Origin of the sequence: Colwellia sp. BRX10-4, from assembly GCF_014077465.1 — a bacterium.
Lineage (GTDB): Bacteria > Pseudomonadota > Gammaproteobacteria > Enterobacterales > Alteromonadaceae > Colwellia_A.
In genome coordinates this window covers 1-57,671 of record NZ_JACGVZ010000003.1, presented here as the reverse complement: position 1 = coordinate 57,671, position 57,671 = coordinate 1, and the positions used below count along the sequence as shown (strand labels likewise).

Here is a 57,671-nt window from a genome sequence, read left to right as displayed (position 1 = left end):
CAATCGACAGGTAAGCCCTTGAAGACATCTTCCATCAACATTGATTGTCCTGAAATAGGTAACCAATTCACCCACTCAGGCTTATCATCAATCATCATAATGGCAAACGGTACCATAGCAGGTAGCATAATTAACATAGAGACGGTTGACTGTGCTTCTTTAAAACTTTTCGCTTGAAACGAAAAGAATAATTGTAAAGCTGTTGCAAAAAAACATAGTGGGATAAGTAGTAGTAATAAGGCCGCAATACTAAAGGCATTTAAACTAAAGGTTGCCCCTATTTTAGTAAGATCAATAAAGCCAACAGAAACAGTAGTTAATACCAACATAATAACAATAGACAATACTGAAATAGAACTGGCACAAGTCATTTTTGCCAACACTATTTTGAGGGTACTAACAGGCTGACATAGTAGCATCTCTAAAACATTACGCTCACGCTCCCCCGCACTCGAGTCAATGGCGATTGATAGCCCCGAAACAAAAGCGCCCATCAATAAATAGATACCTAAAAACATCGAGACCATCACTGCATTGCTGGTTGGAAGTGCTGTATCTTGCTCTTGTAGAACAATAGGTTGTAATAAATTAATATCAACTCCCCTGACCAGTAAACGCTTATAACCGATATCAAGTGAGTATTCTCGTACCACTTCTTTGACTCTTCGGATCGGTGCACTAGAGGCTTTCTTACCAAAATCTGCACGTAAAACAACGTCTATAGCCTGACCTGCTAACATTTTTTCAGCGAAGTCTTTTGGTATATCTACTTCAATATTACGTTCTTGCCATGCGTACTTTTCTTCTTCAGGTACATCGGCAAATTGTAAAATATTATTGACGGCAAACTTCTCGATCAATTTGGGTGCAAATTCAGCGCCGGTAAATTGCACATAAATAGGCGGGTTATCCACGATTTCTTTGATCATGGTTTTCGATATTACCATAATCATTATTGGCGCGAATAAGCCCATACTTAACGCGACCATCAAGGCACGTTTATCACGAAAGGCTTCTCTTAATTCTTTAATTAATAATGCTTTAAACTGGATCATGCGGCAACTCCTTCATCTGAGCCAATTAATTTAACAAAGGCATCTTCTAATAATTTTTTACCCGCTAAATCACATAACTCTTGTGGTGTGCCTTGTGCGGCTAATTTACCATCAGAAACAATAATTACCCGATCACATAAAGCCGCAACTTCTTGCATGACATGTGATGAAAATAAAATACAATGACCTTTCTCTTTAAATTTGGCTAAGTGATTGCGCAAAACCCGTGTACTCATTACATCGAGTCCGCGAGTAGGTTCATCAAGAACAAAGTTTTTCGGCTGATGCACTAAAGCCTGAGCTAAAGTGACTTTCATCCGTTGCCCTTGCGAGAAGCCAACTGTTTTACGATGCGCTAATTCTTCCATTTCTAAATCTTTAAATATTTGCGCTATTGCCGCTTTTTTCTTCGCTCCTTGCATACCATGAAGACTGGCAAAATAGTCCACTTGTTCATAGGCAGTTAAACGCTCGTACAAACCAAATTTGTCCGGGAAGATTCCTAATCGTTGCCTAACAGCTAAAGGGTCTTCTAAAACATTAATACCATCGACTAATACAGAACCTTCATCAGCTTTTAGCAAACCATAGAGAGTACGTAAACAAGTCGTCTTACCCGCACCATTTGGACCTAGAATACCGGTGATCTCACCATTTTTAGCAGTAAACGACAAACCATCTAGGGCTTTTACCGTATTTTTTTTATCGATAAAGCTTTTATGTAAATTGTTAACTTCAATCATAATAATTATATCCTTATAGGTTACCGTTTAAATGCGTCATAAATGTTTCACTTTTTAACTCAGCTAAACACGATTCATCTAAATCATTCGGATCGAGTGTTGTTAGAAACTCATTAACAATTTCAATACCGCAAGGCGTTGAAGCAACAATATGTGCACTGTTTTTAGAAACAATGTGGTGATTATTAGGTAAGGTTTTCGCAGATTCATCACCGTTACTCGGCGGTGTTACTGGGTCTAAATTTCCTGATAAAATAAGAGTTGGGATATTAGCCGTAACACTTTGATAGAAATCATCGCTAACCGAATACTTAGGCCATAACGGACAGGCTTGCAGCCAAGCACTATGGCTATCGTTGCCACCAAAAGTATTGTTGGCATCGCCAGCAAACATTTCAGTAGTAATTTTAGGAAAGTCTTCATTACAGACAATATTTAACGTTAACCCCACATACATACCCATTCCCCCTTCTGACATGGCAATTAAACCAATCATGGGTTGATAGTTACCTAAAAAAGCTTGATGTATAACCAAGGGCACTAAAGTACGGGTTTGCATAGAGTATAATTGCATGCGTAAATTACTAATAAACTTGCTACGACTTAACACGAAGTCAGTCTTTGTACCTAAACGGGGATGCGCTATTTTAAGATTTACCGGTGCTTGTTCTAGTTGAGCAATAACCGCTGTAAAGTCATCCTTTAATAAAGGGTAAGCGCTGTTACAACTTTCATCTTGCTGGCAGTTTTCGAGTAATAAATTAAATGAACGCGCGGAACTTTGACCAAAAGTACCAATAGGCACTTCAATGGGACCAACACTATCTAGTACGACACTGTTAAGTGCATCAGGAAAAAGGCGCATATAAACCAAAGCCGCACGTGTACCGTAAGAGCCACCATAAATATTAATTTTTTCATGGCCGAGTGCAACGCGTACCGCATCAAAATCACGAATAGCATTTTCTGAATTATATTGACTTAAGTCGCCTTTGAATTGTGCGATACAGTCTTTGATTTCTTGTGGAGAAAAGTCTTCAGGAATAATTTCATAAGCGTTTATTACATCATTTTCATCACACGATAAAGGATGTGATTTCCCCGTACCTCGTTGATCCACTAAAATAATGTCATGCGACTTTTTAATTTCACCAAAAGTACTAAATATATGCGCAGCTAGTTCAACTGATGCTTGACCTGGTCCACCCGCTAAGAACATTAAAGGTTTTTTATTTTGACTACTATCAATAGCAGGCAGCACCGCAAAATTAATGGTTATTTTTTCACCTTTGGGTAAACTATAATTTTCTGGTACTTGTAATGTGCCACACTGAACTTGCGACTTAATGCCCTTTAGGTGACAGTTTTCCAAGCTTAAAACTTCTTTATTATTATTTTGTGTATTATTGTCTTCAGCTAAAAGTAGTGAGCTAAAACTCAGTAAACTTAATGCTAAAAGACTTTGCCATTTTATCTTCATTATTTTATTCCTTTTAAAATATCGAACATATAGTCTCAGCCTTGGACTTTTTATTACAGTTTATTTTAATAAAGCGGCATTTATTTTTAAATAATTGTTTATAAATGACATTTAGCAGTATTATTTTAAGCAAGGGTCAGTAATTTTGTCCAATACACCGTTATCCTGATACTTAAATAAATTCAGCATGACGATAAGTCCGCAAGACTAACAGTGATCATTCATCGTTGATTGCCATCCATGGCAACACAACATTCCGTACATCCTGACCATAAAAAAACCGAATAACATTTAATGCTATTCGGTTTTTACTTCTAGAGAAAACTGTTTTTAATCGTGATTAGAACTGGTTAGAGGTGTTATTCTCGCCACCTGCTTTAAGTGCGTTCTCACCAGCAAAGTATTCTTTGTGATCATCACCCATGTCAGAGCCTGACATGTTTTGATGTTTAACACAGGCAATACCTTGACGAATTTCTTTACGTTGTACACCTTCAACATAACCAAGCATCGCCGCGTCGCCAAAGTATTCTTTAGCTAGGTTATCTACAGACAATGCTGTTGTATGGTAAGTAGGAAGCGTGATTAAGTGATGGAAGATACCAGCTTTACGTGAAGTCTCAGCTTGGAAGCTACGGATTTTGTCATCTGCTGATGCAGCTAACTCAGTCGTATCGTAATCAACATTCATTAAATCAGCACGTACATAGTTAGATACATCTTCACCCGCAGCAACCATAGCGTCAAACGCTTGCTGGCGGAAATTTAATGTCCAGTTGAACGATGGGCTGTTGTTGTAAACAAGTTTAGCATTTGGAATTTCTTTACGAACTTCATCCATCATGGCAGTGATATCGGCAACGTTAGGTGTCGCTGTTTCTATCCATAACAAATCAGCACCCGCTTTAATTGCTTCGATGCTATCAAAGACACAACGCTCTTCACCAGTACCTTGACGGAATTGGTATAAACCAGAAGGTAAACGTTTAGGACGAACAAGTTTACCGTCACGGTTAAAGCATACATCGCCTTCAGCCATGTCAGCTACGTCAATCTCTTCAACATCTAAGAAAGAGTTATAGATATCACCTTGATCGCCTGGCGTTTTAACAACCGCGATTTCTTTAGTCAGACCAGCACCTTCAGAGTCAGTACGTGAAACGATAATACCGTTGTCGATACCTAGTTCAAGGAATGCATGACGTAAAGCACGAATTTTTGAATGAAAATCTGCATGAGGAACCGTTACTTTACCATCTTGATGGCCACATTGCTTTTCATCAGCAACCTGGTTTTCGATTTGAAGAGCACAAGCGCCTGCTTCAATCATTTGCTTAGCCATAAGGTAAGTTGCTTCTGCATTACCAAAACCAGCATCGATGTCAGCAATAATTGGCACAACGTGAGTAACATGGTTATCAATTTTATCTTGAATAGCGGCTTTATCGGCGGCACTTGCTGCGTCTAGGTCGCGAAAAAGACCACCAAGTTCTCGTGCATCGGCTTGACGAAGAAAAGTATAAAGTTCTTTAACTAAAGCAGCGACAGATGTTTTTTCGTGCATTGATTGGTCAGGAAGAGGACCTAATTCTGAACGAAGCGCTGCAACCATCCAACCTGAAAGGTATAAGTAACGACGGTCTGTTTTACCACCAAAATGTTTCTTAATAGAAATCATTTTTTGTTGGCCAACAAAACCGTGCCAGCAACCTAAAGACTGAGTATACTTAGAGCTATCAGCATCGTAAGCATCCATATCGCGACGCATGATGTCGGCAGTATACTGAGCGATGTCTAGACCAGTTTTGAATTTATTCTGTGCTCTCATACGAGCTATTGACTCAGGATTAATCGTATCCCAAGAGGTACCTGCATTTGCTTTAATCGCTTTAACCGCTTCTATTGCATTTTGATAATTAGACATAGCACTCTCCAAGAGTCTGGTAATATTTTTAAAAGGTTTTATTCGCTTCAACACTTAAAATAAAAAGTAAAAATTAAAGCAAACACACCGAACAAGACAAAGTCTAGAACATCCTGAGAGTATTCTTAAAATATATAATATCAATCACTACCATTCACAAGATAAATACCAAATTCACAAATAATAATTGTACTTATTTTTCAATAGGTAATAAGCATAATCCTCAATATTACCGCTTTAAAAGGTGATTAATATTTTTATTAGTCACTGAAAACTTCTTGATTTATTTTTCCGTACATGACATATACATTAGTTATATTATTTCTTTTGGTCATAAAAACTATGAATATTGCTAAAATCGATTTAAATCTACTTATTTATCTTGACGTTTTATTAAGAGAAAAAAATGTTACTCGTTCAGCAAGCCAGCTTAATATTACCCAACCGGCAATGAGTAACGGTTTAAAAAGACTAAGAAACTTATTTAATGATCCGATATTAGTAAGAACATCTGATGGCATGGTACCCACCGAACGCTCGCGCGCCTTAGCACCAGTGATCAGAAAAATCTTATTAGAACTTGAAGAAGCGTTGCAGGGTGAAGAAGAGTTTAATGAAAAGCACAGCCAACGTGTTTTCCGCATTATGGCAAGTGATTACGCGGCATCAACGTTACTGCCAAGTTTATTAAGAAAAATAAATGAAATTGCCCCGAATGTGACCATTGATATTATGACGCCAAGTGACGTAACTTTTCACGATGTTGAAGCTGGAAAAATTGATATGGCGATTAACCGCTTTGATGAATTACCACAGTCATTTCATCAGAAAACTATCTGGCGTGATTCATTCTCATGTTTGTTAAGTGCTAACAGCCCTTATGTAGCTGAATTCAATTTAGATACTTATCTGTCGTCAAAGCATGTTTGGGTGTCAAAAACTGGCTTTGGGGTTGGGGTGGGTATGGATCCCAAAGACGTACAAAAATTGGGTTGGGTAGATGAAGCGTTAGCGCGTATAGACAAGCAAAGAGATATAAAGGTTTTTACCCGTAATTATCATGTTGCCATGCAACTCGCTCATGAAGATGGTTTAATCGCTACTTTACCAACAAAAGCGGCTTTATTACACAAAGACGATAAAAAATATACCATTGTTGATCCCCCTTTTGACATTCCTGATATAGAATTAAAAATGATTTGGAGCCCGTTATTACATCATGATGCTAGCCATATTTGGTTTAGACAACTGGTTATTGAAGCGGCAGCACAAGGGTAATATTACGCCATGTTTAGTCATATAATCTACAGTATATTCTCGGTGGGCATTTGTTTGTTAGCAGGTAAAATGATTGAGACTTTCCTGCCGATCTTACCTGCTAGTTTATATGGCATGATGATGTTCACTATGCTATTGCATTTTAAGATACTTAATGCCAAGCGTATTCAACCTTGTATTGAGTGGGCGTTGGCTAATATGGCAGTTTGTTTTGTCCCTGCGGGTGTTGGTATCATTAATCATTTTGAATTAATTAAAGCGCATGGCTTCACCTTAATTGCCATTATCTTTTTTACGACCTTTTTATTACTCACTTTTGTTGGACTTGTGTATCAGCGACAACTTAATCGACAACAATTAGCCGCAACTAACGAGCAAAAAAAGTGATAAGCCAACCTCTTTTATCAATGATAAGCGCTGCCTTATTTTTTATACTGCTTACGCTGGCGGTTTATCATGCCTATGCCAAGTTACAACAAAAATTAAAAAAAGCCTGGTTAAATCCAATGCTGTTATCGATTCTAACGCTGATCCCATTTTTGCTAATATTTAATATTTCTTTTGAACAGTACTACCAAGCCACCGCCTCATTAAATAAACTCTTAGAGCCTGCTGTTGTGGCTTTGGGTTTCCCGTTATACCAGCATCTTCAAACAATTAAACAACAATGGCGACATATAATGGTACTCTTATTGGTAGGGGTATTTATCGCTATATCGATAAGTTTTATCATCACTTTATTGACCATTAATCAATACGATATTGCCGTATCACTTTCTTTGAAATCAGTAACAACACCGATTGGCATAGCATTAACGGAACAACTCAATGGCAGTAATTCCATCACTGCATTTGCGATAATTTTAGCCGGATTGTTTGGCGCTTTATTAGGTCCTCCTTGGCTATCTTTAATTAAGGTTACCTCACCCAAAGCACAAGGCTTAGCTATTGGCGCGGCTAGCCATGCATTGGGAACCGCAACGATTAGCAAAGTCAGTTATGAGCATGCCGCCTACAGTTCTTTGGCTTTGATTATTTCAGCGGTTATCACTGCCATCTTTAGTCCAATGATTATTAATACTTTGGTACTTTTTTTACGCTAACGGCCCACAACGATTTCACTATATAGACTGATAACGATGAGTATTCTGCAACAGCTTTACCATAATATTTCTAATGAAAAATGCTTAACGCGCTTTATTAAAAGTTATATTCACAGAAAAAACAAATCAAACAACTTACATTCATAGTACTTATAATAGCTATTATTAATAACAATAATTAGTTATTGAACTGATATTAATAAAATCAAAAACTAAATAGTCTATAATTATCATTTAGATATAATAAAAATCACTTATAAAAATACAAAAATAACAACTAATTTCTTTAGGAAATTTTTTTTCAGCTCTTGCATGAAAAAATAATACCTCCTACATTGCACTTAGATAATGTTATTAATTATGTTTAATGCTCTTTTAGAAAGAGGGTTAAATACATTTATGATAAAAATATTTACGCCATAGTTAAATATTCAAATAGAAGTTGCGTAAATGATTGCACAAGAGGAAACATGATGAACCCGTACATAAAGATCCAAAATATCCAAGTAGCGCAATGTTTACATCAATTTATTGAACAGGATGTACTTCCTCATAGCCTAATTTCACCAACTGACTTTTGGCAAAACTTCTCAACAATCATTGAAAAATTAACACCTATTAATAAAGCCTTGTTAGCAACACGTGATGATTTACAAACGAAAATAGATAGCTGGCACCAGAATAACTTTGCCGATAACTTCGATTTCTCATCATACAAAAAATTTCTAAAAGACATCAATTACCTGGTACCTGAGGTTGAAGACTTTGCCATAACAACCGAAAATGTAGATGCTGAGTTAGCAACGATGGCGGGCCCACAACTCGTGGTACCAATAATGAACGCTAGGTTTGCCATTAACGCTGTCAATGCTCGTTGGGGAAGCTTGTATGATGCCCTTTATGGTAGCGACGTTATTTCTGCAGAAAATGGGGCTGAAAACGCTGGTGGCTATAACGCTGTTCGTGGTCAAAAAGTTATTGAATTTGCCCGACAATTTTTAGATAAAAGTATTCCATTAACTGCTGGCAGCCACGTCCAAGCGAAGCACTACGACGTATCTGATGCTTTTTTAACGGTTACACTTGAAAGTGGCGAAACCGTTAAACTTGCAAACGGCGATGCTTTTAAAGGTTATCAAGGCACAGTAGATGCCCCGACCGCGCTATTATTTGAACATAATGGTTTACACTTTGAAATTAACTTTGATAATAATAATGTTATTGCAAAAAGCGATAAAGCAGGCATTTCTGACATCACACTTGAGTCGGCTTTAACGACCATTATGGATTGTGAAGACTCTGTCGCAGCGGTTGATGCCGATGATAAAGTGGTCGCTTATAAAAACTGGTTGGGGTTAATGCAAGGTAACTTAACCACTGACTTAGTCAAAAATGGTAAAACTATTCAGCGCACTATGGCGGTTGACAGACAGTATCATCAAACTGATGGCGCGAACTTAACGCTAAAAGGCCGTAGTTTAATGTTTGTCCGTAATGTTGGGCATTTAATGACGAACAATGCCATATTATTAGCTGATGGCTCGGAAGTGCCAGAAGGTATTATTGATGCCATGGTAACCTCACTAATCGCTAGCCTTAATTTACAACAAACTGCCGATGCCAAGTCATTTTGTAATAGTGCAGAAAAATCAATTTATATTGTTAAGCCAAAAATGCATGGCGCAGAAGAGGTCGCTTTTGCTAATACATTATTTGAACAAGTCGAAGATGCTTTAGCATTAACAAGAAACACCATAAAAATGGGTATAATGGATGAAGAGCGTCGTACAAGCGTTAATTTAAAGGCTTGTATCGCTCAAGCTAAGTCTCGTGTGGTTTTTATTAACACTGGCTTTTTAGACCGTACCGGTGATGAAATTCATACATCAATGGCGGCAGGTATTATGGCTAAAAAAGCAGATATCAAATTAACACCCTGGATAAGCGCTTATGAAGACAATAACGTTGATGTCGGTTTAGCCTGTGGCTTTAGTGGCAGAGCACAAATTGGTAAGGGCATGTGGCCCATTCCTGATCAAATGTTGAATATGTTAGCCACTAAAATTAATCACGTACAAGCAGGGGCAAATACAGCTTGGGTACCTTCTCCTACAGCAGCAACCCTGCACGCCTTACATTATCACAGAGAGAATGTTTTCGCGCTTCAGAAAAAGTTAATGCTACGTACTCCGGCTAACTTAGATGATATCTTAACAATCCCACTCGCAAAAGATACCAACTGGAGTGAACAGGAGATCTCTGATGAACTCGATAATAACGCTCAGGGTATTTTAGGCTACGTTGTGCGATGGATTGATCAAGGTGTCGGTTGTTCAAAAGTGCCTGATATTAATGATGTCGGTTTAATGGAAGATAGAGCAACTTTACGTATCTCCAGTCAACATATGGCCAATTGGATGAAACATGAGGTTTGTAGTGAACAACAAGTGTTAGCCAGTTTGAAAAAAATGGCTAAAACTGTTGATAGCCAAAATAAAAATGATGCTAACTATCAACCAATGGCAAGTAACTTTGAAAAGAGTATCGCATTTAAAGCGGCTTGTGATTTAGTATTTTTAGGCACAACACAAGTTAATGGTTATACCGAACCTTTATTACATAGTTACCGACTAAAAGTGAAGCAACTCAGTTAATCTCGTGTAATACCCCCTCTAAAAAAGAAATATTAATCTTAATATTTCTTTTTTTATTTAAGCGCAATGAAACTTTCCTCCACAATTGCCTGTCTATCTAACTGATACGCTTTTAATGATGATTTCACTTGGTTAAGTCATACTAAAAACCCATCAAACTCAAATTTTTAGCCATTGAACTTATATCGTTGGCTATATATTTCTTAACAATTTATAGTTAGGGTGTAAACATTATAGTTACAATTTCAATCAAATAAGATAGTACAAGTAACATTGTTTTCAATACAAAAGTTTTGTAGTCAATACTATGTGAATTTATAAGACGAGGATCGCAACATGAAATCACAAATTAGAACGGTAGCGTTAAGTGCCATATTCAGCATCATTGGATTGTGCTGTACACTTTCAACTGCTTCAGCAGAATCAAGTCACGCACAAATGAAAAAAGAGCTAAAGACTATTACTTATATGTTTGTTTTTCCTAAAGTGGTAGATGAAGGTGGCGCAAAAGAAAAACCCTTGTTAAAGCCAGATAATAACTTAAAAGAACTTAACACGGGTACAACAACCACTAAAAATGGATATTTTGAATTAGCCATTATTTTTAATGATAAATTACAGCAGTTAATTTCCGCCTTATTTGTTGATGATATCAGTAACACTCATGACATCCCCTTAAAGCAGTTATCTAAGATAGACTAAAATCAAACAACGACTTTAATCATAAGGGCCTAAAGATTATTTTAGGCCCTTAATAAAAAAAAGCCTCAGGGGCTTTTTTTAAAAAATAAATAAGGTTTATGCTTCAAGTTCACCTTGTTTATCTTTTATCGGTACCCTGACCTCAAAACTACAGCCTACTTTTGTATCTAGGCATTTTATAGTGCCTTTTAATTTTGCGTCCACTAAATTATAAACAATATTCATACCTAGACCTGAACCACCTTGGCCACGTTTGGTTGTAACAAAAGGGTCGAAAATTCGATTAACAACACTGCTATCTAGTCCTTTACCATTATCACTATAGGTCAGTGTTAAAAAGCCATTATCCTCAACAAACTTTATTGAAATTTCACCACTTTCTCTTTCATCAAAACCATGAATATGCGAATTGGTTAAAAAATTTGTCAGAATTTGATTCCATGCGCTTGGATAAGTGAGCAAATTAAGTTTTTCATCAACGTCTATATTAATGACATATTTTTTACGTTTAAACAGGGTTTTTACCGTGTTAACAACATCATTAACGTGTCTGAATAAATTAATTTTCAACTCTGGGTCGGTATGTTGCTCAACAGCAACTGATTTAAAGCCTCTGATTAATTCAACCGCTTTGTTTAAACTCCTTTCAATAATATTCTGATATTCAATCAACAGACTCAAGGTTTTAGTTAAATGTGATTTGGTCAGATTCTCAGTCTCTACCGAATGGCTTAACTCCAAGACCTTCTCTTTTAATGCCGTTATCGATGTAACACATATACCCAATGGTGTATTAACTTCGTGTGCAACTCCCGCAACTAATTGCCCTAAAGAGGCCATTTTCTCTGATTGTACTAGTTGATCTTTTGCTAACGTTAAGTCATCTAAAGATTGTTGTAATTGGTTGTTGCTCGAGGCCAATTTAGCCGTTCTGTCATACACTTTGACTTCAAGTTCGCCGTTAAGGTTAATTAACGCATTCTCAGCATCTTCGAGCTTTAAGATATCGTTTTTTAAAGTGGTACGCATGTTATTAATCGTTTCGGCAAGCTCATCGAGTTCGTCTTTGACTTTTGGACGAGAGCTTAATACCAAGGGCGTATCTATTTTATCAGCTGCAACTTGTTGCGAGTAGTAAGTAATATGATAAATATGGCGAGTGATAAGCCAATGAACGATGAATATAATAAAAAACGCCACGATAAAAATCTTGATCACTTCGGCTGTTAAAATAAAGCCTGCTTGCTGCCGCAATCGTTGATAAATATCTTTATAGCTCGCGGTCACAATAAGCACACCAATATCATTTTCGCTATAAAATATTGGGTACTCAACCACCTTATCAGCTGAGATATTTTCGTCACCAAACTGATAAGTTTTGCCAAAACCTGTGACAATCTTCACATGACTAATATCAGGTAAATTTACAATACCTTGAATTTGCTGTTGTAATAACGGCTCGTTAAAATCCCACAAGCTAGTTGATATAGATTGAAGATAACTTGTTTCAACATTGCTAAATCTTTGATCTAATGTCGTTAGACTTTCATTGTAGTTAACATACAATTGCAGAAAAGTTGAGCTGATAGACAATACCGAACTACATAGCAATATGTAAATAAGTACTCTACGGCTTAACTTACTATTAAAGGATCCAGATTTTTCCATTTATCACACCATCAATAAAAGCAGTAAAATAGATAGGACTATTTGTGTTACTTAAAAAAATTTTTATAACATTATTTAAATATTGATCTTGTTTAATGTCAATAAAAATAACTATGTAAACCTATCAATAAGCATTAAAAAAACGCCTCTAACAGCAAAGTTTGACTTAGATGTATTAACATACCCAACGAAAAATTTCGCTGCGATTATATCTTCTAGTACCTTTACTAGCACGTTACAAATAGTAATATCTACCGCCTTATGTTCTACAAAATAAGATTTATTAGACATCGAAAATTAATCAGTATTAATACACTCAACAAGAAGAGCCTTAGCTTTTAACTGCATCGCTAAATAGCCAGTTTCATGTAGTCGACAAAAATGTGCGCGCACTAAGCACAGTTTATCAATTTCTCGCATCTTGGGTCTATAGGCTCCAACCATATCTAAATGTTGATCTTTTTATAATCATTGCCCAAAAAATAATGCTTGTGTATTTAGCGTAGCACAAGAAATAATATCCGCCTTATGGATATAGTTTTTTAAATTTTCAATAGCTTCACAATAAATATAAAAAACACACCAGAAGTAATAGCATCTCTTTGTGCAGTCGATAATAAGCCATAAATACTGATTTAAGGTTAATTATTTTAATACAAACAACAAATACAAATTTTTAAATAGGTAATTGTTCATGCAGATAATTATCAGGGATTAGTGTAATGAATTTACTACTGGCATCGTTGATAGTTTTGTTTGTCGACTTACTGGTGGTTTTTTAATATCAAGATATCAACGCAGTAGCGCAGTAATATTTTGGTTAATGTGCTTTGTAAACGCATTAACATTAGAGACAGTAAAACCTAGTTTACTGTCTCTGCAGAGGATGCTCGATAATTTTTAAAGGATTAATTACCAATAAAATAAATCATCACATGAGCAGTCGTTATTAAACATCATCTACTAAGACTTAACTGAGGACTTTACGCTAACGTTTTATATTTAGGTATCCGTCTCTTTATTGCACTGGTTAAGATAACGATTAATGCTGGAAATGCAGCATAGAGCATGGTTATTAATATTGACTGACTAAAGAGTATCGCTAAAATAATAAAACCTAAACTTGGTAACATTAGCCAAAATGTATGTTCACTTGCACAGACATTGAACAAGCTGCGCATAATAAAAATAATAGCGCCCGTTAACAAAAATGCTGAAAAAGCGGTTACAACTCCGGCATGATAATTAAGTATAAAATCGGGATAAGAATGAAATACTTCAGAGATAGGAGCAGAAACCCCAAAACTGATTAACCAAAAAAACGTGCCTGCAATTAGGCAGCCGAAGTTAAACGACCACAATTTTTTATTAAGAGATATCACTAACGATCCTTATTTTTATTTTTATTTTTATAGGTAGATATATTTTTTATTAATTTTCGTTATTCATTTATCTTATATCCCATGTGTTTTTTTTAATCAAGCTGAATAAAAAATACGCTTTTCAACACGACGTTGAGTTAAAATTTTTATCCAGTTAAAATTCAATCATAAAAGTACGTTATAATAAATATTTGCTATACAACTTAGGATCAAACCTTGAACAAATTTGCAGCCATAATTTTTGTTTTATTATTATCATGTGGTGCTGCGCTATGGTTTTTAGCCAGTGACTCTTTAAATTTTCATATTAAAAATCAACTTCAAGATATTGGTTCGCAACTAAGCCAACAAAAAGTAACGGTTGAAAACGTAACTGTCCATGGGTATCAGGGAACAGGAACCATTAGTAATTTTGTGATGGCTCCATCACTATTATCGAATATTTCGACCGATGAAAAGTCGACACTAAGTATTGCCGCCATTCATTTAGTGGTTGATCGTGATAGCTTAAAAGAAGATATTATTCTTATCGAGAGTATAACCATTGATGGCTTGAGTGCTTCAATTTATTACAGCGAAGATGGTGGCAGCTTCAAACAACTACTATCAACCGTGCAAAAAAATATAGCTCAATTCACCCTCAAAGACCCTAGTGTCGAAAATCAGCAACAAGTTACAACGACACCACGTTTATTAAAGGTCGCTAAAATAACAGTAAATTCGGCAATACTTAATTTAATAAGTCATAAAGACGCACCAATAATCACTAAAATATTACCTCGTTTTGAAGTAGAAAGTATTGATAAAGAAACCGGTAGCACTGGTGAAACCATAGGTATTGAGTTATTTGAAAAATTATTGATCACATTGAATAACCAAGCAACTATGCTTACAAAAATATTGTAAAGCTTGAAATAGTCTAGTAACCCAGCTAATAATAGCTTTACTCACTTATTTTTTTATCCGTATTAAAAAGGTAATAAAATGCGAAAGTCATTAACGACAGCAAATATCATTTGCATCATACTTATTAATTCAGTTTTATTGCTATTACCTTTTACAAGCCATGCTCGAGATATAGAAATAACTCCCTTTATCGGGCAAATGTTCAGTGCTGATCTAATTAACAGCCAAAACGGCACAGACCTGGTTGTCACTGATGATAAGAATTATGGCTTAGCAATCGCTTGGCAAGACTCACCTAATGGCCAAGGACAAATATTACTTAACACCGTTAGCCATGACTTTGTCAGTAGTTCAGATCTACAAGAGCACTCCTTCGATATTACCTACTTGCATTTCAGTGGCGTTACTCAGCTTAAACAGCAAAATTATGTGACGACCATCTCGCTAGGTATCGGTGCCACTTATTTTGAAACTGACAGTAAAGACGAAATCTACCCCTCCCTTACTATGGCTTTTGGCACGCGCTACGAACTATCAAAAAATGTCGCTCTTGTTACAGAGCTTCGAGGTTATGCAAGTTATATAGAAGAGGATAATCAGTTATTTTGTCAAGAAAGCATCTGCCACGCTTTGCTAGAAGATGGTCTGTGGCTTGATGGGAGTATTTCGGTTGGTTTAGCTATTAAATTTTAGTCATCATTGATAAACCATTTTATTACCAGTAGCATAGCTAGAGTAAACCTGCTGTTTTAATCAAAACAGCTACCATTGTTAGATCTAGCTGATGTTGCAAATAAAATTTTCATAAAAAACTTCGTCTAATAAAAAGCAGGGCTTTAAATGTGATAACAGCTGTCAGGCTTGAACAAAAATTTCTTTGGCAGCGATTTTAAAAAGAAGCGGTATTAAGAATCACCCGTCGTGAATTAAGTCCGGTAAAGCACTTTAATAACATGCCAACCAAATTTAGTTTTAACAAGATGGGGCTCTAATATTGCGCCGCTAAAAGCCACTTTATCAAACTGAGGTACCATCTGACCTCGTTTAAACTCGCCTAAATCGCCCCCTTTTTTACCCGATGGACATGACGAATGTTTTTTAGCTAATGTTTGAAACTTAGCTCCTTTAGCTAGCTGCTTAATAATATCTTCTGCTATCTCTTTATGTTTAACCAAGATGTGAAGTGCATGCGCTGTTGCTGCCATATTGAAACCTTTTTAGTACTATCTAATAAACACGCATATTATAGCGGCTCATAACTAATTTAGTTGAATATTATCTTTCGGAAAACAAAAAGCCCCGACTCTTTCGAATCAGGGCTTTCATATTATGGTACCGCAGGACGGACTTGAACCGTCACTTCTTTCGAAACCGGATTTTTAACAGAGAGTGCCTTTAATTAAGCCAATAATTACAACAACTAAAAATAAAAAACAAACACTTTGCAAATTTCTTTGCAAGCAGTAATTCTCATGTCATACTGGGCTTTATGGCAACTCAAATACAAAGACATAATATTCTAGATGGACTATACGTCTATCTTCAAAATAACAGTAAGCGTTGGTATTGCCGCTTTGTGCTTTATGGCAAGTGGTATTCGAAAGCCACTAAAGAAACAGATTTAAATAAGGCTATAGATATAGCCCGTATTATCTACGTAGAATATAGATATAAAGCAGAAAACAACATACTGGTAGATAGTAAACGCTTTAAAGATGTTGCCAATAGGACTATCGAAAAGTTAAAAAACGACCTGAACAATGGCGTTGGCAAAGTTAGTTACCGTGATTACATTCAAGCCTTGAATAAATATCATATCCCCTACTTCGACCGAATGTATATCACCTCAATTGACCAAGACAAAATCCGTCAATTTAATAAATGGCGTATAGAACAGCTCGGCAGAATCCCTGCTAAATCTACCATTCTGACTCACAATGCTGGAATGAATATGGTGTTTAAAGAAGCCATTGAACACAAATGGATGATTGCAGCCCAAGTTCCAGTATTAACGTCACAAGGTGAAAAGGGAAAACGACGAGCAGCTTTTACTGAGGATGAATACAATAAGGTTTTTGATACACTTTTTAATATGATTGAGAACAGCCGTAAAGAAAAAACAAAGTTAATAAGAGAGCTATTACTTCACTACATGGAATTTGCAGTATATACAGGCATTCGTCCCGGTACTGAAATGGAAGGAATTACATGGGGTGATATTGAGATGGCTCGTCAAGACAATAACGTGCGCTTTAAAGTCAAAGTTAGAAAAGGTAAAACGAGTAAATATACAGGTACCAGAACCGTAATTTGTCGTGACGAAATTTGGGGAACCATAGAAGAGTTACGTGAAAAGTTCCCTAATAGAAAACCTAACGAGAAATTATTTAGATTAGCCGATGGCAGGGAAACCAATGAACTTGGTGTGACCTTTAGGAAGGTGCTTGACGCTTGTGATTTAAAAGATTCAGCTGATGGAGCAAGAACACTTTATTCACTTCGCCACACTTACATTACTTGGCAACTACTCCGTCGTGATCTGCGTATCGACATATTAGCCAAAAATTGTGGTACAAGAACTGCCATGATAGAACAGCATTACAGCCACGTTGTTCCCAGTATGTTTGAGGAAGAATTATTAGGTGTTATATTTGAAAAGAAAGAAAAAAAGGTTCCATACATGAATAAAAAGTCCTTAGAAAAACAGATTGAAAAATTCAAAGGTTGGGAGGTTGAGTTTAAAAAACGAGGTTGTTTGTAAAGTAAGAGTTAGCTTCATTGCTAACTCACAATTCAAGCTAAGTCATTGATATTTAATAAAGTAGCATTCGAACAGAACCCGACACTATAAGTCAACTCTATACACCATTTTAACATCATGATTTAATTGTATTTAATTGCTTGTCGTATTTATACAAATAACAGATTTTTACTTCGATTTTACCTCCTAAACGAGATAGTACTAACCGTCACTTTTACCTCATTGCTGACCCTTATTATTAATGAAAAATCGACCTCGAAATAGTCAGCAAAGATACGATTACGGACATTTTTCGGCTGCCTGCGAAGAAGCGCAGTTATCCAATGTTGGTCACTGGATATTTAACCTTTTGAGCTGAAGATATTAAGCGTTCAGTTCCGAAAGCGGACGCTTTTAGCAGTCCAGCAAAGCGATGCTGTTTTTTCCACTTTGATCATGGGATATTTGGCTGTGTGAGCTACAAATTAATGACCGTTCAGTGCCATAAGCGTTCATAAGCTAATTGTCTACAAAAGACTTAAATCGACCTAATTGCTGACGCAAGAAATCTACAAAAATCAGTTATTTAACGTTATTCTGACCATAATAGCTTTTAAATTATCGTAATTTGAGTTTCGTATGGTTTGAATGATTAGCTGTATCTAATCCAACTAACCAAGACCCAACGAGGTAGGTCTTGGTTAGTCATTATTAATTTGCTAACCACGACCACCATTGATGATTTCAGGCTCTTCTTGAGTACCTGGTCTGGTGTCTGATAACCGGAAACCATTTGCTAGATTACCATCATGACAATCGAGGCCTTGCTTAATGCAATTATCAAGCAGCATTTGCATCAACTCGGGTTGCCAACCATTCATCCAATCAGCGTGTAAAGACATTCCGCCAGAATTAGTATCAGTGGCTTCATACATATCAGAAGCGAGTTTCCAATTATCTGATTTCTGAGTATAAGGGTGGGAAACACCCCCGGTTACCGCATAACCAAAATGATAACTTAGTCTTACGAGTGATATGGGGTGACTACCGGGACAAACTATTTGACCACCGCCTTTGATAGGGTATGCCAAATGGCTTTGGTGATTATCTGAATCTAAGTTTACGCCATCCCAGCAGTTGGGGAAAAGCAGATCCGCACGCACTATATCGCCTTCGTCACAGCTAGGAATACCAGTTGTATACTGTACTTCGTCATCATCATTTGCAGCACGCCAACTGTTACAATGCCAGCGAACTATCGATGTGTCCTGCTCTTGTCCTGGTTGACCCATTCCACTGCCTACTATTATTCGCATGCCAAGTGGGATTGGCTCAATAGCAGCTAGATCAGTTGTTGCAGCAGAATAGTAAAAAAGTTCATGAGACTCATCCGGATCGCCTGTTATCCCTGATACCGCCACCCACGCTGGGTCGCCGTTGGTATCTAGGAGTCGCTCTCCCAAATTGTCATATGAAGGCGCTAATAATGCGGGTGCCCAATAGCCAGACCTGTTGAGTACGTTTCCTTGACAAGTCCCTTCACCGCTTGTAAACAAGCTTTCATCCGTGGTGTTATGGTCGACGAGAGTATTTCCATAAAATCGATGTAAATGAGCTGCACCTTCTGCACTAGGATAAACGATAGGGTCGTTGTAGCTTGAATGAGAGAAGTCACATTTTACTCTGAATATTCCGAGCCAACCTTCTGAGACTGCTGGATAATCACTTTCGGTTAATAATTCAGGATGATGTGGCTGATTACCAATTGACTCCGTCACGCTGACTGTATTCCATGTGTAAACATTTTCATCACCCTGTGCTCCAGTTGTATCGGCCGCTTTAACTGCAAATGTATGTTCACCAACCGCCAATGGCATGTAAATCATCGGGCTGTCGCAAGCAATAAAGGCATCTCCGTTCATACTACAAAGATAACTAGCCGCATCATCGGCGTTAAATTCAAATTCAGCGTAGGCATCATAACTTTCAGAGGGCGGCATTTTGCTGAAGTTTATATCCAGCGCACTGGCTGGATGCGTCGGAGGGGCTGGTGCAATAACGACTTCTTGGTTTGGAGAGTCTGATCCTCCTCCACAGTTAATTAATAGAATCGTCGAGACGCTTAGTAGTACCACTTTTACTGTTTCGTTTCGTAAAAAATTCATGAACAGGTGTTCCTTAAAAATAATATATAAAGAGAGTATCGAGAATATAATTTTGAACGCAAAGTAACGTGTAGACTTTGTAATTTTTGTGTAAATATATTTGCTTAATTACTTGTGATTCACATGATGTGAGAATATCGCTAAGCCATCTAAAGTTGAATCGTTTCGAGTATACTAGCGTATGTTTGATTATTATTAGATTAGTCATTTATATAATGTCGGATCATCTGTAATAAGCATTCGAAAGAAGAGGTCCGCTACTCGCTTTGCAATGTCATTAACTTAAGGTTAATTTATTCATTTACAATAAGTTAGCTAATTGCTAACCTGCCTATGAATTAAAAATAGAGATAAATCCCCAATGAGCTGTTCAGTATTTAATTCAAATAGTACAAAAACCAACCAATGAAATTCATTCAACTGAGTTTTTAGAAAATCACCGTAAAAAACCTACAGATTTCACTCGAAATCGCACGCTTACTTTTCCTCGTTTAATGAGTTTTATGTTGAATACGCTTAATGGTTCAATTCAAGCTGAACTCGTTCGGTTTTTCAATGTTATCGATGATAGCTACTTGTCAACAAAGTCAGTGAGCACCGCGGCTTTTGGTAAAGCCAGAATGAAACTCTCCCATCAGGCATTTATTGAGTTAAACGATTATCTAGTTCAAACGTTCTATGACACTGCAACCATTGATAAATGGCAAGGCCATAGACTGCTAGCGGTTGATGGCTCAGTCACACAATTACCTATCTCTAACAAACTACTTGAGCATTTTGGTAAAGCTCGCCCACATGCTGCTATGCCTCATGTTCGTCTTTCACAACTTTATGATGTTAAGAATAATATTACCCTAGATTTACAGATAGAAAGCCATTCAACAGGAGAGCGTGAAATGGCGCTAAAGCATTTAAATAAAACCCAAACAGGTGACTTAGTCGTTTACGACAGAGGTTATCCTGCCGTTTGGTTTTATAAGTACCATAGGCTAAAGAATGTTGATTTTTGCATGCGCATTGTTAAAAGCTCTAATGTTGTTAAAGCTTTCTTAGCAAGTGGGAAATATAGTGATATCGTTGATTTTCCTTGTATCGAGAAGTCTCTTCGTCGATGTAGAAAAGATAAAATATCGACCGGATCACTACGTTTAAGATTAGTGCGAGTTGACCTACCAGGTGAGCCAGAGGTTTTGATTTCATCATTAACAGATCTACAAGCTTATCCTACTGCTATTTTCGCTGATTTATATTTCAAACGCTGGGGTGTTGAAGAAGATTACAAAGTATTGACAAGTCGTCTCAATATTGAAAATTACTCTAGTGTTTCTGTTGAAGGTGTTTTACAAGACCTACACGCAAAGCTATTAACTAAAAACCTTGCTGCTTCTGCGATCCATGATGCAAAAAGAAAAATAAAAAACCTAAAAACAATAGACTTTATGAATATAAAATCAATTTCACCTTTGCGATAAATCTGCTAAAGGATAATGTTGTCAGGTTCATTATGAGAGTAGCTGAGCTTGAGTTATATGAACTGATGATAAGTAAAATATCAAAGAATTTAAGTGTTATCCGACCTGATCGGAAGTTTTTTCGACAAGACCGTAGAAACAAAACAAATAAGTACCCAATGAATTATAAACGTATGTGTTAAATCCTTAAGTTAATAACATTGAAGTGCGTATTCCTGACGTTAGCTACTGGTTGTTCTTTAGGTCAAGTGGTAGCCCAGCCTGTGTGAAAACGTTTTGATCACTTTTTCGAATAAGCACCGGATACTTATGATCAATCAATCTCAAAACAAGATAATATATCACTCAATATTTGCTATAATATTCATCAGGTTAATTGATTGTATGTTGGCTGTATGTCACGTCATATTAAAGGTTTATCTCGCTCCCAAGCAACCCTCTTTCCAGAAATGCTTGACGATTTTGTCTCTAAAGAAAATCCTGTTAGAGTCATTGATGTATTTGTCGATGGTTTAGATTTAGAAAACCTTGGTTTCAAAGGTGTTCAATCTAAAGCAACTGGCCGACCTGGTTATCATCCCGCTATATTACTCAAAATTTATATCTATGGTTATTTAAACAGAATTTAGTCATCACGCTGTCTAGAGCGAGAAACACAACGTAATGTTGAACTTATGTGGCTCACGGAGCGTTTATCACCAGACTTTAAAACAATCGCTGACTTTAGAAAAGATAACCATCGTGGGATTAAAAACACCTGTAAAACCTTCGTTCAAATATGCCATAAACTCAATATGTTTAGTGAAGCGACTGTTGCTATTGATGGTAGTAAGTTTAAGGCATCAAACAACAAAGATAAAAACTACACTCCGAGCAAAATGAAGTCTCATATTGAGCGAGTAGAAAAGCATATTAATAATTATTTTTTGAAGCTTGAACAGTCAGATTCACAAGAGAATTCACTTAAAGACATTGCTAATATTGAATCTAAATTAGATTTCTTAAAACAACACCTCGTTGAACTAAAAGAGATGGAATTAGCCGTCAATAATCATCCTGATAAACAAGTATCAACAGTCGATCCTGATTCTCGCTTGATGAAGACACAGGGCATGACACGAGCGATTTGCTATAACATACAAAGCGCTGTCGATACGAAACATCATTTAATTGTTGCTCACGAAGTCACCAATACAACTGATAGAGGCCAGTTGTGCAATATGACCAAACAGACACTTAAAGCGTTAGGGAAAAGTGTTACGACGATATTGGCAGATAAAGGTTATTACAGCCGACAAGATATTAAAGATACTCAAGATTTAGGTGTATCGACCCTTGTACCTAAAACCGATACATCAGGCTCAGAAAAGAAGGGAATTTTTAACAAATCACTGTTTCAATACAATCAAGATAATGATGTTTATATTTGCCCTGCGGGGAGTGAGCTTCAACATCGATTAAATTCGATAGAAAGAGGATTAGATATCAAAATTTACTTCAATGGTATGGCTTGTAAAAATTGTACTATTCGAAGCCAATGTACCCGTTCAAAAAAAGAGCCAAGAAGAATGAGGCGTTAGATCCATGAAGCTGATATGGAAAAAATGGAAGCCTTGCTCAAAGCAACGCCTGATGCAATGCTTCAACGAAAACAAACAGTTGAACATCCCTTTGGTACGATTAAGTTGTGGGCAGGAGCCACGCACCTTTTAACAAGAGGGTTTAAAAATGTCAGTACAGAATTGAACCTGCATGTATTGGCGTATAATTTAAAAAGAATGCTCAGTATATTTGGATCATAAATATTGATGAAGGAAGTGATGTTGCCGTAAGAGGTAACTCTTTCCTTAAAAGACCCAAATATGTTCCAAATAGGAGCCAATATCAGCAAATTTGAACGAATAAAAAATATAAAGCATGGATATTCATAAATATCGGCTTCGCTACGCGAAGCCTTACAAAGAGCTGATATAAACCCTCAATAGTGAAAACTTACAATAATGAGTTTTCACACAAGCTGAGCCAATTGCCTGACATTAGCTTTTGGTTAAAAACGGCAAATCAGAGATTCTAACGCTTCATTTTCCACTTAAAAAATCCATCTATTCACAACAGAATTTATACCTAAAACTTTTACATAGAGTTAGATCTAAAATCTCCAAAGCGGACATTTGACTGATTTTAGTTTCAAATGAATTTAGAGTATTAAGCCTAAGGCGCTTTCGCCCCCAAAGCGAGTTAAGTTAGTTTATCAAGTATTGCTAGCTTGTTTGTATTGATTACTTAACAGATGCAAGTTAATTCCGAGAGACTTTGTGTTGAACCATTTTTCTTGAAAAGTGGAATCTTTTTACAGGATTTTGAGTCATTAATCTCGTAGTTCATCGCTATTTTGATAATTATTATAATTTGACCAAAACCTATTGCAAATGATAATCATTCCCATTAGTATTGCTGTGATTTTTTAAGGGATAAATAATAATGAAAAATAATAACGTACTACTCATTTTATCAGTTGTTGGTTTAAGTGCATGTGGTGGTTCTGGTGGTAACGATGCACCAACTTTTGAACAAACATCGTATCAAACAGTAACCAGTGAAGATCAACTCACTACTCTAAATGTACAAGCAACAGACAAAAATACAAAAGATACCATTACCTATGCGTTGGCTAACGCATCGGTTAATGCGGCTATCGATATTAATGCGTCAACGGGTGAAATATCTTATCAACCTAATACGAACTTTAACGGCGTTGATAGTTTTGAGATTAGTGCTAGTGACGGCGAAGAAACTGCAAAAGCAACCATTAATGTAACTGTTGATGCGGTTAATGACATACCGATGTTAGACGCGACCGAAATATTAGTGTCTGGTGGTGAAGTTAAAAAAGGTTTGGTTTTAGCAACTGATGTCGATGGCGATTCGGTTAATTACCAAATAACCACAACAACACAGAATGGTGAACTAACGATAGGCGAAACGTCAGGTGAAGTCACTTACACGCCTATATCTTTAGTGGATGTAAATGACAGCTTTACCTTGGTTATTACCGACAATAATGGCGGTAAGTTAATCAAGGAGCTCACTATTAAAGCAAGTTTAGCAAGTAATGCAGACAGAGCTTATTATTATTACGCGAGTGAACAATCGCATCTTAAACAAGCAGAACAAAAAATAACGTCCTTAAGTAACGACATTAATCAAGGGCTAGTGTTTAATAATCTTGCCGTTGGTTATGCAAAAGCTGGTTTGACTAATCAAGTTGAACGTTTAGTCAGCGAAGCACAAATTGTTCGTGATGAGATGCGTGCACGTACTCTGTTAGCGGTTTCACACCAATACAATAGCTTAAATATTTTAGATAAAGGTGATGAATACCGAACACAAGCAAATAGTGCTTATACCCAGTATGTCGCTTCAAAGGGGATTTCATCGTTTGATAACGACGATGCTGCTTTTTTTAATAGCTTAGCATTAAGTTATATCAATACCGGTCAAGCAGCAAAAGCCGATCAGGCGTTAAGTATTCTAGATTTATTATTTTCTGCCGCGTTAGAAGGTAATAATACCACCGGTGCATTACGTACATTTTTTTCATACCGAAACCTCGTTGATGATGTTATTGAAGATTGGCAAATATCAAATCTACAAACTGATTATGATCTTGCACACTCAATGGTGACGCGTTTATATAGTTATTCAAAGCTAATCAGTAATCGCTTCGTTAGTAACGACCGCAATGGTAATGAAGGCATGGCGTATTATAGTACGCGGCAAGTCGCTTTATTCGATGTTATAGAATCTTACATGGAGCTAAATGATTTTGGTAACGCCAGAGAAGCGCTACATGATGTTTTAGCATTACATGGCGTAATAGGTATCGATGAAAATTATCCGCGTACAGCTGATGAATATTCTGCTGTTACACGTATCGAATACCCGTTTGGCTTATATAGTGTAATAGAGCAGTTTGTTGTTCTTTATCCTGATGCAAGCCTAGAACCGTATCTTGCTGGTTTCGATCCAAGCAGTTTTTGGTTACTTTTTGTAGAAGAAGATGCGGCAGATGCTTTATTAATGGCGCGTGTTCGCACCATGGAAGATAAAGACGCCGCTTTTAATTTAGTCATTGCGGCTAAAAACCCAGAAAATTTACGTAATCACTACACTAATTTAGTTGCATTTAATCGTGCAAGTCCTGGTGGTGCCGTATATTTACGTAAACAAGGTGAATATCCAGCAGCAGCTAAATTTTTAACTGAAGCGCTAACGTTAGTGAGTTCAGCCGATTATGTTGAAGAAAATTTACGGTTAGAAAGCTTTGTAACGGGAAGCTGTGAGAAAATTTTGCAAGAGTTTTCTGAGCTATACAGATTAACCGGAGAAGCAGCCTATAATGACCAAGCGATAGGTGCACTAGATATTTGTATTGGTCTTGCTAAAACGCATTTTTCGGATGGTATTGACGGAAACGATGTTGAAATTTCTGATGCGATTAAAGCTAACTCAAGGTTTTTAGCTTATGCGAATAAATTTGATTTAGGTGATAATTTTTCAGTATTAGTCAACAATATTGAAACCAACATCGCTAAAATTGATAGCGCAGATCATGAAGAATTAATTACACGGTTAAAGACTGTTGGTATGAGCATTGCCCAAGGTGGTGAATTTACAACCGCTCAAGCATATTACGACAGAGCAATTGTGCAATTAAACTTATTTGAAGGTATGGCTGTAAACGAAGAGGTTGGTCAGATAACGAATGAGTTTTTTAACACTAACGGTTCACTTACAGACTATAGTGATTATCTGGAGGTTATTGAGGATAATGCCGGTACATTAGACAATTATAGCCAAATTAAAGCGACTGCATACAATGCCTGGAATACCCTTGTAGAAAATAGGTTAGTTAAACTTGCTGATGCGGCTAATCAGCAAAAATTAACCTATTTACCCTCATATGCAGAGCAATTAATGCGTATCGGTAAATACAGTGAAGCACTCGAATTAGCCAACAACTCAGTACTAGGTGTTGTTGAAAAAGAGTCAATTATTACTGAAGTTGCCAGAAGTTTAAGTGTTAAAGATGATTTCCAACAGACACAAGTCGCGTCTGTTGACACCGATGGCGATGGAAAAGTTAACTTTTTCCTTGAAATAGCCAGTGAAGATGCTATCAATAACTCAGGCTTAGTACTAGACGAAGATAGTGATAATGATGGTGTTAATGACGATACAGATAGCTATCCGTTAGACCCTAGCAAGTCGTAATATGAAGGTTTATATTATGCTAGGCATGGTCAGCTTTATGCTGGCTATGCCGACCTCTTTGGCTCAAGAGGTAAATAAAGAAAACAGAGTAATCAAAGCTAATAGTTCTCCTCTGGAAACGTTTGAGAACGGTGTTTATATAGCGAATAAAAAATCATGTACTAAACAAAGTGATGAATGTGAACTTTACATAGAACATATAGAGGTTGTTGGCAGCAACTTTACCCCCATATCAACGTCTGCCGAAGGTGTGTATACCTTAGATAAAAAAATGTTGAAAGAGTATCTATTTGGTAATGGTAATTTAAATGACGTGATCGCTCTGTTACCCGGCGTACAATATAGTGAATCAGCTTATTCAGCTAGCCAAGTGACTAACATTAAGCCAAGTGAAGTGTCCATCTCAGGTGCCCAAGGTTATCAGTCTGGTTATCAAATTGATGGTGTAAGTAATAATTCTCGATTAAGTACCGGAAATGCACAAGTCGATCGCAATTTAGCGAATGATGTTTCAGGCCATAGCCAAGAAGCCTTTGTAAACCTAAAAATATTAGAACAAGTTGAAGTTTATGACAGTAATATACCCGCCAAGTATGGACAGTTTTCTGGCGGTTTAGTGTTAGCAAAAACACAAAACGCAGGTAATAAAACTCGCTATGGTATCAGTTATCGCCAAACAGCTGATCAGTATGTTGAATATCACAAATTTTATGCGCCTGACTATAGTGGCGAAGACATCTTAGAAACAGCAACCTTCAATAAAAAAGATTTTAATGCTTACCTCTCAATGCCTGTTTCACAAAACAGTGGCATTGTTGCGCAACTCCAAGTGCTAAAGTCTAAAGAATCGCTAAATCAACTCGGTACTTTAAGAGAGCAGAAACAAACTAATTATAATGGATTACTCAAATACCATCACGATATTACCCCTGAAGATCAACTGATTTTTCGTTATTTACATGCACCTTATCAAGGCCTATATTTTGATGTTAATGCCTTAAACAGTGACTATGACATTGACGGTGGTGGTCAATCCTTTATGGCACAATGGCAAGCTGACAGGAATTGGGGATATATGGATACCCAGCTTGATTGGCGTCAGAGCCAAAATACCAAGGATACAAGATCTGCTTGGTATGTATGGGCCAATATTCCAGGTAAGCGCTGGGGCGAATATAACGGTTCTACTTCAAGTTTAGAGGGCGGATATGGTGATATTAAAAAAACACAAGATACCTATAGTTTTAAACAAGACTTCGAATTGCCTAGCCTTTGGAAAGGATTTGGTTTCCATGACTTATCTTTTGGTTTTCAAGTAGAGTATCAACAAACCGTGTTTGACAGGTTAGAAGACTCTGTTGTCTATAATGGTTCAGTTATCTCGCCAGAGATTGCTTGCAATGGCTATGCTAATGATTGTATTGAAACAACATTTAAACGACCTCTTGAAGTCATAGAAGCTGAACGAGGAAACCCTTTAGATTTATCTAATGCGGCTGATTTTTTACTTTATCAAGATAATTTATTAACCACAGGACAGTTATTTCAAACACGCCAAGTATCAGTAAAATCTCGTGCTAAAGCAGATATTAGTTACTTTTCTACTTACGCAGAAGATGCGATTACTTTTAAGGATGTGCAAGTTGCTATTGGTGTCAGATACGACTATAACGATTTTTTTAAGAATCATAACATCGCCCCTCGATTTAGAGTTAACTATGAATTTATCGATGGCTATCAATTGATTTTCGGTACTAATCGTTATTACCAAAGTGATTTAGCAAGCTATAAACTCAATCAGGCGATGCAACCTGTTAATAATGAAGTCCGTTCAATATTAAATAATCGACCACAACAATGGAAAGCTGCTTTGTTAAAAAAAGGTTATTTATATGAATACAAAGACACTAAAACACCTTTTAGCGACGAATTAACCGTGGCCTATCGACAACCTTTATTGGGTGGAACCGCCGAGGTTAAATGGATCAATAGAGCGAACAAAAATAGTATTAATCGTATCAAAGGCTACAATGATTCAGGAGAAGCTATTTTATATGCCGGTAATGACGGCAATAATGATTATAGCCGTTGGTCAGTATCATGGATGGCACAGTTTTCGAACCAGCATATTGAATTTAATATTTCTCATGCAAGTAATACCACCAGCCGGAAAAATTTTGATGGTGATACTACTATTGAAGACGCCGGCGATAACCTTTCTACCAAGACGTTAAATTATAACTACGATGATAGTGAATTAGTGTTCTTACGCACAGATAAAAAAAATGAAAAAAATGAATTAACAACTTATTATGAACTCATTACTCGTCACGATATTACTTTAGAGTCGCAAGATGCGAATCGACCTATTGTGGCTAACCTCAGTTGGGGAGGCAATTGGGGTGCTTGGGGATTATCTGCTTATGCCCGTTATAACGGCAAGCAAGATGCCATTTACCCAACGAGTCAAACAAACTCAATAAAAGAAGCGACCAGTATTTGTGATGGATGTGCCCCCATTAAACGCGAGTATTCGGTTTATCGTTTGTCAGAACGCCCTGGTTTCTGGCTTTTAAGTGGCAGTGTTCGGTATGACTGGCAGCTACCTGATGAGAGTAAAATAACCTTAAGTTTTGATGGTGAAAACTTACTGAATAAACGGACTTATCAGGTGAGTCCTTATACAACCGGTTTGGAGCTTGGTCGAAGATTTTGGCTAGGTATAAGTTATGATTATTAGGAGAATAATGTGAGTATATTAATGGCAGCAACAATCAGTTTTGGGCAGTTTTGTTATCATGCAGATAAAGACATCAATGCAGCAGAGTTTATGCGAAGAGCTGATTTTTATGAAGTTGTGTTGATTAAATCGATGGAAAAAAAACAATCAGCTTGTTGGTCTGTATCAACAGAGAAACAGTATCAAGAAGCGCAGAAATTGGTTCAATCAGACTCAACAGGTGAAACGTTAACACTTCAGTAATATATTATAAAAAATTGATGACTATTAATTTTTTGTTTGTTGGAATAATATATTTTTTTTGTTTTGTCGCGATCTTTTCTACTTTAGCCGCTGATATGGATAAACTTAGGGACATTTACAGCCAAGCCCCTAAGTTTTGGCCAAAAGCTAATATTGATGAAGGCGTTGAGGCAAAAGAAATTGGCTTATTATTACCAATTAAATTTTCAAAAAATAATCCTTATAGTCTAGAAAAATTTCAATTAGGAAAACGTCTATTTAATGATGGCAATTTATCACGGTCAAAACAAATAGCTTGCGCCAGTTGCCATGATCCTGATTTGGGTTGGGCCGACGGTAGAAAAGCGTCCTTTGGACATAATCGCCAGCGCGGTAAAAGGAACTCGCCCACGCTTGAAAATGTTGCTTATAATGAACATTTTTTCTGGGACGGACGCGCCGAAACATTAGAACAGCAAGCGTTAATGCCAATTCAAGACCCAATAGAAATGAATTTCACTTTACCTGAACTTGAACAAAGGCTGAATAAAGACCCCTCCTATTCAAAAGCGTTTATGGCGTCATTTGGTCAAAGTGAGGTTACAGCTAAGCTCATAGGGCAGTCACTTGCGACATACCAAAGAACCATAGTTTCTCGACGAAGTGATTTTGATCGATTTTTACTCGCTCCTAAACAAAAGCAAGAAAGAATGAAAAAAATATATCGCGCGGCTATGTCGGATAAAGCTATTTTAGGTATGCACTTATTTCGTACCAAAGCCAGATGTATGAATTGCCATCATGGGGCAACATTTTCAGATCAAAAATTTCATAACCTTGGTTTAACCTATTATAAAAGAAAACATCAAGATCTCGGACGTTATAACTATACCCAATTACCTGACGATGTTGGTAAGTTTAAAACACCCGGGTTGAGAGGAATAATGAATACGGCACCTTGGATGCACAACGGCTTATTTTCTGACATGGAAAGTATATTAAATATTTACAATGCGGGGGGGATCCCCTTTCAAAAGAAAATAGATGACCCTCTATCACCAGAAACCTCTATATTGCTGAAACCACTTTCACTAACACGTGAAGAAATTTCATCATTGATTGAATTCCTAAAAGCTATCACTGCACCACCAGCCTTAGGGATTATTGGAGATAATAATTTATAAAATGTAACATGAGCATTTTTGCTCGACTTAAACTTAAACTTGGAACTAACATGACAATTATAAATAAAGTATCAATACTGTTTATCACACTAATTCTCTCAACCTCAGTCTTTGCAAAAGAACTTTTTTTTGGTGAAGCGGTAAATGAAAAAGCTATGGTGAGTATTTCTACATTGCTAGAAAATCCAGAAAAGTATATCGATAAAGAAATTACAATTTCAGGCACTATAGTGGGTGTTTGTACTCGTCGTGGTTGTTGGGCAGATATAGCCTCAGACGCAAAATTTGAAAAATTGCGTATTAAAGTTCGTGATGGAGATATGGTATTCCCATTACTGGCAAAAGGTCGTCAAGCAGTTGCTACCGGTACATTACAGGCAATTGAATTAAGCTTAGAACAAACTAAAAGCTATAAAGCAACGTTAGCTAAGCGTCGCGGAGAAACAATAGCAACAGAAGATATTACTGTCGCCATGTCTATTTATCAACTGGCACCAATAGGGGTAAAAGTTCTTGACTAAGGAACGTTCAATTAACTGGTATAAATTAAATAGAACATTACATAGAGATATTGGTTATTTATGTATTGGGCTTACTATTGTATTCGCTATATCGGGTATTGCTTTAAACCATGCTGGTGATTGGAACCCTAATTATATCGTTGAGCGTACTGAAAAAGCATTTTTTACCAATAGTGACTTACCAGATAAACAATTGAATACTGAGTTATTGGCATTGTTTCCTAATAGTGCTCCGATAAAAGCAACTTACTGGGAATCGATAGCCCAATACAAGTTGTTTTTCAACGATGGCGGGGCAATAACAGCTAATTTTGCTAAAAAAACTGCTGTTTATGAGCATATTCAGGAGCGTGTTATTTTTAAACAATTTAACACGCTACATTTGAATGAGGCCAAAAAAGGTTGGATTGTATTTTCTGATATTTATGCAGGTTTACTGATTTTTTTGGCTTTATCCGCACTTTTTATGGTGAAAGGAAAGTATAGTGCATGGAGCTTAAGACGTGGCTGGTTGATTATGCTAGGCGGGTTAATTCCAATTATTTACATCTTCTTTTAATCGCTTTAGAGAAAGCTTTAGTGTGAGTTGAAATAATTTATAGACTTAATGATTGCAAAATAATCTTAAGATTAGACGTTTTTTTGAGAACAAGCCAGTTTAGGGTTAGCTTAAAATATCATTATAACACCCAAAAAATTGATAGTGATGAAGCTTAATTTTTATCGTTATCTTTTTATCGGATGCTAATAAAGTATAGCTATAAAAGCTTAGCTGTTCAAATAACAAAGAGGGATCGCTTTCAATACGACTAAAGGAATAATTAACCCCCTGTTAGTGAAAGAAATATTATCGACTTTTATATTATTTTCCTCAGACCCATCCTCAAAATACTCAATAGATTGAGGCTTGAGTAGCAATTGTAGTGTTTGAGAACTCTCTTGATATGTATCAGTGTTTACTTTTAAAGCAAAGTCTTCAGTCAGAGGGAATTCCCCTATCGCTGATTGAAATTGACCTTTTATCGCTTTTACCGGTATCCAGCTACCTAATTGAATAAAATCAGCAGTTTGCCAACTGTTGGGTGATTGGCAAACATTCCCAGGACTGCCTGTTTGGATAATACTTCCCTGATGCATCACCGCTATTTTATCAGCAAAAGTAAAGACTTCGTCTTTATTATGACTAACATATATTACGCTCATATTTCACTGCTTTAAAATTTGACGCATTTCTAACTTTAATTCATTACGTAAACTGGCATCAATATTTTAAAAGGCTCATCAAGCAATAATAAGGTCGGCCGAGGTGCTAATGCTCGAGCAATAGCAACTCTTTGCTGTCGCCCACCAGATAATTGATGTGGATGCCTTGTTTCTAACCCTGTTAACTTAAGTAAGTGCAGCAAATCAGTAATTCGAGATTTTTGTTCTTTTTCGGCAGTTTACCAATACCAAAAAAGACGCTTTTTCAAAGGTTAGGTAAGGGAAAAAAGCATAATCTTGAAAAATCATCCCAATATTACGATGTTCAGGAACTATATGATTAAATTGTGTGATGGTGATAACATCGTCTTGAACAATTGAATTAGCAAGAGTTGAATGATCACTCTTTATATTTAATTCACCCGTGTTGAGTTTATTAAAGCCCGCGATAGTGTTAAGTAATGTGGTTTACCTTCAGCCACTAGGTCCTACCAATCCAAGGATATCACCAAAATCCAGTGTCAAATCTGTATCTGACAATAAATTTTATTATCTAATTTAACCAAAAGCTGCTTAACGCTGTTAACGATTGGCGTTGACAAAAGACACTTAGGTGCTCGCCTAGGCGTTACCTTTGTCCTACATACATGGTAGTGGTTTATCACTGAATGGTGAAGGTTGAGTATCGTGAAATCAGAGTTTTTCTTGCCTGTGCGCGTGTTATCACGCCTCTTTCGGTGGTTATATTGTGAGATGTTACGTAAAACCTATGAGCAAAATAAGTGATTATTTTTTGGTGATTGTTTGCTTATTAAGGAGGAAAAAGCCTTTTTGGTGTTACTAAATAAGTAACGTAAAGTGGAATGGGTAGTTTATGCTAAGCGACCCTTTGCGGGGGAATAAGCGGTATTAGCTTATTTATCTCGCTATACCCATCGTGTCGTTATTGAGAATTCTCGATTGGTTGCTATGGATAAAAAAACGGTGATTTTCAAGTGGAAGAACTATTGTGTGAAAGAGCAAAATAGGAACCGCACTATTACCCTAACACAAGGTGAGTTAATCCGACATTTCTTATTACATGTATTACCGAGTGGTTTTCACCGTATTCGACATTATGGTCTATGGGTCGTAAAAAGAACTTGGATAAAGCACGTCAATTACTGAATGTTAACGTAGCTATAGTTGAAAGCGATAAAAATAAAAATGACGAGGCAAAAGTGCATCAGCCATTACCTTCCTTTTCTTGGCCATGTTGTGGCGCTGGCATAGTAGTTACTGAAATATTGCTTCATTTATATTTACCGCGAGCACCACCTAAACCGCTATGTTAGCTATGACAGATGAGTAAGGCTGAATGATCGGCAATGCAGATAATGGATGGTGATGGTTTGTTTACTAACTATTGACCAATGTTCACTAAAATAAAGTGATGTCATAGAAAAAATGATGATGAAAAGTACATTAAATCGGTTAAAGCGTATCGATAAGAAATTATCCCTCATACTTCACCCTCGAAGACCCAAAGACAATTAAGCAATCCTTATAAGACCGAGTTAACTTCGCGCGGTTTCCACTTTGTGGGCTTTTTAGACATTAGCCGTGGGTGATTAGCTATGATAGGTTTTTTGTGTGGCTGACACCATAAAACCTTAACTAAGTCATCCAAAATTATAAGGCGTTTTGTGCGCCGAAGCACCACAGAATTTAATACCTGAAGTCATATTAATCTAATGTCCGCTTTGCTTTTTCTAATCAAATTAGAATTTTTGACTTTATAGATTTCTGATGGAGTTTAGAACAATTCTATTATCTAACGCATGGCTGACTTTCATCGGTTCAAATGTCGCTAGATAATCTAAGGCTAAAGTCTTCTTTCGTATCATTGTTAACATTAAGCTAGTGATCATTAGAGACTTCTTCAGCTAGCCAGTAGCCGACTTTAGCATTTGTAAAACAACTAAAAATTCAGGGGACATTTTACCAATAATCACTATATTTTTGAGGGACTGGAGTAAGCTTATTACTGCCGTTGCTCATCGAACACTTGATGTTAACTTTGACAAGAAAGCTGACAACTAATGGTGCTATTTTAGAAAATTAATTTTACCATAATTGATTTATCATCCAGGATAATAAGCAATCGGCAGTTAAAGTTAAACAAAATACGGAGTGACTTTGACTTAATTCCTTCAGGGCATTCTTCCTTGAATTGTCAGGTTTTATATTGGTTTTACAGATTGTCTTATCTTTTCATCCTCAATTTTATCAACAGAAGATAACTCGAACATTAATGATTTAGCTTCAGTTAGCATCTCATCGAACATTGATGAAATATCTGCATCAAATTGAGGGGTTTCTTCAATTCCGTGTTTAACAATCATCAGCTGATTTAGTAAATTATTAGTGACATGTTGAGCACTATGAATTGTTGCCATATATATTTTTTCTTTTTCCTTTTTAATTTTTAATTCAAATGCAGATATCTCTTCATAAGATTGTTTTAGCTTCGTTGTTTTTAGTACCAACTCCTGATTTGTGGTAAATAGAGATTTCTGTGTTGTTTGTAATTTAATATATTCTTGGCCAATGGTTTTGGACGTTAAATAAGCGACTAACCCAGCTATAAGTAGTATAAAGAAACTGCCGCCATAAATAATCCACGTTGAATAATCAACTGCTTGGTTTGACACTGCACTCCTATACGCTAAAAGATTGTTTTCGACCGCTAGCACTTCTTCAAAAGAAACACGTATATCGTCCATAATGTTTTTACCCTGATCAGTAAGAACAAGTTTTAGCGCTTCCTCAGCTCTGCCAGAACGGTGTAGCTGAATTGTTTCATCTAACTCTGCCATTTTCCTATCTACTAAGACTTTTATTTGATTGATCTCTTTCTGCTGTTGAGGGTTGTCATCAATGAGGTTTTCGATGATTTTCAATTTTAATGGGATGTTCAACAATGCTGAATTATAGGGTTCTAGATAGTTTTCTTTTGAGGTTAGTAAATATCCTCGCTGACCTGTTTCAGCGTCTTTCATTACTGACGTAATTGCTTCGAGCGCTCCCAAGACTTTATGAGTATGCGTAACCCACTGGTTAGCTATCTGTAGTTGTTTATATGTATAATTTCCAACCAACGTGACAATTAAAAAAAATATCAAAGTAATGCTATAACCGAACCAAATTCTCCGTTGTACCTTCATGCAGGTTATTCCTATTTTATATTAGAAAATGGCGGTATTTCTATTATGTAGTGCTCACTAGTATTGAGTTTAGCGTATCTATATTCAATGTCCATCCTGTGCCAACAGGTGAGAATTAAGAAGTATGTGCACAAACCTTCAATGCTAAGATTATTAACCATTAAACTAGATTGAAGTTCATCATGATTATTTAATTTTAAATGAACTCAGTTGTGCTGATAAAGTTTCACCCATTCGATTGAGTTCAGCAGAACGTTCTGCAGTAGAATCTGTATCTATTAATGATTGATGCGATAACGTTGCGATGCGTTTTACACTTTCATTGATTTCATTCGCTGATAGTGATTGTTCTTCAGCTGCGGTTGCAACTTGTAAGTTCATATCGTTGATACGTTGAATTACTTCGGAAATGTCGTGTAATGATTCATTAGCTTGATTGACATTCCTAGTAGTTGCAATGGCTTTTTCAGCACTTTTTTCAATTACCGATACAGCTGAATGGCTCCCTTGTTGTAGTTTTTGGATCATTATTTGAATTTCTTCAGTCGCCTTTCCTGTTCGACTGGCTAATGTTCTTACTTCATCAGCTACAACAGCAAAACCTCGACCTTGCTCTCCTGCACGAGCCGCTTCAATAGCTGCATTTAGTGCAAGCAAATTGGTTTGTTCTGCAATACTTCGAATCACATCTAGCACCCCACCTATGTTCTCTGATTCCTGAGCGAGGGATTGAATAACTTGAGAGGCGTCTTGTACGTTTTCGGACAGTAACTTTATTTCACTTACTGTTTCTAATACTATTTTTTGACCTTTCTTGACGATAATATTTCCTTCACACGTTTCATATGCAGCACTTTCTGCATTCTGTGCAATTTCGTTGATCGTTTGCTGCATTTCGGTTATTGAAAGCTCTAACTGAACTGTTTGTTCGTTTTGTTCTTCTGCTAGCTGTTTAGCATTTTGATTAAGTTTGTCTAACGACTCAGCATTATTTTTCACTTTGTCAGAGGTTTGTTGAACATCATTAACAAGGTTTTTAATTTTTTCTGAAAAAGTGTTAAAACCGCTGGTTAATAGCGTTAATTCATCATCACCTTGGATTTGAATACGTTTAGATAAATCGCCTTCACCTTCACTTATATTGGTTATCATTTCTACTGTTTCATTTAATGGAAGAACAATTGAACGTTGAATCAGCACGGTAAGTATGGTGAATATGGCAAAGGAAATTGCACCAATGGTGACGTTGAGAGCTGCCATTGATGAAAACTCTGCATCCAAATCATCTAAATAAATACCTGTGCCAACAATCCAGTCCCATTCTTTAAAACCTTTTACATAGCCAATTTTATCTACAGGATCATCAAACCCAGGTTTTGCCCACAGGAAAGGTACAAACCCATGACCATGTTTATTCACTATGTTCACAAAATTTTGGAATAATTGAGTTCCGTTGGGATCTTGAAAACCAGAAAGGTCTTTGCCAATCAATGCTGGTTTAATTGGGTGCATAACCATCTTAGCCGTATAATCATTTATCCAGTAGTAATTAGTTTCATCGTAACGGAGTGCCCCTATTACACCCATGGCATCTTTTTGTGCTTGTTCCGTTGAAATGCCCTCAGACGCTATACGAGAGAAGTTGTACTCAATTACTTTGTATGCAACTTCAACAACATTTTGTGTTTTTTCGTATTTTTGTTCCAAAAGAGATGTTTTAAATGTGTTTAAAGTCAGAATAATAAAAAGTGTAAAGGATATAAAAACAAGTACTAAATTCAGTTGTAATCGGCGCTTTATCTGTAAGTTTCTTAAGTTCATTTATTAACTCTAGTAGCTAAGCTTTAATTTTTACTCTGGTTTGGTATAACTTGAGCTTTCAATATTAAAAGTAGAAAACACGAAAATATAAAATAAATTCAGACATATATTTTTTGAACTCATATTTACAGCACTTAATAATCTCATACTAAAAAAATGACCTAACCAACTATCAGTTAGGTCATTGATAAAATAGGGAGAATCATTTTAGATATGAGTGACTATAAGTAAACGTAATAAAAGTTAAAATACATATTTAGTAGATAATTGTACGTAATCAGAATCAGCCTCTTGTTCTGCTATTTCAAAATTACCTAGCTCTAAGCCAAAGGATAATTCTTTGGTATAATTCTTGAAAATATTCACACCCCAATGGCTTCTATCTCGATCAGATAAATCTGTGGTGGTATTTCCGTAAAAAACGGAACTGCGCGTATCATCAGTCCAAAAATGTCGATAGGCAACCATGAAAGATGTTGACTTCTCAGCTTCTTCGCCCACTAAATCAGTTGCGGCGGCCACTCCTACATATCGTCCAACATTACCTGAATGAAATTGAAAACGAAAATCATCTTTACCCACTGTCTTTATTCGTCCTGCTACACCATACCCAAAGGCTGATTCAGTGTTTCCACCTATTGTTTGTAATTGTCTTGCGAGACCTGAAACTGAAATATTCCCCCAGTCACCTTTAAATGTGTATTTAGCAATTAAATCGGGTACTTTATCATTACCGCTTTGACCACCGAAGCTTTCAGGATTTTCTATGGAAACCTGTAATCCACCAAGTGTATAACGTACTTGTCCTTGTCTTATAAATGCAGAGGCGACTAGTGGCCCACCAAAATCAGCGGCTTCTGCCAAAGCGCTCGTATTTTGAAAAGTGGTCCATGTTTGCCCAACTAAAATATTTTTGTACTTAACAAAAGCATGTCGTAAACGAGGGTTTGATGAGTTAGATATTATTTCATTTCCCCCACCTTTTACCGCATCGCCATAGAAATCCATTTCAATAAATCCAATAACATCACCATGAACATACTTTGTATTAAAACGAGTTTCATTCACTGAAATATTTATATTCGAATTACTTTCGGTTAATACAGAGCCACTTCCATACCAGTAGTTTGTCGCAGCGATATTACCATCAACATAACGGGCATCAGCTTTGATGTAACCACCAAATGTAATGCTTTCATTATCTGATATTTTGTATTCATAATTTGCATTAGCTGCACCAGATATTGCCAATGTACAGATCATTAATATATTACTTTTTTTATTCAACATTATATTTCCCTCGATTAAATTATGACCAAATAGTATTTATTTTTACGGTCAGCTTTTATTGTTTTTAATCCGTTAACTTATTGATCATTAATTTAATAATTAATTAATAAATATATAGTAATGACCAAGTCTTCCTTAAATTTTCAACACAATAGTCGTGTTAAAAAAAGATTAACTGTTCTGGAAAAACAAGTACCAATAGCAGAACGGTAATTTGAATCAAAATAAAGGGGATAACACCTTTATAAATAGTGGTGGTTCTGACACTTTTAGGGGCGACACCTTTTAAATAAAATAAGCTAAAACCGAAAGGTGGTGTTAAAAATGAAGTCTGAAGGTTCATTGAGATAAGCACCGCAAACCAAACTAAATCGATATTAAATGCAATAGCCACCGGTGTTAAAATTGGTACAACTAAGAAAGCAATTTCTATAAAATCAATAAAGAAACCAAGTACCAAAATAGCGACCATGGCAATAACCAAAAATGTCCATTTATCGCCGGGTAAATCTAAGAAGAATTCTTCAATTAAAGACTCACTCCCCGAATAGCTAAACACCATAGAAAATGCTGTTGCGCCAATTAATACTGCAAAAATCATCGATGTAACTTTTACTGTTTCAAGAGATATTTCATTCATACCTTTAAACGAGAAACCACCATAAAACTTAGCTAATACCATTGCCCCAACAGCACCAATTGAAGCAGACTCAGTAGGGGTAGCAATACCTGAGAATATAGAACCAAGTACAGATAAAATAAGAATCAATGGCGGAACAATGTCTTTTGCTGATTGAATCAATAAGTCTTTTTTACTTTCAGTGACTACCATAGGTGGGCAGTATTCTGGTTTAAATTTACCCAAAATTAAAATGTAAGCAACGTATGAAAGAATGAGCAAAGCACCAGGAACAATTGCAGCTTTAAATAAATCGCCTACAGGCACTCCCATAACATCACCGAGTATTATCAATACAATGGAGGGAGGAATAATTTGCCCTAAAGTACCAGCAGCACAAATTACTCCCGTTGCGGTGGGTTGGTGATAATTGTTTTTTAACATTACAGGTAAAGAAATAACCCCCATTGCAACAACACTTGCGCCAACAACACCGGTTGATGCTGCTAATAAAGATCCAACAACAATTGTTGAAATAGCAATACCACCCGGCATACTACCAAAAAGCTTCGCAGACGATTCAAGTAGGCGTTCAGCTAAACCCGTTTTTTGAAGCACTATACCCATAAATACAAACATGGGGATTGCCATTAAAATCGTATTTTCCATAATGCTCATAATGCGATATGGCATAAATGAAAATAAATCAACCCCAAGTACTAATACGCCAACAATTACAGAAACACCTGCAAAGGTAAAAGCCACTGAATAACCAAAGAATAAGAACACTAATGCAATACTAAAAAGAATTAAACCTGTCATGATTACTCTCCTTGCTTGCTTGTAGAAGTGTTACTCAATAACGAAATATTATTGAGCATCACGTATAAAATACACAACAGTAAGAATATGGATGAACCGGGAATAATTGAGCGTACTATCCAACGATGAGGCAAACCGCCAGGATCTGGACTTCCTTCACCCATTTGATACGCTTCATGGGTGTAGTCCCAACCAAAATATAAAATAAGAATGGTAATTGGCAAAGCAAAGAAAACTGAACCAAGTAAATTGATTATTGCTTGTGAATGTTCTGACAAGTTGTCGTAAATTATATCGACTCTAACGTGACCATCTTCTTTTAAGGTATAACCAATACCAAACATAAACATTGCTGCAAAAAGGTGCCATTCAAGTTCTTGCATACCAATACTCACATTATTAAAAAAATAACGAGAGACAACATTATAAAAAACATTGAGCACCATAAGGATCATAATGAAACTACAAAGACCTCCTATGGTATTAATGATCTTTTCTAATGATTTAAGGATAAATTTCATATATTACAACTATAATAAGGTTTGATAGAGTGACCTTATACAAGAGTGTAAATCAGGTATAAGGTCTTACTTAAGAAAGTAACTTTTTAAGATCGGAGACCTTAACGTCACTAGGAAATTTAATCTAAAATTTCATCAAAGTTGTCTAAATAGGCACGGTCTGAAAAGTTAGTCCAAGCACGTATTTGATCTTGATAATCATAAATCGAGTAAAGGATTTTTTTCGTTAGTGGGTCTTTATCTGCAAATTCTTTTAATAAATCAGCGTTAGCTAATTGAATTTCACCCATGACAGCCTTAGGGAAAGAGCGGATTTTAACGTTAGGGAAATCATCCTGTATCTTTGCTAAATTGACACCACTTTCATGCATAGATTGCGCGTACATATCATAAGCAGCGGCTTTCATTGCAACAGTCAGAATATTTTGTAAATCTGATGGTAGCGAATTAAATGCCTTTTGATTTACCATAAACTGTAATTCAGTTGCAGGTTCATGCCAGCCAGTGTAGTAGTAGGGTGCTATTTTGTGGAACCCCATACGTAAATCAAGTGAAGGGCCAACCCACTCTAATGCATCGATGGTATTACGTTCGAGTGCTGTATATAGTTCCCCAGAGGGAATATTAGTAGGTTTTGCACCTAATCTTGCTAAAACTTCACCTGCAAAACCGGGGATCCTCATTTTTAAACCTTTAAGGTCTTCGATTGTTTTTATTTCCTTTCGGAACCAGCCGCCCATTTGATTACCTGTGTTACCGCCTGGAAAGGACATGATCCCATATTTATCATAAACCTCTTTCATTAACTCCATCCCTCCACCGTAATAGAACCATGCGTATTGTTCTGGGGCAGTCATGCCAAAAGGCATTGTAGTGAAAAACATCGTGTTGAAGTCTTTACCCTTCCAGTAATAAGAAGCAGAATGGCCCATTTGATATTGACCTTGTTTAACGAAATCAAATATTCCCAATGCAGATTTATGCTTATTTGAAGAGTCAATTTGTATAATGAAACGTCCGTTAGACATTTTTTTAACCATCGCTGCCATATTCTTAGTAGCATCACCAAATATGGGAAAATTAGGCCCCCATGTTTCTGCTAATCGCCAACGATATTTTTTATCATCTTCGGCATTTGCAAACGTAGAAAAGCCTATTGCAGCAATTAGTGCTATCTTTAGAATGATTGTTTTCATCTCTTATCCCCACCTTATTAATAGTAATTAAACGTCTTTGTTATATTTTTAATCGAGGTAAGAATGACAGAGTTAACTTTCAAAAATAATTCGTACGAATACCTAACTTAACTAGGTAGGTATACCTAGGTAGAAATGGCTATGTTCATTAAAGCTAAAGTTTGAAATGATAGGTTAATAATGAAAAAAATTAATAAGCATATGACACTCCCCCTTAAACTCCTTTATATTGCTGTTATTCAAGTATTGATAACGGCACTTATTACCCACTATTTAGTAACGAATGAATACCGAGAATTATCCAGCCAAAGTTTAGAGACCCTTGAGCATTTTCTGGTTGAACAAAAAAAACAGGAGCTTAAAAATTACACGGCTCTAGCAGTTTCAGCTGTTGACCATTTGTATCAGCCATCGGAGGCAAATAATCATGTAGCAAAGGCCCTAGTAACCAACATTTTAGATAAAATGCAATACAACGGGGAAGATGGTTATTTTTTTGTTTATGACGATAAAGGTAATGCTATTTCACATCCGAAACAGCCATTTAGGATAGGAAAAAATTGGTGGGATTTAGTAGACGACAAAGGTAATAAAATCATCCAAATTCTTATCAATAATGCCAAAGCTGGCGGTGATTTTTATCACTATCCTTGGACTAAGCCATCAAATAATGAAGTATCTGAAAAAATTGGATACTCCGTTTATTTAGATAAATGGAAATGGATGATAGGTACGGGAGTTTACCTAGATAATGTCAATTTACAATTAAGTAACTTGCAATCTGAAATAGACGAACATATCAATAAAACTAAAAAAATCATTTTGATACTGGCTATTTCCTCTATTTTTATTATTTTCATGTTTGGTTTGATAGTAAACTTACGACAGAAAAAACAAACTGATAAGAAAATCATAGAGCTGGAACAGCGTATTGTGAATGTTCAAGAAGATGAAAACAGGCGTATCGCTAGAGAACTTCATGATGGAATAATTCAGATTCTAGTGTCAATAAAATTTTCATTAGAAGCAACTACCATGCACCTATTAAAAGCGTCTCAGCAAATACCTAAACCACTTGAGCATGCAAAGGAAAATTTAATAATTGCTATTGAAGAAATTCGCCGAATATCACACCATATGCATCCACAAATATTAGACGAACTCGGCTTATCTGCTGCGATTGATGTTTTATCCGCCGACTTTTCTAACCGTGAAGGGATTAGTATTAAAGTATTTAAACCGAGTGCAAGAAATTTACTCCCAGATTTTATTAATACGACGTTATATCGTATTGTACAAGAATCTTTAACAAACATTGTAAAACACGCAAAAGCAGAACATGTAGAAATTAGCCTAAGTATTGATAAAAATTGGTTGAAGTTAATTATAGCCGACGATGGTAGAGGGTTTGATATAAGTTCGGTAAGTGAAGTCAGTGAAAGTGGTATTGGTTTGAGAAACTTAGCTGAGCGTGTTGAATATCATTTAGGCGAATTTACAATTGTTTCCTCATCAAAAGGAACAGTAATTACCACAAAAATCCCCAAAAGTAGCTTTGAAAATTATTTTCATCAAACCCGAGTGAAACAGAGTAAAAATAACAACAGTGAGGCAAGACTTTGAGTGATTTAAATGAACAGCCAATATTGATACAGATAGTTGACGATCATCCTATGGTTCAAGGCGGACTAAAAGCGTGTCTCTCTTTTTATGATGATATAAAAATTATTGGTTCAACAAATGATGGTAGCAATGCACTTGATAAAGCGCTTGAATTGAAACCTGATGTGATTCTAATGGATATTAGCATGCCTAACATGAATGGCATCGATGCTACTGAAATTATCACTGAGCAATTACCCGATACTAAAATATTAATTTTAAGTATGCATAACAATCCTGAATTTGTAAAAAGTGCAATTCAAGCAGGTGCATCGGGATATATATTAAAAGACACAACGTCTGCAGAGATATATTACGCTATCAAAGCTGTTGCTAGTGGTCAAACGCATTTTAGTAGTTCTATAGCAAAAGTCTTAATTAATACTCCTGTTGATGCTAGTGAGAGTGAAAGCGAAAAGTTGACCACGCGAGAGCAAGTGGTTTTATCCTATATGGCTCAAGGAGAAACCAGTAAAGAAATAGCTAAGATTCTCAATATCAGCTTTCGAACCGTAGAAGCCCATAGAAGAAACATGAAAACTAAGTTAGGGATCAATTCCTTGGCAAAATTAATTAGTTACGCGGTTAAACACGGTATCGTTAAAAATTAAATTCTATCATTAAGGGTCATTAAAGCTATGAAGTAATCGGGGATAAGAATAGTGATTTTTTTAGTTTCTAATGAGATCATAAATGCTATGGTGCTGTGTGCCTATGTCGTCACAGGATTGTGAAATTTATGTCTGATTATTTCTCAACAATAAACCTAACTTTGAGTGATTTTAGCCTATATATTTAGTCTGGTATGCGGGATTCACTTGTTGTTAGATAAGCCAAGGCTAACGTCCGCTATCGTATCAGAGAAGACCGCTTTTGTGCTGATTAAGGTTGTTAGGAAAGGTCTCTTTTGTGGCATAAATTACGATTGAACCAACAGGTTTAGTTTTTGGCAATAGTACTTAATAGTGCCAATACTCCCTTAGTACTAAACTTTACCAAAGCAACGTGTCCATACCCCGAGCTTTAACTACAGTATTATCGCTTCGTTGAAGAACGGTTATTTTCTTAATACTTTCACATTCCCACTTATTTACTGAGTGCACCTTATCCCAAGCATTGATTGATTTTCATGGCATCGTTACCAAAATCACTTTCCTAAGCTAGTAACACGGTGAAATCAATTACCTACTCTGCTGCTCAAGCTAACGACTGAAACAGATGCTGAAACATTATTAAATGAGTACAGTTCCTTGTTCACAATCGCCACAGTTAAGCGTATAGGTTTCCTTTTTTTTAGATACTTTAGTGTTTTTACTACTACAACTAACACAAGGTATATTAGGCGACAATTAGCTTGGCCGGGTCGCGACAATTAGGTTGACCGGTTTTGGTACACTTTAGATATATCAAATTCAATAGAGAAAGATATGTCTGGAAAACCCATAACCAAGCAGTAGCCGCTGCCCAATCTGGTATGTCAGAGCGTACAGCTCGGCGTATCGAATCCGGCCAGCATTCAACCACACATCTCCCTAGAGTTTATCGAATACGCAAAGATCCATTTAATGGTCCGTTTGAAGAGCATCTAGTGCCATTGCTCAAAGCAGATCCTGAACTTCAACCCATAACGTTATTAGATCAGCTCGATACACTCATGCCAGGTAAATTTGGTCACAATCATTTACGTACGTTACAACGTCGAGTCAAAAAGTGGTTGGCAACTGAAGGGCCAGAGCAAGAAGTTATCTTTCGTCAAAAGTACATGCCAGGGTTTATGGGGATATCTGATTACACTTGGATGAACAAACTTGAAATATCTATTGCAGGCCAAGCATTTTCTCATAAGCTTTTTCATTACAAGTTAGTTTTAGTGGCTGGACGTATGCTCAACTTGTCTTTGGTGGTGAAAGTTTCGAATCACTCTCTACAGGTTTACAAAATGCATTTTGGCGCAGTGGTGGTGTACCACAGACACATCGAACCGATAGCTTAAGTGCTGCATTCAATAATCATCATGAACAGGAAACGTTAACTGAACGCTATCAAAAGCTATGTGCTCACTATAGCGTTGTTGCGACGCGTAACAATAAAGGTGTAGCTCATGAAAATGGTGCGATTGAAGTGGCACATAGCCATTTAAAACGAAAAGTAGATCAGCAATTACGACTACGTGGCAGTCGTGATTTCGCGACAATTACCGAGTACCAATCGTTTCTTGATGTAATTGTCGCCAAAATTAATCGCCAATGCAAAACTCGATTTGATGAAGAGCGCAAGCACTTAAATGATTTGCCTAAACGTCGTACCAACGACTTCTGCGAACAATACGTTAAAGTTACCTCTAGCGGCACCATCAGTGTTAAACGTGTGACGTATACCGTACCTTCTAGATTAATTAGTCATCGATTACTTGTACACATTTATGATACTCGGCTGGATTTATTTCTTGGTCATGAAAAAACGTTATCCCTGTCTAGGGTCTATGCTCAAGGACACTTAAGATCACGAGCAGTAGATTATAAACATGTGATCCACTCACTTGCGAAAAAGCCCAATGCGTTCAAATACTCGCAGTTACGAGAAGATTTGATCCCAGAAGGTGACTTCAGTTTGTTGTGGCAGCAGTTAACAGCAGAGCATGTTAGCGATAAAGACTGTCGTTATATGGTTGAATTATTGTTACTCGCTCATAACTATAATTGCGAGCATGCCCTTGGTCGTTATGTCTTGAAAAACCACGAGCAAGGTAAGTTTATATCTATTGATATGTGCCGTAAATTGTTTGCCCCTAGCACGCTCGTCATACCAAACATTGTCAGTCATCAACATCAAATAAGTGATTACGATATATTGCTTGGAGGGTTACATGGCTAATATTCTAAGCTTACCAATATTACTGAAAGAGCTGCGCTTAAGTGCGATAGCCAAAGAATGGGAGGTCCTTGCCCAAAAGGCTGTTTCACAGGAGTGGGAGCCTGCGCTATTCCTTGCCAAGCTATGCGAACTTGAAGCTAATCATCGTCATGAAAGTCGATTAAAACGGTTACTTAAAGAGAGTAAATTACCCGTAGGTAAACAACTACATCAATATAAATTTGACGAAATAGAAGGTATTACGTCACTGCAAATGAAACAAAAAGTTAATCAGATTGACTGGCTTAGACAAGGCCATAACATCTTATTGTTTGGTGCTAGTGGTTTAGGGAAAACTCACTTAGCGTGTGCTATTGGTTACTCATTACTTGAAAAAGCAGTACGTGTGAAATTCAGCACTAGCACGACTATTGTTCAATAACTCCAGCGTGCAAAAGAAACCTTGGGCTTAACGGATGCCCTAAGAAAACTCGATAAATATGAGCTGTTGATATTGGATGATATCGGTTATGTGAAAAAGACTGATAGTGAAAGTCAGGTGTTGTTTGAACTGATAGCACATCGTTATGAACGTGGCAGTTTATTGATCACATCGAATCAAGCATTCAGTGAATGGGATAGTATATTCGGAGACAACATGATGACAGTTGCCGCTATAGACAGACTTGTTCATCACAGTGATATCTATCAAATTAAAGGCGAAAGCTACCGTAAAAAACAAGCTATAAAACTAAACTCAAATACCGGCCAAGTTAGTTGACCTCTAATAGTATTGCTCAGGTTGGAGATTTAATCAACGTGAGTAATAAACGTGACACTAGGTATGGTAAGCATCATTATCTACCTGACTTTATTGTTAGGTTTGATCATGCCGACTGGGCAGAACCGCTAGTTAATATTTTAGATTCTAAATACACAGACCATAAAAATATTTTGAAGTCTGCGCTTCCCGATATGGAAAATAAATATCTTCACGAAATTTTCCAAGTTAAGGAAGGTGGAAAACTTAAGGGGTCTCCTATCAAGAGTTTATTACTTTTGTATGCACATGGTTCAAGCAATGTTGCATCTAAATTAAACAAACTCCATAGGGTAAATGGTGATATGCCTGTATACCCACAAGGAGCTGGTCTAAAATTAACTCCTGACGATAACATCCATTTAGGTAACTGGATGAAGAAAATATACGATGATCATAGCGATGATAATGCAAATTGATTAAATTAGCCGGAATATACTGGCTTTTTATTGCCATGTGCTAAAAGAAGATATAGGAACTTACCATCTCTGTATGTTCTTGCTCGTTGTTGGTCATTTCATTATCTTCAGAAATACCCGTAATTAACGATGAACGGAAGTATTATTTTTGTAACTGCTAGCTTCAGCAAAGTGATCATTTCCAATTTCTACACTTGGTGACTAAAGAACTACACCATACACTATGGTTTGAGTATGGAATTCACATGCTCATTAACACTACCACACTAAATTTAAAGAAAAAAAGCTCAGTTCAAGTGAGAGCAGGGCTTCTAATATTGGTATGCAATACAGAATTGACACTTACTTTTTCTAAATAATTGATTTTGAAAAGAATGTTTATTAAAAATGAACAACAGTTGTAAATTATGTCCGGTAAAGCACTTTAATGACATGCCAACCAAATTTAGTTTTAACAAGGTGAGGCTCTAATATTTCGCCCTTAAATGCGACTTTATCAAACTGGGGTACCATTTGACCTCGTTTAAACTCGCCTAAATCGCCCCCTTTTTTACCCGATGGACATGACGAATGTTTTTTAGCTAATGTTTGAAACTTAGCTCCTTTAGCTAGCTGCTTAATAATATCTTCTGCTATCTCTTTATGTTTAACCAAGATGTGAAGTGCATGCGCTGTTGCTGCCATATTGAAACCTTTTTAGTACTATCTAATAAACACGCATATTATAGCGGCTCATAACTAATTTAGTTGAATATTATCTTTCGGAAAACAAAAAGCCCCGACTCTTTCGAATCAGGGCTTTCATATTATGGTACCGCAGGACGGACTTGAACCGTCACTTCTTTCGAAACCGGATTTTGAATCCCCGCACAGCAACACACGCCCTTTACAACAAAGGGTTGCGTAGATACACTGCAAGCACTCTGAAAGAAACTCTGAAAGATTATGTCTGAAACATTCATTAAACTAACTGACAAATTATACATATATAAAGATAAAAAAAGTAAAAACTTTTATGTATATCTAAGAAAAAAAGAAGGTTCAGAAAGTGAACGTAGTATACGCATATCTACAAGAACAAGCGACATAGAACAAGCTACAAGAAAAGCTTGGGCTTTATATACTAATTATCATGATAGTAGCTTCATAGAAGAAGTAAGCAAAAGAAAGCAACCAACCGTTAAAAAAATAGGACTAAAAGTAATAGAATTACTAATGATTGAAGATAAAAAAATTAATACTGATTACATCAGAGTAATAAATGAAATAATAGAAAAAATAGGAAGCACAAGAATAAAGAAGCTAGATAGAATCATAGTAAAAGACTATTTAAGTGAGTTTGCAAACAGCAAAACACAACTAACAATTAGAAAAAGTTGCTTTAACAAAATAATAAACAGAGCTATTGATGAAAAAATAATAACGGAAGCTGAAGCGATTAAAGTGCCTACCGTAAAACTAAAACAAGCTGATACAAAACAAATGTTTAATCATGAACATTTAAGCATATTTAGTGAGAATATTGATAACTTCATAAATGAAGCAAAAAGAGAGTCATCAAGAGATAAAAGATTTATATTCAAACATTATATGACATTTCTACTCGAAACAGGTGCAAGGTCAGGTGAAGAAACCTCACACATAAAATTTAGTGACTTTGTGGTTGAAGAGAAAGAAAATATCATTAGGGAGAATGTAAGCACAAATCATCAAATGATAAGTAGCATCAGCATACCAAAACTTAATAAAAAAGGGCTTATTGATAGAGACTATGTACACCTAAAAATAACCGCAGGAAAGATACACAGCAAATCCAAGAGATCATTTAGAGAGATAGTAGTTAATAGCAAAGCACTAATTGCAATCAACGAAATAATAAACAAAATACATCGAAAAGGTGATAAATCAATACATGATAACCACCCACTTTTTCAATTTAAAAACACATTAAAAGATTCATATTTATTTAAATCAAATCATTCAAATGTAATTAATCAACAATTTGAAAGAATGTTTTCTGACTTCTGTGAATACTGCAAAATAGATCACAAAGAAGAAGCTATATCACTTTATAGCTTTAGACATAGCTATATTACTAACATGTTAAAAGCCAAAAAATCACCCGCACTAATTGCGGCTCAATGCGGTACTAGTATTGAAATGATAGATAGATACTATAATAAGCTAACTACGAGAATGAATAGAGATGAACTTTTATAAAAATGTGAACAATCACACATAGAAAATATGTTAAGTAAAATTATAATTTTAATTAGTGTTAAAATTTACTTATATTAATGAGTAAATAAAATGATGTCACTAGAAAAAATGCTACAAAAAAATAACTTCAAATCAATTGAAAATTCAATGCTTGATAAGAGCATGTTTAGAAAGTTTTCTGCTATATATAAACTAATAACAGCAGACAATTTAATAACAAAAAGTGATCTTGAAGAACTAGAACTATCAATAAATATGACTGAAGAAGAGTTTAAAGATATAGCTACAGAGGTATTGAGTAATATTAACTCTTATTTTGAAAGCAAGTATCCTGAGCTTAATGATAATGACGAATCAGATAAGCATGAAAGAAGTATGATGAATAATGAGTTTTGTTAATTTTTACACAATGCTAAATAACCGACTCCGTGTTGTTCCAACACTCTTCGCTTCGCTCGTTCGGCTTTTTGCAAGCAAAAAGAAATCCGCATTCGCTCCAAAATCTAACGGGGGATGCAATGAATAATGCACAATTTTTAAGAATTGAAGAGTATTCACAAAAGACCGTACAGCGCAAAAATGGAGAAACGAGGGGTAATGTATTTGGTATATTAAAGGAGGCTGAACGTGAAGCTAGTCATTCTAAGCATGTTAATAACCCTATGAAGCCTGAGATAATTTTCGGAATAACAGCTTCGGAAATGCTATCTGAGCTGAATTATCTATCTGAAAATGTAAAAGTAAATAATAAGAAGATACGAAAAGATGCAAGAATATTAACCGCTGGAATAGCTTCATATCCAATAAAGCAAACCTCAAAAGAATTCGATATTAAGCACTTTGAAATATGGAAAAAAGTAACAGTAGAATACTTAAAAGCTAAATTTAACAGTAACATAAAATCAGTTATTTGTCATATGGACGAATCAAATCCCCACTTGCACTTCTATCTATATAACAGTAAAGACTTAAACATGAGAAGCTTTCACCCCGCTTTTTTAGCTGAAGATAACGAGAAGAACACAAAGCTAAAAAGAAAGGCTTTTAGAAGTGGTTTAACAGAATTTCAAGATCAGTATTTTAAACTTACTAGCAAACCTTTAGGTTTTGAGCGAAAGACAGTACAACGAGAGAGACGAAGCAGAAAGACTCAATTAGCAATGAATGATATGAATAAGTTAAGCAGTGATAAAGATTTTGAAATATTAAAACTTAAGAGAGCTAATTTAAAGCTAATTAATGTTATTAATAGTTATAAGAATAATATTAAGTTGCTAAAATTGAGACTAAGCAAAGCCCTCGGTTTTGGTAATAGTAGTTATACCCTAAAATAAAAAACAAACTCCCCAAAGGGGAAGCCCCTTTTTTTTATTTATAGGGCATGAATTTTTACTTTTATAAATATATCTAATTGTTTGTTTTTATTTATTAGTACTCCTGAATAGATGTGGATCGCAGAAAATTATGAAACCTGCGACAGAAAATGAGATTGAAGCATTTTCCTTATATTCACTAATGCCACATTGAAGACCCTTTCCATTATGAAATAATGACCTCAAAATAGCCTGCTTAAAGTTAGAAAGCTGACATTAGTCTTTGCTTATTTAACTACAACTATTTCGTAACTATTCGATAAAGGAGATATTTTTCGGGAATGATTTCTTGTCAAAAACTATGAAAGCTGACACCAGTAGTGCTGAATATTAAGTTAAAGTGTCTGAAGGCTTTTACACATACGGCATAACAAAGGATTAAGAATCCTATGGTAGTATTTTGTAATGTAAATCATGGTTAATACATATGTATGAGTCGAATAAGTTTACAGTGGTATGAACATTAGTGATAACCGAATTAGTATCTGAATACTTAATCGATGAATCGTTTAGGTGGTTATGTAAACAACGCAAACACTTTCCTGTGAACAGTGATGTGTGGCATTGTCGATTTCATTGGAAAAGTATTAAACCCAAATTAATACGTGATTTATCAATTAACCGTTTCACTTTTCAACCACTACAAAAGGTAACAAAAGCTTCAGGTGAAGTTATTCACTTATGGACATCAATCGATAGTGTGGTATTGAAATTGTTATCATTGGTGTTATCACATTATTTACCGTCATCTAAGCTGTGTACACACTTAAAAGGGCATGGTGGTAGTAAACAAACAGTAACTTCAATACAAGCTGAAATACCGAATAATACCTTTGTATTTAGAACGGATGTTAAATCGTATTATGAGTCCATCAATCACGAAATATTGTTAGACAAGTTATCGGTTTACATCAAAAATAAAATGGTAATGAACCTACTAGCGCAGTATCTAAAACGAAGTGTTGAATCTGGAGGTTTATTTAAGGATATAAAACAAGGTATTTCATCAGGGTGTCCGTTAAGCCCTTTGATATCGAGTTTTTATCTTTATGAGTTAGATAAAGAAATGGAAGATAAATCCGTATTCTATCGACGTTATATGGATGATATTATCGTACTATCACCATCAAGGTGGAAATTACGCAAAGCGATAATAACAGTTAATCAACATTTTGAAAAACTAAAGTTAAAACAACATCCTGACAAAACAGACATAGGTAGGATTAGTAATGGATTTGACTTTTTAGGATATCAGTTTGGACAAGAAAAAATAACCGTGTCAAAACGAACAGTACAAAATCACATTCGTCGAATAACGCAGCTTTATGAGCAAAAAAAGCATCAACCAAATTGGAAGATGCTTCTTGATGATTATCGACAACGTTGGGTTACATGGGTTTTATCAGGCATACCGTCGTCAATAATTAATTTTGATTCTGAATCAATAAACTTAAGATTGTTTCTTAAATCGACGTGATGCTAAACCAATCATGCCTAATGCAAAAATAGCAAGTGTTGAAGGTTCTGGAACCTCCGCCTTCTTGACGAGCCAAGTATTTGTGCGGATGTTGGTGGTGCTGTGACTCCCAGGTCCCCATGAATCGTCTCTTAAGAATCCCTGAGCGACTTTATCGCTCCACCACCCGATTTGTACTGTACGAGGTGCTCCAGCTCTATTTGAGTAACTTGAAATTTCAGTCGTCATGCCGTTTAAATACCCATGATTAGCATTATCTCCATAATAAGAACCATCTCCTAACATCATCACTAGTGCTTTGAATGAAAATATCGAAGTGTCCCATGTGCGCCCTGTTCCTGTTGTAGGGATTAGAACGTTGTTATTTTGATGAAGTAAAAGTCCTAATACCTCTGAAGTTGAAGCAATTTCCCAACCGATAAGGCTGCCACTAGTTGTGCTTGCTAATACATCATTATATGACATGTTATCGGTAAACCTAGCGTCTAACCACTGCCAGCCCGTAACGCTATCAGTGACGTACCCATCATGGTCTGTAATAAGACCAGCATTCGACAAACAGCTAGTAGTTATGGCTAAAACCATAAATACCTTATTTAAAAATTTAAATTTCATTTGTGTTCCTTATATCCCTTTCCAAAAATCTGGGTAGGTAATCGTTGTTAAAGTAATCTATGAATCTCCGCACATTAATACAAAAATCATACCAAACTTAAAATATCAAACAATTTCAATATGATGATAATTTATGCAGTGTTTAATTAAGTAACACTGTAAAATAATCTGACACAAAATAACTTATCAACCGGTTGTTTCGATTGAACAATATTAACAAACTGTAAATAAAACTAGTTTTAGTATAAAAATATTATTAGATGATTAAATTTCATCTTCAACCTGATATAAACCACTACAACATTCATGCTTAAACCACTTAAAACAAGTGTTTCAGTAGTGTAATTGATTAAAACTCAGTGATGCTAATTGTTGTATTCCAACACCGTAACACCACTACATACCAGTATATTCAACACCTAGCAACTGACTTGTAATCCGTTGGTTTGACATGTCATTAATTGGTCTTACTACAAATTCAAGATATTGATTTTATAATGTAAGTTATCTATTTCTATATTCATGAAATTAGCTTAAAACAAGATGGTAAAATTCAAAATATGCATAATAACGGAGTTTTATCCGTTGCTAGTGGGAGTCGGACATTGGCAAAGCGAACTTTGATTTTTTATTCTGTTAACAGTAACTTTAGTCTCAACTTTAACATCTTAAATTTGAACTCCACTGTCTCCTTAGAGCTTCAAGCGGACGTTAGGATTAACGAGTGGCTAACTTCTGCAATGCGCACTTTTTTGACATGGAAGGGAATTGATAAACCTTAGTAATTTAAAGAATACGCACCGCTAAGTGCGTAGATTATAATGAATCACTTTAACTAAGCTTTACTGATGCTCGTAATTTGAAGGCCGTTTGACATTAAGCCACCAGCATCAACAACAAACTCATTCGGATAATCAAAAGAAAAACCTTTAATGAATGCGTCTGCTGATAAATCAACTTCTTTAGCATTAACTCCCTTAGCTTGACCTTCAGCTCCAAACCCAACTGCTTTTACAGCAATATTAGCTTTGTAAATCTCATAAGCATTACCTGTTTTTTTAGATACGCCTTTGCTCTTAGTAATACTTAATATTTGAACTTTCTCTGACATAATGTTTTCTCTAATTAGTTGGAAATCCGTTTCCGCTATGCTTTCCCTATACACATATCATGCAGTATATTAAATAAAACAGTCAAGAGAAATACACTGTACAAGTGTACATAGTTTATTTCATCCTTTAATAATGGTTACTTATTTATCAATAACTTAAGTGCGACTACTGTATTTATAGCTTGTTTTCATTAATTATTAACCCTAACGCTTGTTTTATTAGGTTTTTATGTTATAAATAATGGTTATGTAGGGTATAAGCACCGTTTATAGCGGGATAACAAAATAAGTCAAGTGACTGTTTACGTTGAAGTTTTTACTTAAATCAGTAGTAATAAGTTTGACGAGTGAGATTAAATATGCTTATAATAGATACATCAACAGCTAACAGTTTATGAAGAGTGTTTAAACAAGTAAAAAAAAACAGAAAACGAATAAATATGCAGTAAAAGTGAATTTACGCATTAAAAAACCTAAATGGAATTAAAACTTAAAACACTTAAATTGTTAGTTGCATATTAACGTTTTTAGGTGGTTTTTAAGTGAGTACAGTTCAAAATACATACAGTGTAATAGCAGACATAAAAAAATGTGGATGCAATAGAAATTCGTTTGATGCTATAAGCATTAAAGCGTTTAAGGCTGTATCTGCATCTATAAATCAAATTAAAGAATCATTAGAAAAATTCCCTCTACTTACAACTGAAAGAATAAATACGTTCAGAAAAATATTTTTAATGAAACAAATACACAAAGAAACAGGAATACCAAATTTCTGCAACACAAAAGAAAAAAGAAAAGAAAGAGATAGAAAGTGGGATCTAAGAATTGATGAGCACTACAATAATTTACTAATAAAAGAGCTAGCTGAAAAACATGAATTCATAAAGAATATTGATGACAAGTTAAGTGCTACAAGTAAGATAAAAAGATTGCAGTGTCGGAGAGGAATTAGAAGACTTGTTAATAAAACTTTCAAGATAATCATAATTAAGCTTGCAGCTCAAGAAGCATATGACGCTAAAAAGAACAAAAACGGTAAAGCCGTAACTTATGCAACAGACAAGCAGAAAGCTTTTTACAATCACTCTGAAACAAAACAAGCTGAATATAGAAAGAATACGTTTATTGAAGTAAACGGGCTAGCTACTTCATTACCTGACGCTAATTATATTAGCAGAATTCAAATGTCTAAAATAATAATGCGTTCATATGCAACGCAAATAATTGCGGAGCAAAAAAATTATATTTGTGTGTTCACTACTGACACATGCCCTCCTAATTTTCATACTGCGCCAAAGATCGCAAAAGGAAGCCGCTGGGACAAAAAAAACACTTCTAAAGATGCAATAGAATTTTTAAGAAATAATGACATAAAGCTAAAAAAGAGATTAGAAAAAGAAGGGATCGTAATGAGCAATCAGGATTTTCTTGAAATAAAGTGTACAGAGCCACATTTTTCAGGAACGCCACACTGTCACTCTCTTTTGTTTTCATCTGATGATTCATTAAGAATAATATTAAAAGAAAAATTCAAGCTATTTAACTACAGCAATGAAAAAACTGAAGGTCAAATAAATGAAATGATAGAAAGCTTATTAAGTGGAGAAGTAGAAGAAATAACTAATAAAGCATTAACTATTAAACTAATAAAGAAAGCAGAAAAAGACAACAAAGAAGAGAAAATTGCTTCTCCTGTATCTTATTTGTTTAAATATATAACTAAAAACTTTTTTGATAGCGGTGATGCTCTAGAAGATGAAATTTCAGAAAGCGGCATAATTGAGAAAGTTGAAGTAAAAAATCACATTGAAGCAATTTCGGCGTGGTACAAAGTAAATTCTGTAAGAAGATTTTCATTCAGAGGAATCAACGGAGCATTAGGCAAGTGGGATTATTGCAGAAAACTAGATGCTGACAAAATTGAAGATAATGAAGAAAATAAAGATCTTATTAAAGCTATAAAAATCGCAAAAAAAGAAGGCTTAAAAGACAATGAAAATACGTCTAATGCATTTGTTAGATTTATTGCTGTAAGCAAAAACTTAGAATGGGTAAAAGAAAGTAGAGTTAACGCATATGGTGAAAAATTAAAAACAAATGTAGCTATAAAATCAAATGTAATAAATGCAGCAGAAGTGTTTAAAAATAAAAGCGTCTTGCTAAATAAATCACAAGCAGAATTAATGAACTTAAAAGCAAATGAAAAAAACATATCAAACATAATGATACATGAAAGACAGATATTTAGTGAAGAAAGCGTACTAGATAGATCAATAAAAGAGATATCAAATTTAGGTCAAAAAGTGACGTACTTAGTAAATTACAGAAGTGAAAAAATAACAATACTAGAAATTAAAGAAGAAATAAAAAGCGAATTGTTGGGGACAGTTAAAGATAGTTATCCAAGTCAGCTGACTTCGTCATCTGATGAAGACATAAAAGCAAGATTGCACAACCAAATAGAGACACAAAGGTCAAATGAAAGAGATGAAATTGCAGAAATACATAAGAAATATAAAAACAAGTCAAAAGAGTACATAGAAATGCACATGTTTTTGAACGATATAGCTGCTTAATGATTATAAGTCGTTAAGCTTTAAAAAGGTAAGTAAAATGGGAACAAAATACATGGAGTCAATAAAATGCATGAAGAATACTACAAGTGGATTCGTGAAATGAACATAAAATATGAAAAGCTAAATGAAGAAAATGAAAAATACAATGAAAGAATGAAGCAAAAAGAAGCAGAGCGCTGGTATTCACTGCTAAATTAGATAGTTATTATTACGGGGCTTCGCCCCTTTTTTTATCGATGTTTGTTACAGCCTCTATTGATAATACTCAAACAAAGTACAACAAAAAAAGCTACTGAAAACGGGATTAAAAAGCATTAATAACACAATTAAAAATTAAAATAAACAAAGCCACGCTTTCAACTTTCCCACCTAAAAACCAGTACAAAAAACAAACAAATAAGTAATCCATAACATTTAAATAAAATAAAGCAAGTTAATTGATTAGTAACAAAAATATGTACTTTATCAAGCAACCGTAACAAAAAATAATGATTTGTCATATTAATTGAGTAGTAACACAAAAAATGGAATTATCAAGTTATAGGAGTAGTAACGCAATAAAAGAGATCGTCAAGGAAGTAAGTATCATAAATATAAAAATAATCAATCAAACAAGTATCATAAATAATAAATAAATCAAGCAAGGTAAAA

47 protein-coding genes and 2 pseudogenes (1 of these 49 running past the window's edge) are annotated in these 57,671 nt (G+C 35.7%); 30 read left to right on the top strand and 19 right to left on the bottom strand.

Annotation, left to right across the window (positions count from 1 at the left end; translation table 11 throughout):
* The 4 genes from H4J67_RS04305 to H4J67_RS04290 form a co-directional block, all read right to left on the bottom strand.
* On the bottom strand, positions 1 to 1,055 hold the 5' portion of the coding sequence (locus H4J67_RS04305) for an ABC transporter permease (protein WP_182173688.1). The gene continues 109 nt to the left of window position 1, outside the view; only the first 1,055 of its 1,164 coding nucleotides appear in the window; the start codon lies at positions 1,053 to 1,055; its stop codon lies off the left edge, out of view.
* Positions 1,052 to 1,798: an ATP-binding cassette domain-containing protein gene (locus H4J67_RS04300; protein WP_182202972.1), complete on the bottom strand. Its 747-nt coding sequence runs from the start codon at positions 1,796 to 1,798 to the stop codon at positions 1,052 to 1,054. Before H4J67_RS04300 ends, H4J67_RS04305 begins: the two co-directional genes overlap by 4 nt.
* Positions 1,799 to 1,811: 13 nt before the next feature.
* Positions 1,812 to 3,278, bottom strand: coding sequence for an alpha/beta fold hydrolase (locus H4J67_RS04295; protein WP_182202970.1), 1,467 nt, complete (start codon positions 3,276 to 3,278; stop codon positions 1,812 to 1,814).
* Positions 3,279 to 3,618: 340 nt separating this feature from the next.
* Positions 3,619 to 5,202 carry an isocitrate lyase gene (locus H4J67_RS04290; RefSeq protein ID WP_182202968.1) on the bottom strand — a complete coding sequence of 528 codons (1,584 nt, stop codon included), beginning with the start codon at positions 5,200 to 5,202 and terminating at the stop codon, positions 3,619 to 3,621.
* Positions 5,203 to 5,544: 342 nt separating this feature from the next.
* On the opposite strand from H4J67_RS04290, the gene H4J67_RS04285 reads away from it, so the two are divergent.
* The 5 genes from H4J67_RS04285 (at position 5,545) to H4J67_RS04265 (ending at position 10,939) form a co-directional block, all read left to right on the top strand.
* Positions 5,545 to 6,480 carry a LysR family transcriptional regulator gene (locus tag H4J67_RS04285; protein ID WP_182173700.1) on the top strand — a complete coding sequence of 312 codons (936 nt, stop codon included), beginning with the start codon at positions 5,545 to 5,547 and terminating at the stop codon, positions 6,478 to 6,480.
* Between the two features lie 9 nt (positions 6,481 to 6,489).
* Positions 6,490 to 6,867, top strand: coding sequence for a CidA/LrgA family protein (locus tag H4J67_RS04280; protein WP_182202967.1), 378 nt, complete (start codon positions 6,490 to 6,492; stop codon positions 6,865 to 6,867).
* Entirely contained in the window at positions 6,864 to 7,583 is a 720-nt protein-coding gene (locus tag H4J67_RS04275; protein ID WP_310740503.1) for an LrgB family protein, read from the top strand. Before H4J67_RS04280 ends, H4J67_RS04275 begins: the two co-directional genes overlap by 4 nt.
* A 473-nt stretch (positions 7,584 to 8,056) precedes the next feature.
* On the top strand, positions 8,057 to 10,237 hold the full coding sequence (locus H4J67_RS04270) for a malate synthase G (protein ID WP_182203079.1): 2,181 nt from the start codon (positions 8,057 to 8,059) through the stop codon (positions 10,235 to 10,237).
* A gap of 336 nt (positions 10,238 to 10,573) precedes the next feature.
* Positions 10,574 to 10,939 carry a hypothetical protein gene (locus tag H4J67_RS04265; RefSeq protein WP_182202965.1) on the top strand — a complete coding sequence of 122 codons (366 nt, stop codon included), beginning with the start codon at positions 10,574 to 10,576 and terminating at the stop codon, positions 10,937 to 10,939.
* 96 nt (positions 10,940 to 11,035) lie between these two features.
* On the opposite strand, the gene H4J67_RS04260 is transcribed toward H4J67_RS04265, so the two are convergent.
* Positions 11,036 to 12,607 carry an ATP-binding protein gene (locus tag H4J67_RS04260; protein ID WP_182173709.1) on the bottom strand — a complete coding sequence of 524 codons (1,572 nt, stop codon included), beginning with the start codon at positions 12,605 to 12,607 and terminating at the stop codon, positions 11,036 to 11,038.
* A 983-nt stretch (positions 12,608 to 13,590) separates the two neighbouring features.
* A complete protein-coding gene (locus tag H4J67_RS04255; protein ID WP_182202963.1) occupies positions 13,591 to 13,989 on the bottom strand; it encodes a hypothetical protein in 399 nt (132 codons plus the stop codon).
* 216 nt (positions 13,990 to 14,205) lie between these two features.
* On the opposite strand from H4J67_RS04255, the gene H4J67_RS04250 reads away from it, so the two are divergent.
* Together H4J67_RS04250 and H4J67_RS04245 are read left to right on the top strand one after the other, a co-directional pair.
* Positions 14,206 to 14,895 (top strand): hypothetical protein, encoded by a 690-nt coding sequence (locus H4J67_RS04250; protein WP_182202961.1) that lies wholly within the window; start codon positions 14,206 to 14,208, stop codon positions 14,893 to 14,895.
* A gap of 78 nt (positions 14,896 to 14,973) precedes the next feature.
* The gene (locus tag H4J67_RS04245; RefSeq protein ID WP_182202960.1) at positions 14,974 to 15,588 is read left to right on the top strand and encodes a hypothetical protein; all 615 of its coding nucleotides are present in this window, start codon (positions 14,974 to 14,976) and stop codon (positions 15,586 to 15,588) included.
* Between the two features lie 233 nt (positions 15,589 to 15,821).
* Here H4J67_RS04245 and ppiC (H4J67_RS04240) read toward each other — a convergent pair whose 3' ends face one another.
* Complete coding sequence (ppiC, locus tag H4J67_RS04240) at positions 15,822 to 16,100, bottom strand: peptidylprolyl isomerase PpiC (RefSeq protein WP_070375841.1); 279 nt, start codon at positions 16,098 to 16,100, stop codon at positions 15,822 to 15,824.
* A 284-nt stretch (positions 16,101 to 16,384) separates the two neighbouring features.
* Here ppiC (H4J67_RS04240) and H4J67_RS04235 point away from each other — a divergent pair, with 284 nt between their 5' ends.
* A complete protein-coding gene (locus tag H4J67_RS04235; protein WP_182202958.1) occupies positions 16,385 to 17,656 on the top strand; it encodes a site-specific integrase in 1,272 nt (423 codons plus the stop codon).
* Between the two features lie 698 nt (positions 17,657 to 18,354).
* Here the strand turns inward: H4J67_RS04235 and H4J67_RS04230 are convergent.
* Entirely contained in the window at positions 18,355 to 19,800 is a 1,446-nt protein-coding gene (locus tag H4J67_RS04230; RefSeq protein WP_182202957.1) for a DUF1996 domain-containing protein, read from the bottom strand.
* Positions 19,801 to 20,180: 380 nt separating this feature from the next.
* On the opposite strand from H4J67_RS04230, the gene H4J67_RS04225 reads away from it, so the two are divergent.
* The 8 genes and pseudogenes from H4J67_RS04225 (at position 20,181) to H4J67_RS04190 (ending at position 31,772) form a co-directional block, all read left to right on the top strand.
* A complete protein-coding gene (locus H4J67_RS04225; protein WP_310740516.1) occupies positions 20,181 to 21,272 on the top strand; it encodes an IS4 family transposase in 1,092 nt (363 codons plus the stop codon).
* 395 nt (positions 21,273 to 21,667) lie between these two features.
* Positions 21,668 to 23,074: pseudogene (locus H4J67_RS04220) on the top strand (IS1182 family transposase).
* 679 nt (positions 23,075 to 23,753) lie between these two features.
* On the top strand, positions 23,754 to 26,546 hold the full coding sequence (locus H4J67_RS04215) for an Ig-like domain-containing protein (protein ID WP_182202955.1): 2,793 nt from the start codon (positions 23,754 to 23,756) through the stop codon (positions 26,544 to 26,546).
* Between the two features lies 1 nt (position 26,547).
* A complete protein-coding gene (locus H4J67_RS04210) occupies positions 26,548 to 29,286 on the top strand; it encodes a TonB-dependent receptor (RefSeq protein WP_182202954.1) in 2,739 nt (912 codons plus the stop codon).
* A gap of 9 nt (positions 29,287 to 29,295) precedes the next feature.
* Positions 29,296 to 29,529, top strand: a complete 234-nt coding sequence (locus H4J67_RS04205) for a hypothetical protein (RefSeq protein ID WP_182202952.1) — start codon at positions 29,296 to 29,298, stop codon at positions 29,527 to 29,529.
* 95 nt (positions 29,530 to 29,624) lie between these two features.
* On the top strand, positions 29,625 to 30,692 hold the full coding sequence (locus H4J67_RS04200) for a cytochrome-c peroxidase (protein WP_182202951.1): 1,068 nt from the start codon (positions 29,625 to 29,627) through the stop codon (positions 30,690 to 30,692).
* A 50-nt stretch (positions 30,693 to 30,742) separates the two neighbouring features.
* Complete coding sequence (locus H4J67_RS04195) at positions 30,743 to 31,213, top strand: DUF4920 domain-containing protein (RefSeq protein ID WP_182202949.1); 471 nt, start codon at positions 30,743 to 30,745, stop codon at positions 31,211 to 31,213.
* Positions 31,206 to 31,772 (top strand): hypothetical protein, encoded by a 567-nt coding sequence (locus H4J67_RS04190; protein ID WP_182202947.1) that lies wholly within the window; start codon positions 31,206 to 31,208, stop codon positions 31,770 to 31,772. The genes H4J67_RS04195 and H4J67_RS04190 overlap by 8 nt, the downstream gene beginning before the upstream one ends.
* Positions 31,773 to 31,981: 209 nt before the next feature.
* Here the strand turns inward: H4J67_RS04190 and H4J67_RS04185 are convergent, their stop codons facing one another.
* Both H4J67_RS04185 and H4J67_RS21165 read right to left on the bottom strand, forming a co-directional pair.
* Entirely contained in the window at positions 31,982 to 32,416 is a 435-nt protein-coding gene (locus H4J67_RS04185; protein WP_182202946.1) for a hypothetical protein, read from the bottom strand.
* A gap of 35 nt (positions 32,417 to 32,451) precedes the next feature.
* The gene (locus tag H4J67_RS21165; RefSeq protein WP_182202944.1) at positions 32,452 to 32,619 is read right to left on the bottom strand and encodes an ATP-binding cassette domain-containing protein; all 168 of its coding nucleotides are present in this window, start codon (positions 32,617 to 32,619) and stop codon (positions 32,452 to 32,454) included.
* A gap of 757 nt (positions 32,620 to 33,376) precedes the next feature.
* On the opposite strand from H4J67_RS21165, the gene H4J67_RS21160 reads away from it, so the two are divergent.
* Complete coding sequence (locus tag H4J67_RS21160; protein ID WP_404842777.1) at positions 33,377 to 33,583, top strand: transposase; 207 nt, start codon at positions 33,377 to 33,379, stop codon at positions 33,581 to 33,583.
* Complete coding sequence (locus tag H4J67_RS04170; RefSeq protein WP_182202942.1) at positions 33,559 to 33,750, top strand: hypothetical protein; 192 nt, start codon at positions 33,559 to 33,561, stop codon at positions 33,748 to 33,750. The genes H4J67_RS21160 and H4J67_RS04170 overlap by 25 nt, the downstream gene beginning before the upstream one ends.
* A gap of 888 nt (positions 33,751 to 34,638) precedes the next feature.
* Here the strand turns inward: H4J67_RS04170 and H4J67_RS04165 are convergent.
* The 6 genes from H4J67_RS04165 to H4J67_RS04140 all read right to left on the bottom strand — a co-directional run bounded on the left by H4J67_RS04165 (position 34,639) and on the right by H4J67_RS04140 (position 41,891).
* Complete coding sequence (locus H4J67_RS04165) at positions 34,639 to 35,622, bottom strand: CHASE3 domain-containing protein (protein ID WP_182202940.1); 984 nt, start codon at positions 35,620 to 35,622, stop codon at positions 34,639 to 34,641.
* Between the two features lie 186 nt (positions 35,623 to 35,808).
* The gene (locus H4J67_RS04160) at positions 35,809 to 37,443 is read right to left on the bottom strand and encodes a methyl-accepting chemotaxis protein (protein WP_259368490.1); all 1,635 of its coding nucleotides are present in this window, start codon (positions 37,441 to 37,443) and stop codon (positions 35,809 to 35,811) included.
* Between the two features lie 243 nt (positions 37,444 to 37,686).
* Positions 37,687 to 38,733, bottom strand: a complete 1,047-nt coding sequence (locus tag H4J67_RS04155) for a DcaP family trimeric outer membrane transporter (protein ID WP_182202937.1) — start codon at positions 38,731 to 38,733, stop codon at positions 37,687 to 37,689.
* Between the two features lie 160 nt (positions 38,734 to 38,893).
* Positions 38,894 to 40,174, bottom strand: coding sequence for a TRAP transporter large permease subunit (locus H4J67_RS04150; protein ID WP_182202936.1), 1,281 nt, complete (start codon positions 40,172 to 40,174; stop codon positions 38,894 to 38,896).
* A 2-nt stretch (positions 40,175 to 40,176) separates the two neighbouring features.
* Positions 40,177 to 40,695, bottom strand: coding sequence for a TRAP transporter small permease subunit (locus H4J67_RS04145; RefSeq protein WP_182202934.1), 519 nt, complete (start codon positions 40,693 to 40,695; stop codon positions 40,177 to 40,179).
* A gap of 119 nt (positions 40,696 to 40,814) precedes the next feature.
* Positions 40,815 to 41,891, bottom strand: a complete 1,077-nt coding sequence (locus H4J67_RS04140; protein ID WP_182202932.1) for a TRAP transporter substrate-binding protein — start codon at positions 41,889 to 41,891, stop codon at positions 40,815 to 40,817.
* A gap of 180 nt (positions 41,892 to 42,071) precedes the next feature.
* On the opposite strand from H4J67_RS04140, the gene H4J67_RS04135 reads away from it, so the two are divergent.
* The 6 genes and pseudogenes from H4J67_RS04135 (at position 42,072) to H4J67_RS04115 (ending at position 47,645) form a co-directional block, all read left to right on the top strand.
* Positions 42,072 to 43,514, top strand: coding sequence for a cache domain-containing protein (locus H4J67_RS04135; RefSeq protein ID WP_259368489.1), 1,443 nt, complete (start codon positions 42,072 to 42,074; stop codon positions 43,512 to 43,514).
* Positions 43,511 to 44,164 carry a response regulator transcription factor gene (locus tag H4J67_RS04130; RefSeq protein ID WP_182202931.1) on the top strand — a complete coding sequence of 218 codons (654 nt, stop codon included), beginning with the start codon at positions 43,511 to 43,513 and terminating at the stop codon, positions 44,162 to 44,164. Before H4J67_RS04135 ends, H4J67_RS04130 begins: the two co-directional genes overlap by 4 nt.
* Positions 44,165 to 44,940: 776 nt before the next feature.
* A complete protein-coding gene (locus H4J67_RS20280) occupies positions 44,941 to 45,546 on the top strand; it encodes a hypothetical protein (RefSeq protein ID WP_220471612.1) in 606 nt (201 codons plus the stop codon).
* Between the two features lie 128 nt (positions 45,547 to 45,674).
* Entirely contained in the window at positions 45,675 to 46,427 is a 753-nt protein-coding gene (locus tag H4J67_RS04125) for a hypothetical protein (RefSeq protein ID WP_220471611.1), read from the top strand.
* Positions 46,420 to 47,187: pseudogene (istB, locus tag H4J67_RS04120) on the top strand (IS21-like element helper ATPase IstB). The gene H4J67_RS04125 and the pseudogene istB overlap by 8 nt, the downstream one beginning before the upstream one ends.
* Before the next feature lie 38 nt (positions 47,188 to 47,225).
* On the top strand, positions 47,226 to 47,645 hold the full coding sequence (locus tag H4J67_RS04115) for a hypothetical protein (RefSeq protein WP_182202929.1): 420 nt from the start codon (positions 47,226 to 47,228) through the stop codon (positions 47,643 to 47,645).
* A 405-nt stretch (positions 47,646 to 48,050) separates the two neighbouring features.
* Here the strand turns inward: H4J67_RS04115 and ppiC (H4J67_RS04110) are convergent, their stop codons facing one another.
* Positions 48,051 to 48,329 (bottom strand): peptidylprolyl isomerase PpiC, encoded by a 279-nt coding sequence (ppiC, locus tag H4J67_RS04110; RefSeq protein WP_182202928.1) that lies wholly within the window; start codon positions 48,327 to 48,329, stop codon positions 48,051 to 48,053.
* Positions 48,330 to 48,590: 261 nt separating this feature from the next.
* On the opposite strand from ppiC (H4J67_RS04110), the gene H4J67_RS04105 reads away from it, so the two are divergent.
* The 4 genes from H4J67_RS04105 to H4J67_RS04090 all read left to right on the top strand — a co-directional run bounded on the left by H4J67_RS04105 (position 48,591) and on the right by H4J67_RS04090 (position 52,715).
* On the top strand, positions 48,591 to 49,865 hold the full coding sequence (locus tag H4J67_RS04105; RefSeq protein ID WP_182172540.1) for a site-specific integrase: 1,275 nt from the start codon (positions 48,591 to 48,593) through the stop codon (positions 49,863 to 49,865).
* Positions 49,866 to 49,955: 90 nt separating this feature from the next.
* On the top strand, positions 49,956 to 50,264 hold the full coding sequence (locus tag H4J67_RS04100; protein ID WP_182172543.1) for a hypothetical protein: 309 nt from the start codon (positions 49,956 to 49,958) through the stop codon (positions 50,262 to 50,264).
* Positions 50,265 to 50,383: 119 nt separating this feature from the next.
* Positions 50,384 to 51,199 carry a plasmid recombination protein gene (locus H4J67_RS04095; RefSeq protein WP_182172545.1) on the top strand — a complete coding sequence of 272 codons (816 nt, stop codon included), beginning with the start codon at positions 50,384 to 50,386 and terminating at the stop codon, positions 51,197 to 51,199.
* Between the two features lie 505 nt (positions 51,200 to 51,704).
* On the top strand, positions 51,705 to 52,715 hold the full coding sequence (locus H4J67_RS04090) for a reverse transcriptase/maturase family protein (protein WP_182172548.1): 1,011 nt from the start codon (positions 51,705 to 51,707) through the stop codon (positions 52,713 to 52,715).
* Here H4J67_RS04090 and H4J67_RS20470 read toward each other — a convergent pair.
* Entirely contained in the window at positions 52,689 to 53,300 is a 612-nt protein-coding gene (locus H4J67_RS20470) for a PEP-CTERM sorting domain-containing protein (protein ID WP_259368488.1), read from the bottom strand. The genes H4J67_RS04090 and H4J67_RS20470 overlap by 27 nt on opposite strands.
* Positions 53,301 to 54,165: 865 nt before the next feature.
* Positions 54,166 to 54,441, bottom strand: coding sequence for a hypothetical protein (locus tag H4J67_RS04080; protein WP_182172551.1), 276 nt, complete (start codon positions 54,439 to 54,441; stop codon positions 54,166 to 54,168).
* 542 nt (positions 54,442 to 54,983) lie between these two features.
* Between H4J67_RS04080 and H4J67_RS04075 the strand changes: the two genes are divergently transcribed.
* Both H4J67_RS04075 and H4J67_RS20465 read left to right on the top strand, forming a co-directional pair.
* Positions 54,984 to 57,020 (top strand): replication endonuclease, encoded by a 2,037-nt coding sequence (locus tag H4J67_RS04075; RefSeq protein WP_182202926.1) that lies wholly within the window; start codon positions 54,984 to 54,986, stop codon positions 57,018 to 57,020.
* Positions 57,021 to 57,086: 66 nt separating this feature from the next.
* A complete protein-coding gene (locus H4J67_RS20465; RefSeq protein ID WP_259368487.1) occupies positions 57,087 to 57,218 on the top strand; it encodes a hypothetical protein in 132 nt (43 codons plus the stop codon).
* Positions 57,219 to 57,671 lie beyond the last annotated feature (453 nt).

What these genes read in the sequence shown, in the direction of transcription:
- H4J67_RS04300 (WP_182202972.1), bottom strand. Translation starts at nt 1,798, where the DNA reads ATGATTGAAGTTAACAATTTACATAAAAGCTTTATCGATAAAAAAAAT.
- H4J67_RS04295 (WP_182202970.1), bottom strand. Translation starts at nt 3,278, where the DNA reads ATGAAGATAAAATGGCAAAGTCTTTTAGCATTAAGTTTACTGAGTTTT.
- H4J67_RS04290 (WP_182202968.1), bottom strand. Translation starts at nt 5,202, where the DNA reads ATGTCTAATTATCAAAATGCAATAGAAGCGGTTAAAGCGATTAAAGCA.
- H4J67_RS04285 (WP_182173700.1), top strand. Translation starts at nt 5,545, where the DNA reads ATGAATATTGCTAAAATCGATTTAAATCTACTTATTTATCTTGACGTT.
- H4J67_RS04280 (WP_182202967.1), top strand. Translation starts at nt 6,490, where the DNA reads ATGTTTAGTCATATAATCTACAGTATATTCTCGGTGGGCATTTGTTTG.
- H4J67_RS04270 (WP_182203079.1), top strand. Translation starts at nt 8,057, where the DNA reads ATGAACCCGTACATAAAGATCCAAAATATCCAAGTAGCGCAATGTTTA.
- H4J67_RS04265 (WP_182202965.1), top strand. Translation starts at nt 10,574, where the DNA reads ATGAAATCACAAATTAGAACGGTAGCGTTAAGTGCCATATTCAGCATC.
- H4J67_RS04260 (WP_182173709.1), bottom strand. Translation starts at nt 12,607, where the DNA reads ATGGAAAAATCTGGATCCTTTAATAGTAAGTTAAGCCGTAGAGTACTT.
- H4J67_RS04245 (WP_182202960.1), top strand. Translation starts at nt 14,974, where the DNA reads ATGCGAAAGTCATTAACGACAGCAAATATCATTTGCATCATACTTATT.
- ppiC (WP_070375841.1), bottom strand. Translation starts at nt 16,100, where the DNA reads ATGGCAGCAACAGCGCATGCACTTCACATCTTGGTTAAACATAAAGAG.
- H4J67_RS04235 (WP_182202958.1), top strand. Translation starts at nt 16,385, where the DNA reads ATGGCAACTCAAATACAAAGACATAATATTCTAGATGGACTATACGTC.
- H4J67_RS04230 (WP_182202957.1), bottom strand. Translation starts at nt 19,800, where the DNA reads ATGAATTTTTTACGAAACGAAACAGTAAAAGTGGTACTACTAAGCGTC.
- H4J67_RS04215 (WP_182202955.1), top strand. Translation starts at nt 23,754, where the DNA reads ATGAAAAATAATAACGTACTACTCATTTTATCAGTTGTTGGTTTAAGT.
- H4J67_RS04210 (WP_182202954.1), top strand. Translation starts at nt 26,548, where the DNA reads ATGAAGGTTTATATTATGCTAGGCATGGTCAGCTTTATGCTGGCTATG.
- H4J67_RS04200 (WP_182202951.1), top strand. Translation starts at nt 29,625, where the DNA reads ATGGATAAACTTAGGGACATTTACAGCCAAGCCCCTAAGTTTTGGCCA.
- H4J67_RS04195 (WP_182202949.1), top strand. Translation starts at nt 30,743, where the DNA reads ATGACAATTATAAATAAAGTATCAATACTGTTTATCACACTAATTCTC.
- H4J67_RS04185 (WP_182202946.1), bottom strand. Translation starts at nt 32,416, where the DNA reads ATGAGCGTAATATATGTTAGTCATAATAAAGACGAAGTCTTTACTTTT.
- H4J67_RS04165 (WP_182202940.1), bottom strand. Translation starts at nt 35,622, where the DNA reads ATGAAGGTACAACGGAGAATTTGGTTCGGTTATAGCATTACTTTGATA.
- H4J67_RS04160 (WP_259368490.1), bottom strand. Translation starts at nt 37,443, where the DNA reads ATGAACTTAAGAAACTTACAGATAAAGCGCCGATTACAACTGAATTTA.
- H4J67_RS04155 (WP_182202937.1), bottom strand. Translation starts at nt 38,733, where the DNA reads ATGTTGAATAAAAAAAGTAATATATTAATGATCTGTACATTGGCAATA.
- H4J67_RS04150 (WP_182202936.1), bottom strand. Translation starts at nt 40,174, where the DNA reads ATGACAGGTTTAATTCTTTTTAGTATTGCATTAGTGTTCTTATTCTTT.
- H4J67_RS04145 (WP_182202934.1), bottom strand. Translation starts at nt 40,695, where the DNA reads ATGAAATTTATCCTTAAATCATTAGAAAAGATCATTAATACCATAGGA.
- H4J67_RS04140 (WP_182202932.1), bottom strand. Translation starts at nt 41,891, where the DNA reads ATGAAAACAATCATTCTAAAGATAGCACTAATTGCTGCAATAGGCTTT.
- H4J67_RS04135 (WP_259368489.1), top strand. Translation starts at nt 42,072, where the DNA reads ATGAAAAAAATTAATAAGCATATGACACTCCCCCTTAAACTCCTTTAT.
- ppiC (WP_182202928.1), bottom strand. Translation starts at nt 48,329, where the DNA reads ATGGCAGCAACAGCGCATGCACTTCACATCTTGGTTAAACATAAAGAG.
- H4J67_RS04105 (WP_182172540.1), top strand. Translation starts at nt 48,591, where the DNA reads ATGTCTGAAACATTCATTAAACTAACTGACAAATTATACATATATAAA.
- H4J67_RS04100 (WP_182172543.1), top strand. Translation starts at nt 49,956, where the DNA reads ATGATGTCACTAGAAAAAATGCTACAAAAAAATAACTTCAAATCAATT.
- H4J67_RS04095 (WP_182172545.1), top strand. Translation starts at nt 50,384, where the DNA reads ATGAATAATGCACAATTTTTAAGAATTGAAGAGTATTCACAAAAGACC.
- H4J67_RS20470 (WP_259368488.1), bottom strand. Translation starts at nt 53,300, where the DNA reads ATGGTTTTAGCCATAACTACTAGCTGTTTGTCGAATGCTGGTCTTATT.
- H4J67_RS04080 (WP_182172551.1), bottom strand. Translation starts at nt 54,441, where the DNA reads ATGTCAGAGAAAGTTCAAATATTAAGTATTACTAAGAGCAAAGGCGTA.
- H4J67_RS20465 (WP_259368487.1), top strand. Translation starts at nt 57,087, where the DNA reads ATGCATGAAGAATACTACAAGTGGATTCGTGAAATGAACATAAAATAT.